The organism is Paenibacillus lacisoli, from assembly GCF_030580655.1.
Taxonomy (GTDB): Bacteria; Bacillota; Bacilli; order Paenibacillales; family Paenibacillaceae; genus Paenibacillus; species Paenibacillus lacisoli.
Map to the genome: position 1 here is coordinate 1 of NZ_JAUQTB010000011.1, position 57,671 is coordinate 57,671.

Annotated in this window: 53 protein-coding genes, 2 pseudogenes and 1 other annotated feature (1 of these 56 running past the window's edge); of the genes and pseudogenes, 17 read left to right on the top strand and 38 right to left on the bottom strand. The window is 48.2% G+C overall.

Features of this window, described 5'->3' with window-relative positions:
- The 6 genes and pseudogenes from Q5741_RS16160 to Q5741_RS16185 form a co-directional block, all read right to left on the bottom strand.
- The coding region (locus Q5741_RS16160; RefSeq protein WP_305025158.1) for a hypothetical protein at nt 1-440 on the bottom strand (440 nt) is incomplete at its 3' end.
- 50 nt (nt 441-490) lie between these two features.
- Nucleotides 491-2,197 (bottom strand): DNRLRE domain-containing protein, encoded by a 1,707-nt coding sequence (locus Q5741_RS16165; RefSeq protein WP_305025159.1) that lies wholly within the window; start codon nt 2,195-2,197, stop codon nt 491-493.
- Nucleotides 2,198-2,562: 365 nt separating this feature from the next.
- Nucleotides 2,563-3,411 carry a formylglycine-generating enzyme family protein gene (locus Q5741_RS16170; protein WP_305025160.1) on the bottom strand — a complete coding sequence of 283 codons (849 nt, stop codon included), beginning with the start codon at nt 3,409-3,411 and terminating at the stop codon, nt 2,563-2,565.
- A 130-nt stretch (nt 3,412-3,541) separates the two neighbouring features.
- Nucleotides 3,542-4,175 (bottom strand): annotated as a pseudogene (locus Q5741_RS16175) (glycoside hydrolase family 11 protein).
- Between the two features lie 278 nt (nt 4,176-4,453).
- A complete protein-coding gene (locus tag Q5741_RS16180; protein ID WP_305025161.1) occupies nt 4,454-5,053 on the bottom strand; it encodes a hypothetical protein in 600 nt (199 codons plus the stop codon).
- A gap of 33 nt (nt 5,054-5,086) precedes the next feature.
- Complete coding sequence (locus tag Q5741_RS16185; protein WP_305025162.1) at nt 5,087-5,956, bottom strand: LysR family transcriptional regulator; 870 nt, start codon at nt 5,954-5,956, stop codon at nt 5,087-5,089.
- A 109-nt stretch (nt 5,957-6,065) separates the two neighbouring features.
- Here Q5741_RS16185 and Q5741_RS16190 point away from each other — a divergent pair, with 109 nt between their 5' ends.
- Together Q5741_RS16190 and Q5741_RS16195 are read left to right on the top strand one after the other, a co-directional pair.
- Nucleotides 6,066-7,451 carry an MFS transporter gene (locus Q5741_RS16190; protein ID WP_305025163.1) on the top strand — a complete coding sequence of 462 codons (1,386 nt, stop codon included), beginning with the start codon at nt 6,066-6,068 and terminating at the stop codon, nt 7,449-7,451.
- 164 nt (nt 7,452-7,615) lie between these two features.
- Nucleotides 7,616-7,867: an HPr family phosphocarrier protein gene (locus Q5741_RS16195; protein ID WP_305025164.1), complete on the top strand. Its 252-nt coding sequence runs from the start codon at nt 7,616-7,618 to the stop codon at nt 7,865-7,867.
- A gap of 55 nt (nt 7,868-7,922) precedes the next feature.
- Here the strand turns inward: Q5741_RS16195 and Q5741_RS16200 are convergent, their stop codons facing one another.
- A complete protein-coding gene (locus Q5741_RS16200) occupies nt 7,923-8,798 on the bottom strand; it encodes a LysR family transcriptional regulator (RefSeq protein ID WP_305025293.1) in 876 nt (291 codons plus the stop codon).
- Nucleotides 8,799-8,909: 111 nt separating this feature from the next.
- Between Q5741_RS16200 and dapA the strand changes: the two genes are divergently transcribed.
- Both dapA and Q5741_RS16210 read left to right on the top strand, forming a co-directional pair.
- Nucleotides 8,910-9,818 (top strand): 4-hydroxy-tetrahydrodipicolinate synthase, encoded by a 909-nt coding sequence (gene dapA, locus Q5741_RS16205; protein ID WP_305025165.1) that lies wholly within the window; start codon nt 8,910-8,912, stop codon nt 9,816-9,818.
- A 214-nt stretch (nt 9,819-10,032) separates the two neighbouring features.
- Nucleotides 10,033-10,704 carry a stalk domain-containing protein gene (locus tag Q5741_RS16210; RefSeq protein ID WP_305025166.1) on the top strand — a complete coding sequence of 224 codons (672 nt, stop codon included), beginning with the start codon at nt 10,033-10,035 and terminating at the stop codon, nt 10,702-10,704.
- Between the two features lie 159 nt (nt 10,705-10,863).
- Here Q5741_RS16210 and Q5741_RS16215 read toward each other — a convergent pair whose 3' ends face one another.
- The 4 genes from Q5741_RS16215 to Q5741_RS16230 form a co-directional block, all read right to left on the bottom strand.
- Entirely contained in the window at nt 10,864-12,195 is a 1,332-nt protein-coding gene (locus tag Q5741_RS16215; protein WP_305025167.1) for a sensor domain-containing diguanylate cyclase, read from the bottom strand.
- 270 nt (nt 12,196-12,465) lie between these two features.
- On the bottom strand, nt 12,466-12,849 hold the full coding sequence (locus Q5741_RS16220; RefSeq protein WP_305025168.1) for a VOC family protein: 384 nt from the start codon (nt 12,847-12,849) through the stop codon (nt 12,466-12,468).
- Between the two features lie 59 nt (nt 12,850-12,908).
- The gene (locus Q5741_RS16225) at nt 12,909-13,217 is read right to left on the bottom strand and encodes a hypothetical protein (protein WP_305025169.1); all 309 of its coding nucleotides are present in this window, start codon (nt 13,215-13,217) and stop codon (nt 12,909-12,911) included.
- 83 nt (nt 13,218-13,300) lie between these two features.
- A complete protein-coding gene (locus Q5741_RS16230; RefSeq protein ID WP_305025170.1) occupies nt 13,301-14,395 on the bottom strand; it encodes a Gfo/Idh/MocA family protein in 1,095 nt (364 codons plus the stop codon).
- A 201-nt stretch (nt 14,396-14,596) separates the two neighbouring features.
- On the opposite strand from Q5741_RS16230, the gene Q5741_RS16235 reads away from it, so the two are divergent.
- Together Q5741_RS16235 and Q5741_RS16240 are read left to right on the top strand one after the other, a co-directional pair.
- Nucleotides 14,597-15,802, top strand: coding sequence for an MFS transporter (locus Q5741_RS16235; RefSeq protein WP_305025171.1), 1,206 nt, complete (start codon nt 14,597-14,599; stop codon nt 15,800-15,802).
- Between the two features lie 13 nt (nt 15,803-15,815).
- Nucleotides 15,816-16,427: a TetR/AcrR family transcriptional regulator gene (locus tag Q5741_RS16240; protein ID WP_305025172.1), complete on the top strand. Its 612-nt coding sequence runs from the start codon at nt 15,816-15,818 to the stop codon at nt 16,425-16,427.
- Between the two features lie 67 nt (nt 16,428-16,494).
- On the opposite strand, the gene Q5741_RS16245 is transcribed toward Q5741_RS16240, so the two are convergent.
- The 9 genes from Q5741_RS16245 to Q5741_RS16280 all read right to left on the bottom strand — a co-directional run bounded on the left by Q5741_RS16245 (nt 16,495) and on the right by Q5741_RS16280 (nt 23,177).
- Entirely contained in the window at nt 16,495-18,096 is a 1,602-nt protein-coding gene (locus Q5741_RS16245) for an alpha-amylase family glycosyl hydrolase (RefSeq protein ID WP_305025173.1), read from the bottom strand.
- A 123-nt stretch (nt 18,097-18,219) separates the two neighbouring features.
- The gene (locus Q5741_RS16250; RefSeq protein ID WP_305025174.1) at nt 18,220-19,260 is read right to left on the bottom strand and encodes a Gfo/Idh/MocA family protein; all 1,041 of its coding nucleotides are present in this window, start codon (nt 19,258-19,260) and stop codon (nt 18,220-18,222) included.
- Between the two features lie 129 nt (nt 19,261-19,389).
- Nucleotides 19,390-20,517: an NAD(P)/FAD-dependent oxidoreductase gene (locus Q5741_RS16255; protein WP_305025175.1), complete on the bottom strand. Its 1,128-nt coding sequence runs from the start codon at nt 20,515-20,517 to the stop codon at nt 19,390-19,392.
- Nucleotides 20,518-20,703: 186 nt separating this feature from the next.
- Entirely contained in the window at nt 20,704-20,871 is a 168-nt protein-coding gene (locus Q5741_RS21690; protein ID WP_407074372.1) for a stalk domain-containing protein, read from the bottom strand.
- A complete protein-coding gene (locus Q5741_RS16260; protein ID WP_305025176.1) occupies nt 20,868-21,032 on the bottom strand; it encodes a hypothetical protein in 165 nt (54 codons plus the stop codon). Before Q5741_RS16260 ends, Q5741_RS21690 begins: the two co-directional genes overlap by 4 nt.
- Nucleotides 21,033-21,289: 257 nt before the next feature.
- Entirely contained in the window at nt 21,290-21,907 is a 618-nt protein-coding gene (locus tag Q5741_RS16265; protein ID WP_305025177.1) for a polysaccharide deacetylase family protein, read from the bottom strand.
- A 151-nt stretch (nt 21,908-22,058) separates the two neighbouring features.
- Nucleotides 22,059-22,499 (bottom strand): rhodanese-like domain-containing protein, encoded by a 441-nt coding sequence (locus tag Q5741_RS16270; protein WP_305025178.1) that lies wholly within the window; start codon nt 22,497-22,499, stop codon nt 22,059-22,061.
- Nucleotides 22,500-22,558: 59 nt separating this feature from the next.
- Complete coding sequence (locus tag Q5741_RS16275; RefSeq protein ID WP_305025179.1) at nt 22,559-22,879, bottom strand: rhodanese-like domain-containing protein; 321 nt, start codon at nt 22,877-22,879, stop codon at nt 22,559-22,561.
- 28 nt (nt 22,880-22,907) lie between these two features.
- Nucleotides 22,908-23,177, bottom strand: coding sequence for a metal-sensitive transcriptional regulator (locus Q5741_RS16280; RefSeq protein ID WP_305025180.1), 270 nt, complete (start codon nt 23,175-23,177; stop codon nt 22,908-22,910).
- A gap of 244 nt (nt 23,178-23,421) precedes the next feature.
- On the opposite strand from Q5741_RS16280, the pseudogene Q5741_RS21695 reads away from it, so the two are divergent.
- Nucleotides 23,422-23,652: pseudogene (locus Q5741_RS21695) on the top strand (M15 family metallopeptidase); the annotation flags it as partial.
- 66 nt (nt 23,653-23,718) lie between these two features.
- On the opposite strand, the gene Q5741_RS16290 reads toward Q5741_RS21695, so the two are convergent.
- A complete protein-coding gene (locus Q5741_RS16290) occupies nt 23,719-24,552 on the bottom strand; it encodes an SPL family radical SAM protein (protein WP_305025294.1) in 834 nt (277 codons plus the stop codon).
- A 129-nt stretch (nt 24,553-24,681) separates the two neighbouring features.
- On the opposite strand from Q5741_RS16290, the gene Q5741_RS16295 reads away from it, so the two are divergent.
- Together Q5741_RS16295 and Q5741_RS16300 are read left to right on the top strand one after the other, a co-directional pair.
- Entirely contained in the window at nt 24,682-24,954 is a 273-nt protein-coding gene (locus tag Q5741_RS16295; RefSeq protein WP_305025181.1) for a DUF2188 domain-containing protein, read from the top strand.
- A gap of 198 nt (nt 24,955-25,152) precedes the next feature.
- Nucleotides 25,153-25,257, top strand: coding sequence for a YjcZ family sporulation protein (locus tag Q5741_RS16300; RefSeq protein ID WP_305025182.1), 105 nt, complete (start codon nt 25,153-25,155; stop codon nt 25,255-25,257).
- Between the two features lie 57 nt (nt 25,258-25,314).
- On the opposite strand, the gene Q5741_RS16305 is transcribed toward Q5741_RS16300, so the two are convergent.
- From Q5741_RS16305 to Q5741_RS16330, 6 genes are all read right to left on the bottom strand, one after another.
- Entirely contained in the window at nt 25,315-26,505 is a 1,191-nt protein-coding gene (locus Q5741_RS16305; RefSeq protein ID WP_305025183.1) for an aminotransferase-like domain-containing protein, read from the bottom strand.
- A gap of 166 nt (nt 26,506-26,671) precedes the next feature.
- Complete coding sequence (locus Q5741_RS16310) at nt 26,672-27,844, bottom strand: NAD(P)/FAD-dependent oxidoreductase (RefSeq protein ID WP_305025184.1); 1,173 nt, start codon at nt 27,842-27,844, stop codon at nt 26,672-26,674.
- A gap of 19 nt (nt 27,845-27,863) precedes the next feature.
- Entirely contained in the window at nt 27,864-28,595 is a 732-nt protein-coding gene (locus tag Q5741_RS16315; RefSeq protein ID WP_305025185.1) for an SAM-dependent methyltransferase, read from the bottom strand.
- A complete protein-coding gene (locus tag Q5741_RS16320; protein ID WP_305025186.1) occupies nt 28,582-29,742 on the bottom strand; it encodes a type III polyketide synthase in 1,161 nt (386 codons plus the stop codon). The genes Q5741_RS16315 and Q5741_RS16320 overlap by 14 nt, the downstream gene beginning before the upstream one ends.
- 293 nt (nt 29,743-30,035) lie before the next feature.
- Nucleotides 30,036-31,004, bottom strand: coding sequence for an aldo/keto reductase (locus tag Q5741_RS16325; protein WP_305025187.1), 969 nt, complete (start codon nt 31,002-31,004; stop codon nt 30,036-30,038).
- A 60-nt stretch (nt 31,005-31,064) separates the two neighbouring features.
- Nucleotides 31,065-32,003: an aldo/keto reductase family protein gene (locus Q5741_RS16330; protein WP_305025188.1), complete on the bottom strand. Its 939-nt coding sequence runs from the start codon at nt 32,001-32,003 to the stop codon at nt 31,065-31,067.
- Between the two features lie 148 nt (nt 32,004-32,151).
- On the opposite strand from Q5741_RS16330, the gene Q5741_RS16335 reads away from it, so the two are divergent.
- Nucleotides 32,152-32,496 (top strand): winged helix-turn-helix transcriptional regulator, encoded by a 345-nt coding sequence (locus Q5741_RS16335; protein ID WP_305025189.1) that lies wholly within the window; start codon nt 32,152-32,154, stop codon nt 32,494-32,496.
- Nucleotides 32,497-32,681: 185 nt separating this feature from the next.
- Here the strand turns inward: Q5741_RS16335 and Q5741_RS16340 are convergent, their stop codons facing one another.
- Nucleotides 32,682-32,810: a DUF6254 family protein gene (locus tag Q5741_RS16340; protein ID WP_305025190.1), complete on the bottom strand. Its 129-nt coding sequence runs from the start codon at nt 32,808-32,810 to the stop codon at nt 32,682-32,684.
- Nucleotides 32,811-33,097: 287 nt separating this feature from the next.
- Between Q5741_RS16340 and Q5741_RS16345 the strand changes: the two genes are divergently transcribed.
- Together Q5741_RS16345 and Q5741_RS16350 are read left to right on the top strand one after the other, a co-directional pair.
- On the top strand, nt 33,098-33,514 hold the full coding sequence (locus Q5741_RS16345; RefSeq protein ID WP_305025191.1) for a hypothetical protein: 417 nt from the start codon (nt 33,098-33,100) through the stop codon (nt 33,512-33,514).
- Nucleotides 33,511-34,806: an ammonium transporter gene (locus Q5741_RS16350; RefSeq protein ID WP_305025193.1), complete on the top strand. Its 1,296-nt coding sequence runs from the start codon at nt 33,511-33,513 to the stop codon at nt 34,804-34,806. The genes Q5741_RS16345 and Q5741_RS16350 overlap by 4 nt, the downstream gene beginning before the upstream one ends.
- A gap of 48 nt (nt 34,807-34,854) precedes the next feature.
- Here Q5741_RS16350 and Q5741_RS16355 read toward each other — a convergent pair whose 3' ends face one another.
- The 7 genes from Q5741_RS16355 to Q5741_RS16390 all read right to left on the bottom strand — a co-directional run bounded on the left by Q5741_RS16355 (nt 34,855) and on the right by Q5741_RS16390 (nt 47,204).
- Complete coding sequence (locus Q5741_RS16355) at nt 34,855-37,479, bottom strand: PAS domain S-box protein (RefSeq protein ID WP_305025194.1); 2,625 nt, start codon at nt 37,477-37,479, stop codon at nt 34,855-34,857.
- Nucleotides 37,480-37,685: 206 nt separating this feature from the next.
- Entirely contained in the window at nt 37,686-39,167 is a 1,482-nt protein-coding gene (gene putP / locus Q5741_RS16360) for a sodium/proline symporter PutP (protein WP_305025195.1), read from the bottom strand.
- Between the two features lie 226 nt (nt 39,168-39,393).
- Nucleotides 39,394-40,365, bottom strand: coding sequence for a pectate lyase (gene pelA, locus Q5741_RS16365; protein WP_305025196.1), 972 nt, complete (start codon nt 40,363-40,365; stop codon nt 39,394-39,396).
- 396 nt (nt 40,366-40,761) lie between these two features.
- Nucleotides 40,762-42,762, bottom strand: a complete 2,001-nt coding sequence (gene feoB, locus Q5741_RS16375) for a ferrous iron transport protein B (RefSeq protein ID WP_305025198.1) — start codon at nt 42,760-42,762, stop codon at nt 40,762-40,764.
- Nucleotides 42,759-42,986 carry a FeoA family protein gene (locus Q5741_RS16380; protein ID WP_305025199.1) on the bottom strand — a complete coding sequence of 76 codons (228 nt, stop codon included), beginning with the start codon at nt 42,984-42,986 and terminating at the stop codon, nt 42,759-42,761. Before Q5741_RS16380 ends, feoB begins: the two co-directional genes overlap by 4 nt.
- 220 nt (nt 42,987-43,206) lie before the next feature.
- On the bottom strand, nt 43,207-44,292 hold the full coding sequence (asd, locus tag Q5741_RS16385) for an aspartate-semialdehyde dehydrogenase (protein ID WP_305025200.1): 1,086 nt from the start codon (nt 44,290-44,292) through the stop codon (nt 43,207-43,209).
- 156 nt (nt 44,293-44,448) lie between these two features.
- Nucleotides 44,449-44,709: a binding site (T-box leader), on the bottom strand.
- 92 nt (nt 44,710-44,801) lie between these two features.
- A complete protein-coding gene (locus tag Q5741_RS16390) occupies nt 44,802-47,204 on the bottom strand; it encodes a polyprenyl synthetase family protein (protein WP_305025201.1) in 2,403 nt (800 codons plus the stop codon).
- A 260-nt stretch (nt 47,205-47,464) separates the two neighbouring features.
- Here Q5741_RS16390 and trhO point away from each other — a divergent pair, with 260 nt between their 5' ends.
- Nucleotides 47,465-48,367: an oxygen-dependent tRNA uridine(34) hydroxylase TrhO gene (gene trhO, locus Q5741_RS16395; protein ID WP_305025202.1), complete on the top strand. Its 903-nt coding sequence runs from the start codon at nt 47,465-47,467 to the stop codon at nt 48,365-48,367.
- 70 nt (nt 48,368-48,437) lie between these two features.
- On the opposite strand, the gene Q5741_RS16400 is transcribed toward trhO, so the two are convergent.
- The 3 genes from Q5741_RS16400 to Q5741_RS16410 form a co-directional block, all read right to left on the bottom strand.
- On the bottom strand, nt 48,438-50,447 hold the full coding sequence (locus Q5741_RS16400) for a beta-galactosidase (protein ID WP_305025203.1): 2,010 nt from the start codon (nt 50,445-50,447) through the stop codon (nt 48,438-48,440).
- A gap of 13 nt (nt 50,448-50,460) precedes the next feature.
- Nucleotides 50,461-51,882, bottom strand: a complete 1,422-nt coding sequence (locus tag Q5741_RS16405) for an MFS transporter (protein WP_305025204.1) — start codon at nt 51,880-51,882, stop codon at nt 50,461-50,463.
- A 107-nt stretch (nt 51,883-51,989) separates the two neighbouring features.
- On the bottom strand, nt 51,990-53,327 hold the full coding sequence (locus Q5741_RS16410) for a glycoside hydrolase family 30 protein (RefSeq protein ID WP_305025295.1): 1,338 nt from the start codon (nt 53,325-53,327) through the stop codon (nt 51,990-51,992).
- 125 nt (nt 53,328-53,452) lie between these two features.
- On the opposite strand from Q5741_RS16410, the gene Q5741_RS16415 reads away from it, so the two are divergent.
- The 4 genes from Q5741_RS16415 to Q5741_RS16430 all read left to right on the top strand — a co-directional run.
- The gene (locus tag Q5741_RS16415) at nt 53,453-54,364 is read left to right on the top strand and encodes a helix-turn-helix transcriptional regulator (RefSeq protein WP_305025205.1); all 912 of its coding nucleotides are present in this window, start codon (nt 53,453-53,455) and stop codon (nt 54,362-54,364) included.
- A 250-nt stretch (nt 54,365-54,614) separates the two neighbouring features.
- Nucleotides 54,615-55,445, top strand: a complete 831-nt coding sequence (locus tag Q5741_RS16420; protein WP_305025206.1) for a sugar phosphate isomerase/epimerase family protein — start codon at nt 54,615-54,617, stop codon at nt 55,443-55,445.
- A 74-nt stretch (nt 55,446-55,519) separates the two neighbouring features.
- Nucleotides 55,520-56,695 carry a Gfo/Idh/MocA family protein gene (locus Q5741_RS16425; RefSeq protein WP_305025207.1) on the top strand — a complete coding sequence of 392 codons (1,176 nt, stop codon included), beginning with the start codon at nt 55,520-55,522 and terminating at the stop codon, nt 56,693-56,695.
- 51 nt (nt 56,696-56,746) lie between these two features.
- A protein-coding gene (locus Q5741_RS16430; protein ID WP_305025296.1) for a Gfo/Idh/MocA family protein crosses the window boundary here: on the top strand, nt 56,747-57,671 show its 5' portion. It continues 176 nt past the right edge of the window; 925 of the gene's 1,101 nt are visible here — the first part of the coding sequence; it begins with the start codon at nt 56,747-56,749; the stop codon falls past the right edge of the window.

Below are 57,671 nucleotides of genomic sequence, written 5' to 3' on the forward strand. Positions count from 1 at the left end.
TCCACCGACGGAAAAGCCCATGTCCAGCCTACACCGAGATTGGATGTCTGCTCGTTATACGTATAGTACTCGGTTTCGTTTTTGATGATAGGATCACCGAGCGCCGTCTTATCCGCTTCAGCCTTCGGTTCATATACATAAGCAGTGCTGCCCTGATAGAGACGGGACAGTACCACATTAAGACCATTACGGCCAGACAGGGTGAAATCAGTCTCAATCCGTCGCAGCGTCCCCGTCGCATCCGAAATCTGCTCCCCTTCTCCGGTACTGGAATACGGTGTATTAGCAGCCATTTCATATTCCGCATACGGTGTATCCTGTTGGTTCAATGCGGCTTCGCGATCTTCGGCCTCGGCAGCATTGGCTGCCGGCGGCATAAACGAGATTACCAAACTGATAATCATAAATATATTGAACAGCTTGCTCATATACTTTTTCACGAACGTTTCTCCTCATTTCAGCTATGATATGGACTTTCGTTTGCTCCTTCTTAATTGCTGATGTATTCCCGTTTCACTACATTGCCCGCCTTGTCATAAGTGAACCGAATCAGCTCACCCGTCGGGAACGCAATGGTCTGCAGACGGCTCTGTTCATCGTAATCATAGCTGAACCGGATCGAAGCCTGGGCCAGACTTCTCAGCTGTTTTCCATCCGTTTGATAAGTCACATACAGCCGGGGGTTGGCAGCTGCCCGTTCGTTCTCCGAAGAATTTAAAGTGATTAATTCGTTGTTAGACGATTCATAGTTCAATTGCATCCCGTAATTCGGTTTTTTCCGGGCTACCCAATCAGCGATCATCGACTCATCCAGACGAATGGACGGCTTCCCGTTTCCCTTCAACTCCAGCTGTCCGAGACGTTGTGCCTGATCAGAGAAATCGGTTACCGGCTTGTTCTCCCACTGAAGCTGCTCTGTCCGCCAGGCCTCCTTGTTCGCCAGCACCTTAAGGGTTCCCTCCAGGCCGTGTGAACCAGCTGAACTTAACTGAAGACGCGCATCCAAAATCTCGGATTTGGGAGGGATCATAGACAGATCAAATTGTAGGAAGGATTGAAATGCTGTCTCCCCCTGGGTGCCTGCAAGCAGTTCCTCTTGAATCGTGCTTCTGGCTGCGGGTGCCGCACTGGAGACTGTACCCGCCTGTGATAAACCGTTGTTATTCAGTCCGGTCAAGGCATGAAGGCTTACCGGGTACTGCAGACTTTTGGAATCCAGACTCACCTCAAGGTAAGCTCCCTCATCCTGTTGTCTAACCGTCTGCCTAATCTCATGCTTCACACCAGCTGCATCTTCAGCCCACATCGGAAAGATGGATAGGGCTCCGGCTTTTCCATCCTCTTGCAATCCTCCTTCAACTCTATAGGTGAAGGTAGACGGTGACGAAGGTGACTTCAACAGGATCGTCTGATCAATCCCTTTCTCTGTCAGCCGCAGCTGCACATCCGTAGACCTCCAGGCATCGGCGTAGGACAATACCCCGTCCGCTATTCTTGAAGTATCCGCTGTGGCTGCATTCGATTCTAACGGCAGTAACAGAAGGGAATCTCCTTGTGACAAGGCGAAGCCCTGTTCAAAATGAGTATGTAGGATAGGCACATAAGGAACTGTGTGGGAGGAATACGTCACATCCGTCACCGTTGGTCCTGGCTTATCAACCTCAGGGGATTCGTCAGGCAACGTTTCCTGCTCTCCTGATATAGGTTCTTTAGTCTCGTCGTTCTTTGGATCTGGAATAAGTTCTTCATGCGAAACTTGATTACTGTCCCGGTCTCGGATCTCATTCTTCGTCACCGATTCCTCTGCCGCAATCGACACTCTGCTGGCTTCCGAGCCGCTGGCCTCAGAAGAACCAACCGCCGACTGCACCGCTTCCAGCTTCAGTTGAATATCCTGGTAACTTCCTGTCGGATCCAGATAGTGAAGCGGAATCAGCGAAACCACAGCCTCATAACTGCCATCATCCATTAGGTACTGCTTGCTGTACATGGTTCTTAACTTCGGCAATTCTTCTACAACCTGTAGTACTTTCTGATCGGCCAGTTTATCGCTCACTGGGGCAGCATCAGGCGATCTCTGGTCGCTCTTCAGCTTGACGACGCTGGCTGCTGATGCGGGAGCTGCGAATGGCAGCACGGAAGCTCCCATAGCGGATAATAGAAGCGTCGACACGATCCATTTCTTGTTAGCAGACATGCATTTAACTCCTCCATTTCAATTCAGTAACTTATGACCAGGACTAAAGGCTTAACTAAATACCATGTTCAGGGTACATTTGCTTATGTAAACAGGATTTTACAATTTGAAACAGGAATTAGGAGTAGAATACTGAATCTGGATATTAGTTCTTACAGACTAATCCATCGGGATTATGAAGTTTAGAGGAGTTACTCTGCTCGACATATATATGGATATTAACCACAAAAAACCGCTAATCTTATCGCTCAAGATCAACGGCTTATGCAGCTCAAATATTCGATTATGTAAGCTTACAAGTCTCTTATTTACAGGTTGAACATCAAAATAGCTGCTGATTGGCGCTAGTATCCACGTCGTACCCTCTACTCACTGCGGCATACACGAAACCCTTGATCTGGTCCAAATCCGTTAGCATCAAATTTACCCTGAAAAGAGACTTCGGTATTGCTGACATCGCCGATCCAGCCACCGCCTTTTACCACACGATAAGCACCGCTGCGCCCTTCTGAATCACGGTACCAGTCCCAGCACCATTCCCTAACATTGCCTGACATATCGTAAAGTCCCAGCTCGTTAGGTTTCTTGCTTCCAACCTCGTGGGTCTGATTTCGATTATTCTCAATCGCAGGCCAGATCCAATCCCCGGACAAATAGTCAAGGCCCGAGTTCCTCCAGTACCAGGCAACATCATCCGCCGTATGACTTCCACTGTAAATGTAACCTTTGCTCATCGAACCGCCGCCTGCAGCATATTCCCACTCCGCTTCTGTAGGTAAACGGTAACCAATAGCTCCTTCATGAATCGTTACCGTCCATTTCATATGATCGTTATCATTCGTATTATCAGGGTCCGGATTATTCTTATCGATGTCATAATACGGTGTTAAGCCCTCATTAATGCTGCGCTTGTTGCAATACTCAATCGCATCGTACCAGCTCACCATCTCGACGGGGTGGTTATCACCTTTGAAAGCTGAAGGATTACTGCCCATTACCGCTGCCCACTCATGTTGAGTGATCTCATATTTGCTGATATAGAAATCGGCGATGCTCTCATTTTTCCCACCTGGAGCAGACTTGAGAGTTCCGCCTTGGACAAATACGAGTGAAGCACTAACCTTGGACTCGGCATTTGCTGCCGAGGATGAAGACGAACAACCACTGACCATAACGGTTATTGCGGTTACAAGTAGAAGGAACAGCTGTCTCATCCATCAATCTCCTTTCCAAGGGGATAGTCAACAGGCTATCATGCTTGTGAGATTGTCTGGCGCAATCGCAGGAAGCAATGAGGCTGCGAACTGTGTTGCACCGGATTCTCATATAAACAACGAAGCGGCTTTACCAGACGGTTACATTCGAGCTGCCGCTGCTCTGATAACCTTCCGTTGCCAGTACCTGATAAGACCAGCTGCTGCCCAGATTCATTCCTTTGCTCTTCCATGCATTCACATGATTGCTGAAGGTTATCGCTGCATTGCTGCCGGTTGCTCTCTTGGACTGACGGACACTCCAGTACTGGGCGAACGTCTGTGTCCCGTCAATGGAAGGAGCATTGTACCGCATTGTGGTATAAATGTCATACGTTCCGCCGTCGCTTGTCACAGTCCCTTTATATGTCCCTGTTGGCCGGTAGGTCCCCCAGCTGTCGACGACATAATATTCAATCAGTGAGTTTCTCGTCCATCCATAAAGGTTCAGATACCCGTTACCTTGAGGAGCCCACACCCCTGCATTATAGTTAATCGTTCGGTTGGGAGTGCCGGTCGTCCAGCCTTTGCCTACGACAAAATTACCGGTATTGGACCAGTACACTGTAATTGCCTCCTGATCCGTTCACTGCATTCACGGTGCCCCCGCCGTCAGTCCAATTCTGCCAATAGTCTGTCGCTGCATTTGAGGTTGACGCCAACAATCCGAAACTCATCGCAGCTGCCAGCAGTGATGTCAGGATTTTCTTTTTAAATTTGACCATCATCAATTCCCTCCCAGATTGGTATACATAACGACTTTTCCTCTTAGGGCCTTTCATCAGCCTTTCTTTCATGTTGCCCACCTCTGGCAATCTCCTGCGCTCACCTCCCCTTTGAATCAATCATAAAATGTAGGCTTATACACAACAACCTAACAAATTATAGCTTTTCCCCTGGAATTTTTACATAAATAGACGAATTAGGATATTCCCTGTATAAAATGACAAAAAACCGCCCTGAAAAGGCGGTTCCTCACATCATCATTTACTCAGTCATTGGGTCAATCCTTAGCATATTCCAGAATAGCAGCGGCAGCACGTATTCGATGATCTGGATCATCACTGCGGAGCGCCTGCCTCAGGACATGCAGCGCTTCTTCAACTGTTGCCGCATCGACCCTGACAGACTGTCCCGTTGTCTGTTCTGGCGCAGATGCTTGCGAGAACCAGCGATCGAGCTGCGCTTCATGAAACGGATAGTCGAACCGGGCCAATAATTCAGGCTGATTAAGAAATGCACGGACTTTATCGTTCAGTTCCTCGAGGGGGATTCTTCCTAACCAGGTAACTCCCCGCCGATGGCAGATCATGTCCTCGCGGTTACCTGCGGAATCGTCGTAATAATAGTCACCCAGATCCCCGACAACCACGCCGCGATCATCCTTAATCAGAACGAAGTCTCCATCCTGCATGATCCTCACAAACATATGTAATGACTCTATGATGTCAGCCGCTTCATTATGACCCATGTCGTAGGACTGCATGAACCGCTGCGCGAAGTCATTAGGGGCGGTATACTCCAGATCCCCTATAGCCGGCCAGGCCAAGCCGATATAATTATCCTCCAAAAAGGAGTTCATTCGATCTATTCCATTCCACATGGTTTGAATAAGATATAGCTGCATGCTGTTCCTCTATTCCTTGAAATGTTCGATTACAATCTCACGGAATGCCGCAGCAGCCCGAGAAATATACCGGTTCATGTTTCTTAGCAAAGCGATATCCCTAACCAAATTGCAATCTTCTATAGCAATGTATCGAATTTTCTCAAGTGGGTTTCGAGCTGAGCTTGGCATAAATGCAATTCCAATTTCTGCTTCCACAAGAGCACTCAGTCTGGCGGGTTCATCTCCCTCATACACGTATTGAGCCGCAAATCCGAATGCTTCGCATACAGAGTCTGTTAAATCCCGAGTACCGTAACCTTTCTTGACACCAACAAACCAATCATTCTTAAGTTCGACTAAAGATATAGTTTTACGATCGGCATAACGATGCCCTTGAGGAACGGCGACGAGAATCGGATCTGAATATACAATTTCACATTCAATATCGTCCCCTTGGATCGGTGGGGAGGACAAACAGAAATCGACATCGCCTTTCAGAAGAAGGGATGACATTTCCTGTGTGCTTAACATTCTTACATGGAAATGGACATCAGGCATTCTTTTTCGAAATTCCCGAAGGATGTTAGGCAGTATACTTGCGGTGGTGACAGCCAATGTAAGCGTACAGGGCTCCAAATTTGCTAAATCCCGGATTTCCTGCTTTCCCTGTTCTAATTCTAGAAGTGATCTCTCAACTCGACGAAGGAACCTGCTGCCAAATTCATTCAACCGCAGGTTTCTTCCGGTTCGATCGAATAGCGCTACTCCCAAATCTTCTTCCAGCCGTTGAATGGTTCGGCTTAGTGAAGATTGGGTCACGTGCAAACAGTGTGCGGCCTCCGTCATATGTTCCAGACGAGCTACAGTGATAAAATACTGCAATTGAAGAAGCTCCATTTATTCACCTCATCCATTCTTTCCAGTCAATCGAATCATAACATAAAATGAATTGGAGTAAATGTAAAGCGTTTAGTACGATATTCATAAATACTAAAGGGGGCAAAAAATGAGAAAAATCAGTTGGTGGTTGACGGTATCGGTTGGACTTGGAATATTATTAAACCCATTAAATTCTTCTATGATATCTGTTGCTATCCCAAGGTTACAGGATGTATTTCACATTAACTTTACCAAAGTTTCGTGGGTTATTTTTTCTTTTTATATTGCTAGTGCGGTTGCACAACCGGTTATGGGTAAAGCAAGCGATTTGTTCGGGCGTAAAAAAATCTTCCTTACCGGGCTGCTGGTGTCCTTTGTCGTATCGTTAGCAGCACCTCTATCATCCAGTTTTGAGTGGTTAATTGTATTTCGAATACTACAATCCATAGGTACGAGCATGATGATTGCGGTTGGCATGGCTATTGTACGGGTGCAAATTTCGGACAAACAAGGGGCTGCATTATCGCTTTTATCCATCTTTCTGTCAGGAGCTGCAGCAGTGGGCCCTTTTATAGGAGGTATCCTCATATACTGGTGGAATTGGCAGGCGATTTTTTTGATTAATTGTCCTATTGTGGTGGTTAGCTTTCTGCTCTCATGGAGGTTAATACCTGCAGATGAGTCATCAGCTTCTTCGGGCAGCAGGTTGTCCGTTCCGCAATGGCTTAGAATGATAGATGTACCGGGCATTTTGTTGTTTGCTTTCGGTCTGGTGACGATACTTGTTGGATGGCTGTCATTCAAATCGAACGGTCACTTCTCGTGGATCCATGCTCTTGGTATACTTACAGTCCTCATGCTTCTTTTGGTTTTTATCCGACATGAGCTTCGTACACCATCTCCATTCATTCCTCTGCGAACCTTCGCGAACTATCCAGCAATGAAATGGATTCATATCGGATTCATGCTCGTGAATATTCTTTATTACTCCCTCTTTTTCGGGCTTCCATCTTACCTCCAAATGGTGCGTCATGTTAGTGAAGTTGATACCGGCATGCTTATGCTCTCGCTGGGAATAAGCTCACTGCTGACCTCACCACTGGCAGGATATTGGATTGATCGATCAGGACCACGACCTGTATTATTCCTATCCTCCGTCTTCATGACTATCGGTTCTGTGTACATTACTACCTTACATTCTTCTTCGTCCCTAGTAAGTGTGTGCGTTCCTCTAATCGCTTATGGGATGAGTAACGGATTGAATAGTGTTGGAATGCAGGCGGCACTTTTCCAAAGTTCGCCGAAACAATTGATTGGAGTCGCTTCAGGATTATTTAATTCATCAAGATACCTGGGAACCATCCTTTCCTCGCTATTAATCAGCATAGTTATGGGAAGGGAGTTCAACATTGAGGGGTTTCGGATTCTTGGAATCATCCTTACGATGATTTCAATTATGCTGGTCGTCATAAGCCGCTATGGCATACGGCTAGACGTCTCCCAAGAGAATTAGGCTCCTGTTAAGGTTTTAAGCCCGTTGAAGGCTGTTTAATTTAAATGTAGGAATGATAACAGGATTATTGAAAATGACAGTGAATATAACATGAATAGTGGGAGTATGATACTTGAGAAACTTCCTTTCCTCCCCACTGTACCCTTACTAAGGAGTGATCCATGATGATGAGACCCATTCAGGTTAAAAATGTCAATGATATTGAGAAAATCAATCAAATTGTCTCCAACTATACGTACGATATCTGGATCCACAGCAAAAGCGGGATGGCTGATGCAAAGTCTATTCTCGGCATGTATGTTCTTAAACTTGATGAGCCGCTGACTCTGGTGGTTCCAGATAACGTCAATCCAAAGAAGCTATTCAAAGAGCTTAGTGAATTCATCCAGTTTGATAACGATGTTGAACTCGACTAAAAAATAGGAACAAATCAAAGGCCTGTTTAACAGGTCTTTTTTAATTGCTCTCAACTTACTTCCCTCTCAAGCTTTCCATAAAAAACCGCAGTGCATTCGATACCCACTTCTTGGGATGAAGGACAAGCTGGATATCCAGCTTAAGTGCGGCATGTTCAAAAGGCAAAACTTTTAATTCTCCGCGCTCGATCTCTTCAATGGCCGCCATTTGGGGAAGAATCGATATTCCTTCACCTGTTTTGATGCTCCTTTTAATCGCCTCGGGATTCCCCAGCTCCAGACCAATTCGATAGGCAATTCCATTGGCACGCAGCAATCGCTCCAACAGCTGTCTGTAATTGCAGGTATGCTCAGGCATGATCCATTCTGCATCCGTCAGATCGCTCAGCCCGATTCGCTTCTTCTCCAGCAGCGGGTGGTTGGGATGAACCAGAAGAACAAGCGGTTCTTCCCGTATCTTCACCCATTGCAGAGCCGAATCATTAGCATCTTCTGCGAGAATAAGCCCTACGTCTGCTTCTCCTTCCTTCACCTGATGCAGAACCAACTCTTCACGGTCCGTATGAAGCCGAATGTTCAGATCAGGGAATTCGTGCCGGGTTACCTGGATATGAGAAGCCAAAAAATAAGAAGCGATGGAATCCATCGTACCGATCGTTATAGAGCCTCCACCCTGGGCGGCCAATTTTTCCTTGGACTGCTCGAATAACTCCAGCATTTGTCCTGCGAGCTTGAATAGTTCTTCACCTGCTGAAGTGAGGCGGATCTTGTTATTACTGTAGCGTTCAAACAATTTGACATTATACGCCTTCTCCAGCTTCTGAATCTGGGTCGTGACGCTGGATTGCGCATATCCGAGCACTTCAGCAGCTCTTGTGAAGCTGTGGCGGATCGCCACTTCGCGAAAAGTTTGAAGATAGGTGAGGTCCATAAGGTACTCCTTATCAAAAATAATGATGCTCATTATCGTTTATTATAGATAACTATGATACTTCTAGCTATGCTACATTATTTTCAAACCTACGGAAAGGAATTGTTAAAGATGATCAATGAACATCATATTCAAGGAATTTTCATACCGGTCATAACACCTTTTACCCGTGATAATCAATTAGATCTAGACTCTTACCGCAGCTACATCACGCATCTGGCCAGCTATGACATTCAAGGTCTCGTTATTAACGGTACGACCGGCGAATGCCCCACGACTTCGTGGGATGAAGTGAAGCAGATGATACAGATCACACAGGACATTGTGAATCGTATGAACCTCACCATACCGATTGTCGTAGGTACAGGAACGAATGATACGTATTCTACGGTTCGCCGGACCGAACTGGCTGCAGGATTAGGTGCAGATGCAGCGCTGGTCGTCACTCCCTACTACAACAGACCGACACAGGAAGGGATTCTGGAACATTTTCGCATGGTATCCCAAACGGGTCTGCCTGTGATTGCGTATGAGATTCCGGCGCGCACGGGCAGCAGAATTCATATTGATACGATGAGACGGATCATGGATCTGGATGGTGTGATCGGGTTAAAAGACAGCTCCGGCAGTCTGGACCTCCTTTCAGCCCTCGTACAGTCAGATTCAAAGCCTGTATTATGCGGTGAGGATGTTCTTTTCCACGATATGCTGTGTCAGGGGGCTGCAGGCGGCATGATGGCCTCGGCTAACATTCAAACTCAGCTGTTTGTTGATATTTATCAGCATTATGCAGCGGGTAATATTCAGGAATCCAGAGAGGATTTCAACCTGCTCAAACCGTTGATTCAGCATTTGTTCGAAGAGCCTGCTCCCGCCGCGCTCAAATGGCTGCTTAGCCGCCAAGAGATCATAGCAACAGATCAACTGCGTCTGCCGCTCATGCCTTTATCCGCCAAGGTTCGAGAGCGTCTGCTCGAGACATGGCCCCTCAACGAAAAACACATTCTACTTTCTCATTAAAAGTCCGATTCTTCTTTTGTAAACCAGCAAAGCCGCCGGCAGAGACCGGCAGCTTTTTTCATATTATTGATAGGTTTAATAGAAAAAACATAGGTAAAACGACATAGAAAACAGGCTAATACTTAAAGACTATACTCTTATACATGAATTTCAAGTATCCTATTTACATCATCCATCCTAAATCTTTCCAAATTTCGTTTCGAGGAGAGTTTCTATGAAGAAAAAATGGATTGCCGCCGGAGCTGCTGCTTTAACACTTTTAAGCACCAGTGCAGGAGTCTATGCCGGCAGTAGTTTGCAGCAGATCAAAGCTTTTCTGGATCCTACTATGAAATTTCAAGTGAATGGTCAGCCTTTTCAGCCGCAGAATGACAAGGGTGCTGTTCTGGTCCCAATTACTTATCAAGGAACAACCTATTTGCCTGTACGTGCGATATCCAAGGCTCTTGGTGTGAATGTTGATTTTAACAATAAGACGAATACAGTATTCCTTGGTGAGAAAGGTGACGGTGTCTCAATTGCTGGCAGTATTAACGGTGATTTCCGGACAAAAGATCCTCAGTTGACTACATATAATGGCAAGGATTTTAAAGATGTTTTCTTTAACAATGCTTCCGGGCGGCGGTCCAGCGGGTTTATGCTTTACCCTAAGGGTAAATATCAAACATTGTATCTGCAGGTGGCGGCAGTAGGTAAGGATATAGAGAACATTTTTGTGCAGGATTCCGATACAGATGTGAAGTTGAAGATAGGAACTGTGGACGTGGCAGAAGGGTTGAAGACATTTGAGGTTGACATCAGTGGAGTTCAATCCCTTTATATTCATGCGGACCTTCAGGATCACGGCAGCTTGTTTGTTCCGTTAACGACTTCTTATTATAAATAATCATTTCGCACAAAAGGGTTATGCACGGCTTCGTGCATAACCCTTTTGTGCGAGGTTTGCTTTGACAAGATGCCTACAGATCATCGGTATCCGGTTGCCCTAGCTTCCCTTTACGTTTAACCTTATACATCGCCGAGTCAGCAATCATCATTAACGTTGTCACATCCGCTGCGTCTCTGGAAATACACTCACTCCCGCAGAGAATGAGACTGGAATTTCAACATTCATATAATTGAATGAAGTGTTATTCAGCTGTGAGAGTCTCTGCTGAACCATTTGAGGTATATCGATATTCTCGGAACAGGCAAGAACAAGAACAAACTCGTCTCCCCCTATTCGGCCAATGAGATCCCCGGGCTGCGCATAACTTTTGAAAACGTGTGCAATATGCTTTAAATAATAGTCACCTACAAGATGACCATAATTATCGTTAACCGGCTTGAAATTATCAAGATCGATAAGAATGAAAGCAAACCAATCGCTGCCAGCCACCTTTTGTTCCAGCTGCTCTTGAATCGCTGCCCGATTATACAGATCCGTTAATGAGTCATGATGCGCGATATGCTTGTAGCTTTGCTCCGATACCATTAGCCGGCGTTCCGTTTCCTTCAGAGCAGTGACATCCGTCAGATGTATGACAAACAGGTCTTCGTTCGTCCCCTCAATGACATCAATCCCTGCCATAAAATCCATAAGCCCTGAAGTAGGTGAAGCCATTTGGATCTCCCAATGCGCTGCGCTTCCTTGATATTGATGCCGGGCCACCTCCGATAACAGCCCGTCAAATGTCGTCTCCTTCTTCATAAAGAGATGCCTTGAGAGATCATCCACTGATATTCCTTCAAACCACGATACGGCCCGGGGATTCATTTCTATGATGCTCCCTTTCTTGTCCACAAGCAGTATTCCGGTAGGCGCGGATTTAAAGAGAACATGAAAGAGCTTGCGATAATCCGGCATGATGTCGTGTTTACCGATCAAATGACGAAGCTCGATGGCCCACAATAAATAACCAATAAAATATAGGATCATCGCATTTCGAGTTGTTAACAAGCCCGTTTGCAGGAGCAAGGTAATTAGAACAAACCACGCGAACAGCGCAAATAAGCTGAACAGAAGGGAACGCAGGATTTTTTTAGGTTTTGCTTCCGTTGTGCGATACCAGAAAACCGCGAGAAGCAGAACCGAGAGCAAAATATATCCGGCTACAAAAGTAATAGTAAGCTGCAAAAAAAGCGGATCCAACGGGCTTCGGCCATCCGTAATGTGAATGTTATACAGTTCGTGATGATCCTTGGTCATTAAGAACACCAGCCATAATCCAAAAGGAGCCGCGTAGATGAAGGGTAACCATTTCTTATAAGCTAATGTGACCGGATTCCCCATAAGAATACATAGGTGTACTAAGAAACAAATAATGAACAGCAGCATCGGGGCACTACCGTACAATACGATCTGCATCTGGAACTGCGGAAGCAAAGACGTCTTCATATATTCACTGAGAAAATAAAACAGAAAAGCCAGCATCAAAAATGCCGCTACTCGGTTTAACACACTTTTTTTGTTACGGTAAATCAATGTAATGGACATATAGAAAAAGAAATATGTAGGGAGTAAGATGGTCAGGAAGTCCATAAAATGCTCGTTCATTTCGGTATACCCTTTCCTTTGTTTCCCTTTGCTTACTAAAGTTGTATCAAGCTATTCTGACTCTATTAAGCATCAAAAAAAGCCGCGTACTACGCGGCTCCCAGCGAATCATTATGAGGAATAAGGGGCTCCAAATTCAATAATGTTCCGGTCTGGGTCTAGCAAAAAGATCTGGGCAAAGCCAGCGACACTATCGGGTCTCGCTTCATAGGGGATTCCCTGCTGGTCCAGCCACTGAATGGTTTCGTTATAGCTTCTGACCCAAATGGCAAAATGCCCGTCTGTGGTATCAACATCCTTGGTCCGCAGCGTTTCACCCTGTGGATGCTCCAGCAGGTGGAGCTGCTGGTTACCAATTGCGTACCAAATCCCTCTGGAACGGAACGGCGGCCGCTCGATCTCCTGCAGCTGTAATTGATCTGTATAAAAAGATCTGGCAGCAGCCAGGTCTCTCACTGCCAGACTGACGTGGTGAATGTGTTCAAATTCAATCATGGAGATGCCTCCTGGATTCCTACTTCACACGAATAAGATCGTGTATGGAAGTATCAAATTTATCCCTCGGTTAAGTCCGCTCTCAGCTCACTGGCAACCTCGATCATTTTGGGGATGACGGCCTCATTAGATATGGCCACATAGAGATCACCATCAAAATGGCGGAAAGGAATCTTTGTATCCTCATGGCTCCACATAAAAAAGTCCCCATCGATGGTCATAGTGCTTGTAGGCCCGGTTACCGTATAGGATGGCGCATATTCAAAATCAGGCTTGGAAGCAAAGTAATGCTTACACTCTTCCAATGTGATCGCTTGCTCGGTTGTGCTCTCTTGCATCGTTCTGGTAATACGATAACGCTGACTCATTCGTCTTGCCTCCAGACAGTCAATATAGTTGATGTACTCGCATAAATACGCTGCTTATACATTATAGGGAAGCGGGCGTGAAGTCAATTTCCTGCTGAACGTTTGAAAGCCCAAGGCTGGGTTGTCGTTGTCACCTGCTCCCCGGACTCTATGGCTGCCTGCATCATCATGGAAAGGTAATGATCCTGCAGCGCTTCCTCCAGATCATAACAGGACGGGCCGCCTTGAACGTATTCTCCCATCTTGATCAAGCTGGTGGCAATGGCGATCTCATCATCAGCAAGACGTCCTGGAACACATGGGTTATTGTAGAGCCATTCATCATTAGCCATAATTCCCCGATGATAGTAACCTTCAAGATTGCCGTTGTGCCCGGTATCAACTCTCCGAAGTTCACCATATACCGGTGTCTGGAAATCCTGCAGATACCGGTAGCTTTCATCCGTCACCTCTCCGCGGCTGCCTCGGATCAGGACCCGGTTCTTGCGAATCCAGGAATGATATTGATCACCGGTAAAATCGTACAAAGCCAGCTTGTCGCCGAACTGAAGAGTAACGATATCCTGAGTGGAGACACCCATTTCCTCAGCATCAGAAAGTCCGTTCCGTCCCGGACCCTTCACTATGGCGGAAGTAAAGCGCTGTCCGCGGATCACGGCATTCTCGAACCGGATGCCCAGCAAATGACGAATCAAGCTGATGCCGTGATAGCCGTGAGCAGCGGATACCTGAACCTGGCTGACATCACCGAGTTTTCCTGAGTCCGCCAGGGCAATGCGTGCAGCGTGCATCGGCTGATAGATATATTGCTCTGCAACCTGTACACGTCCCTTCCGCTTGGTGACGGCGTCGTACAGCTGAATCATCCCTGGCACATCAGGTGCGGGAGGAGTCTCTGTAAGAACCGGTATATTCTTTTCTGAAAGGTCTAATATACATCCTGGAGCAGCTTCCCAAGGTACGGAAACGACCACAAATGCATACGGCCCGCCTGAAACGAAAGAATCCATGTCCCGGTATGTGGGAACTCCCCACTCCTTCTCAATCTCGTTCCCCTTTTCTTCACTGCGGACGAGCATGGCTCGGACACGGAATCGTTCTGGCAGCGCTCTAGCAATCCGCAAATAAAATTCTGACCTCCAGCCTGCACCAACAATACCGAACTCCAATCGGGTCATACATCATGCCTCCTTGATGATCAAAAACCAATTCTATTTGTTCATCTTAACATGTTAGACTTCAGAACTGAATTTTAATAGGGTTAAGAGGCTCTCTGTTGTTCTGTTGTTCTGAACTTTTTTCTTTACAGCTTCTATATAACTTGTTAGCATGGTTAACATATAGTAATCCTTTACACTTTGTTAACTAAGGAGAAGCTCATGAAACGATTGACTGGCTCAGCCCGCTTTCCGCTCTTCATTCTAATGCTTAATCTATTTATCGCCCTGTTAGGTCAAGGGATGGTCATCCCCATCCTCCCCGACTACCTAAAGCAGTTTAATGCAGCCGGTACCGCAGCCGGCTATCTTGTCGCGGCATTCGGAGCGGCACAATTCCTTTTCTCGCCGATTGGCGGACAGCTCTCCGATCGTTGGGGACGCAAAAAGCTGATGATGTCCGGTCTCTTCTTAACGGTACTCTCTGATCTTATGTTTGCCGTGTCAACAACGCTCCCCCTGCTGTACATTGCCCGTTTTATCGGCGGAATCGGCCTTGGTCTGATGGTGCCTGCCAATATGGCTTACGTTGCTGACATCACAACACCGGACACCAGAGCAAAAGGGATGGGCTACCTTGGTGCTGCCATGAATCTCGGAATGGTCCTGGGACCGGGACTAGGTGGACTTATTGCCGAGCTGGGCATTCGTGTACCTTATTATTTTGCTTCAGGACTGGGATTCGCTGCCGTGCTGCTGACCTTCCTGATGCCTGAGACATTGCAGCGAGGGCAGCATCCAGCTGCAGATCAGCGCCGTGGACGGAAACCGCTGCTGAAGAAGCTCACCCATTCCTTCCGCCTTCCTTATGTCCGCTACCTCCTGCTTGTCCTGGTTATGACATTTGGTCTGGTTAATTATGAAACGGTTTATGCCCTTTTCGTTCAACAGAAATACGGTTTTAAGGCTGCACAAATATCAATTATTATTACCGTAGGTGCACTGATTGGCATTATGATTCAGCTCTGGCTTCTGGACCGGATTATTAAGCGGATTGGAGAAACCCGGCTCATCCGTCTGTCTTTGGTGCTTACCGCCGCAGCTTTGCTTCTGATGCTGATCAAAGTAAACTTTATCTATTTGTTAAGTGTTTCTGCGCTGTTTTTTGCTTTTAATGCTTTTTTAAGGCCGACCGTCAGCTCTCTGATTGCCAATGCATCTGGAGACCGGCAGGGATATGCAGCTGGGCTGAATACCACATACACCAGCCTCGGCAGTATTCTTGGTCCGCTGCTGGCCGGTAATCTGTTTGACAAACAGATTCACCTGCCGTATATTTTGGGCGCAGTAATATTATTGTCTGCCCTCACTTTAACCTGGAACACCTCACATTCTGACCAAGAACGGATGACTGCACATGAACGATAGCTGGCACCAGAAAATGAAGAATAAACATCGGGATGAACTAATGTCTGCAGGTAAAGAGCTGTTCATGAGGCAAAGCTTTCTCACCGTCAACATCAAGGATGTATGTGAGACCGCTGGCATCAGCAGGGTTACCTTCTACAAACATTTTCAATCTCTGGACGAGCTGATTCTGGAAGTACAGATGGATCTGCTGAGAAGGATGACCGCCTATGTTGAACAAAGTGCGCCTATAGAGGGCCGTGGAAAAGAACGTCTGGAATCTATGCTGAATGGCTGGATCAATTTTGCCCTTGATCACCCTGGATACATCCGGTTTATTCTATTATTCGATCTGCATTACGAGGCTTATATTTCGAACAGGGATCTCCACGAACGTTATCAACGTTTTATCCGTGAGGAGAAAGAGAACGTATTTCTCATCGATGTTCTGCATGCAGGCGTCAGCGACGGTTCACTCCAATCCGGAATAAACGTGCTGGAAACGGCTTATTTTATCTTTACATCCATGATGGGGATTCTCCAGAAAATGAGTCTGAACCGTATGGATCACATCGAGGAAAAGCTGGAGCATGCACGGATGCCTCAGCTGCTGGTTACCATGCTGATGCAATACTTGAGTCATTAATTAGGGGGAAAACATTAAGAAGGGAGTGCCGTGGGCACTCCCTTCTTGTATATGCGGGGCAGCAATTTTACTTTTTCTTCGCGTCTTGGATGATGACGGAGCTGTACGCCGGAATTGTGATGTTCCCCTTCTTCACCTGCAAGGATTTCGAACTGGAATAGATTACTTTCTGCTTGCCTTTCTCCAGTCCTTTAAGCTGAAGCGTCACAGCCGATCCGGACAGATTGTGATAGACAACAAGGGTCTCTGTCCCTCCCGTGCGCTTATAGGCGCTGATGCTGGATGAAGAGGTCTGGATTGGTTCCAGATGACTGCTGCGCAGAGCTTCATGTTCTTCTCTTAACCGGATCAGCGTCCGGTACGTGTTCAGCAGGGAGTTCGAGTCGTTCAACTGCGCTTCCACAGAGACTTGACCCGTATTAAATTTCGGCTCTTCCCAGGTGGCTTGGCCTGGGCCGGCTCCCGGGTACCAGCGCATAGGCTCACGCAGATACTCGTCCGGCTTCTCTCCCATCATGCCAATTTCTTCCCCATAATATAGGAATGGTTGTCCGGGCATCGTTAACAGAATCGAAGCAGCAAGTTTAGCCTGCTGCACATTTCCTCCAAGTTCGCTCATAACTCTTGTCTGATCGTGATTGCTCAGGAAGGGTGCATCCAGGGCCGCAGGATTGTAGGATTTATACAGTTTCAGCGTTTTGTCAGCGAATGCCGCGATCCCCTGATCCTTGCCTTGTTTGACCGAGTTCAGAATCGTACCGCCCAGATCAAAGTTAAACAATGAATTCAGCGGTCCAAAATACGGAGCAATCGTCTCCGGCTTATCCCAAACCTCGCCTGCAAGATAGACATTCGGATTCACTTTCTTCATCTGGGAGCGAAATTCATTCCACCAGACCAGGTTTTTAGCTGCACCTTCCTTGGTTTGTCCCGGGTAAATATGCATAGCCGCATCAAGACGGAACCCGTCTACCCCCTGCTGAAGCCAGTACTTACCGACCTTGAGCATCTCCTGACGGACATTCGGGTTATCAAAATTAAGATCCGGCATCCCCGACCAGAATGTACTGTAGAAGTAACCCTCCCCATTCGGATTCTTATACCATACCTGCTGTCCCCAGGAGCCCTTCTCATTCAGATCTGTGTGCTCATCCGCCCAGACATAATAATCGTGATACTTGCTGTTCGGATTGGTGCTTGCTTCCTTGAACCACGGATGTTCACTGCTGGAATGATTGATAACAAGGTCCATGATCACTTTAACGCCTTTCTTGTGGGCCTCTTTCATCAGCGAGCGGAAATCATCCATGGTTCCGTATTGCGGATCCACCTGATAATAATCCGTTACATCATATTTATGATAGCTTGGAGAGGGGTTCAAAGGCATCAGCCACAAACCGCTTACCTCCAGATCCCTGCCAGAACGAGGTTTTCCGTCATTCAGATAATTCAGCTTTTGCGAAATTCCTTTGAGATCACCATGGCCGTCTCCATTCGAATCATAAAAAGAATTGATATAGATCTCGTAAAACACACCGCTTCCAGCCGACTTTGGAGGCGTATGTACCTTCATATCCTCCTTGGCCAATGCACTTGATGCGAACATGGTGAGCATGGGCACCGTTAACATGGCTGCGGACCATCTTTTCAAGCGTTGGTTATTCTTCAAACTATCAGCTCCCTCGATTTAATGGATGCGCTTTCATTATAAAGAAATTTCATCCGTAAAAAGGGGAGATTATTATCTATAAAGGTGGAAAATATCGATCTGTTTCGTCTGCTTTCCCGCTGCCTATCCCTTCATCATGTCGCTCAAGTTCACTCTGCGTCCGGTTCTGGCGCTTTCGATTGCACCCAATACCATTGCCATACTTCTGGAATTATCCTCGCAATGAGTCTCCGCAGCCCGGCTCTCCTTTAAGGAATTGAACATCTCATCCAGACAACCGTTATGAAAAGTATGATCCATAAAAACCTCAGGAGCCGCTATCCGTGTGGATTTCCGCAGAAAACCGCCATCTTCCCCATCTCTGCCTACGACCTCTGCGTAAGGCTCGTCGGTTCCATCCCACATAGCCGTACCGTATTCACCGGTGATTCTCCAGGATGCCTCCCAGCTGGTCGGGGCTCCTTCTGCACACCATAATCCCCTGTAATTGAACACAGACCCGTCTGACATCGTAAAAATACACACGGCTCCGGCTTGACCTGCGTACCAAGAACCGGGAGGATTAAATTCCTCACAGTACACAGTAACGGCATCAGCTCCCATAATAAAACGGGCCTGATCAAAGGTATGAATCGCCATATCCATCAGCAGCGGGCTGTCCATGCTGTCACGAAAGCCTCCGAAGTGCGGCCCGATAAAAAAGTCAGCACCTATAAAGCCTGGCTTCCCGATCGTTCCATCCTCAATCAGTCTGCGCAGGGAGCGTATGCGGGGATCAAAGCGGCGATTCTGCATAACGGCGTGAGACCTGCCTGTCGATTGGGAAAGTCTGACCACCTGCAGGCAATCCTTCATGCTCTCCGCCAGCGGCTTCTCAGCAAATACATGACAGCCTGATTGCAGACCGACAGCAGCTACCTCAAAATGACTTGAAGGGACCGTTACATCAAAAACCAGGTTGGCATCCTGCTCTTGGATGGCTTGAGCAAGTTCTGTGTATACACCAGCCTTGAGCTGATGTTTGACAGCCATTCTCTGAGCAGCATCCCGATGAAGATCAACGAGTGCCACAATCTCTGTGTCCTCTCTTGATTTGGCGTATTCGATCCAGGTATTAGCCATTTGACCACACCCCGCGACGGCAACTCTGTACAACTGGCTCATAGGCATCCTCCTTGTAAAAGCAGCGTTTTAGATGAAGCAGCCTCAGTATAAGCAAATGTAAACAAAACTTCTCCTACAATTTTGTGCACTTGTATCTCTATTTTGCCGGGGAAAGCAAAAAGACGAGCTTCAGCTCGTCCCGATTGCCTGCAGCACATTATAATCCCGGATATCCAGATCAGGTTCCATTCCAAGTGCAAGCTTGGCCAGCTGACTCCCGATCCACGGGCCCATCGTCAGACCTGAAGCACCGAGGCCATTAGCTGTTATAAGTCCATCCCAGCCGGGAATCGTCCCCATCACCGGCAGAAAACCTGGAGTGAAGGGACGAAATCCTACCCGCACTTCCTGGAAGGTACTGTCTTTTAGTTCAGGTGCAAGCTCAAGTCCTTTGTTCAGAACTTCCTGCATCCCACCAGCAGTGATCCTGGTATCATAATCATGGATATCATTCTCATGCGTTGCTCCAATGACAATCTTCTGTCCGGGAAATGCCAGAAGATATTGGTCGGAAGGCGGCATGATTACAGGCCAGTGCCCTGTATCCCCTTGCTGCTTCGTATGCACATGCATTATCTGGGCTTTTTGATACCGGACATCAAATCGGATGCCCAGGGGATCGAACAATTCTTTAGCCCACGCTCCCGCACATACGATTACTTCGTCTGCAGGATACAAAATGTCATTCACCCGAGCGCCGACAACCCGGTTCCCCTGATGCTCAAGGAGAGCATTCCCCTGAATGGATTCAGCCCCGTTACGCAGCGCAGACCGAATCAGTGCATCACGCAGAGCACGGCCATCCACACGGGCAGCACCGCTGATATGAACGGCTTGATAACCATCCGCCAGCAGCGGAAACAGACTGCGGGTCTGTTGAGCATCCAGCATGGTGATCTCTCCAATCTCGGGAGCATCCTCTTTACGGAGAAGCGCTCGCCCCTCCATTTGTTGAAGCTTATCCACGTCTTTATGTACATTTAACGCACCTACCTGCGCATAGCCCGTGTCCGTCTCCCCTTCGGCTTCCAGCTCCCGGATCAGTTCCGGATAGAAACGGGCACCTGCTTTGGCTAATCGATACCACGCCTGGTTGCGCCGCTGGGAAACCCACGGGCAGATAATGCCTGCGGCCGCATCCGTTGCTTGTCCCGGTTCCTGACGGTCTATGATGAGAACTTCAGCTCCCATCTTCGCCAGCTGATAAGCCGTAGACGCGCCGAGTATACCGGATCCAATGACGATAACCTTCTTCATGACTCCAACCCTTTCATTTGTACCTAATCCCTTATTATAGCTTAATATGTTCCACTCTGCTTGCCCCGACCTGCAGTACTCTTAACAGGAAGATATGGCTTACCCGATGTAAAAAAGCAGAGAATACCGTTCAATCCGGTATTTCATCTGCTTCATTTTTGCAGTGATTATTTATGACAAATATAATTATTTTGAAGTGATGCTGACAGTCTGTGCTTGTTTCTCCCAAGTCAATCTTAGTCCCAAACCCTCGGATAAGAAGCGGACAGGAACATAAATACGATTATTCTTGAGTATGGCCGCAGTTCCGCTGACAGGGATCTCAACGGTATGTCCGAATGCGACGGCCGTCACCGTCTTGGAGGTGTTATTCCAAGTCGTCTTAGGCCAGCCAGGCCAGAGATCCGAGTCTGAATTCCTTCCATGTGATCCACCAGCTGATTCACATCGTCCAAATATTTGGCTTTATATTCGGGAACCGCCAGCAGGTTTGCAATCAGGGGCAAATTATCCATGCTTACGCCTAGTACCGGTTCGTCAATGGAAGCTGTTTATTCTGCTGCAGCATTCACCGACGGCAGGCTGACTGTCCATTCAAGGCCTGTCATGGCTAGAACCAGGGACAACATGGATACCGCCAGTCTTATTTTCGTATTCTTCACTACTAACTCCTCCTCCTGTCTCTGCAATAAGCGAAATGCTTATACAGCAACATTAGCAGGCGAAGCTTTAGTGCACCTTAAAAGACATCTAACCAAGATTGCTGATAGACTCACCGCTGAAGCAGGTCACTGACGGTAACCAGCTCATAACCCCGGCTGATTAGCTCCGGCACCAGCACTCGAACAGCTTCTACAGTCTGTGAACGGTCTCCTCCGCTGTCGTGTAGAAGAAGAATACTTCCGTTCTCTACCCCGTTTAGCGAGTACTTTATAATATGTTCCACCCCGGGCTCTGCCCAGTCATCCGTTCCTGTATTGGAAGCTCCGATGATCTTATAACCCATCTCACACGCTACCTGATGAACCTGTGGATCCATGGCCAAATAAGGAGCCCGGAAGCTGGTTGGACATTTGCCTGTTATCGCTGAAATTTGATCTTCCGTTGAGCGGATCTCCGCCCGGCAGGCGGCAGCATCGAGTTCTGTCATATTCGGATGGGTAAAGGTATGGTTCCCCAGCTCGTGTTCTTCCAAGTGAAGAGACTCGGCAATAGCGGCGTACGCCTCCAATCTCTCACCTATAACAAAGAAGGTGGCTTTCGCTTGATGAGCGGCCAGAATGTGCTGGATTTGCGGGGTATAGACCGGGTCCGGTCCATCATCGAATGTTAAAGCAATAGCTTTCCGCGAAGTAGAAACGTTATTTGTGATCAAGGTGTGATTATCCATACATACCTTCCCTCCCGGCTCAAATGATCGTTAGCGTTTACTTATGCATAATCAGCTGCTGGTTAAAGAATTCCCTCTGAGCATAACAGAAAAAGAACCCTATTGTCAGGGTTCTGCATACCTTTCATATTGCTCATTCCCAATTTATTACTCAGCACGTACAGCAGCATTTTAGGGAAGCCGGCTGCTCGCCGGGCTGACCGGTACGGCTGCATTGAACATTTTGATTAAAAGTATAACTTTTTGCGGTTCCTCTGACAGCTGACAGATGCTGAAAGCCCCGCTTCCGCAGCATCCGTGCCGCCCGTTTTGCCCCAAAGCTGTGGTTGGCAAAAATCAGCACTCGTTCATTCGCTGACAGATATTTGTCCCATGTATAGGGCAGCCGTCCAATAGATATATTAATGGCTCCCGGGATCGGATGATCTTGTGCCTCGGAAGCGTCTCTGACATCCAGCCATGTCGTCTCCGGGCATAACAGACCCTCCGCTGCAGCTTCTTCACCACTGACAAAATTCAGATAATGAAGCGGCCAGAGCTGGCGAAGCAGCCAGAGAAATCCCCACCCGGTTAACAGATAGATCAGCAGCACTTCTGCATCTCCCTTATTGTAGTATTGTATATGTTATACACTCTATTGATTTCATGATATTATGTTTCACGGGTAAGTTGACCTGTCCATGCGCTTAATCCGCCTTCCATATTCACAACCCTGTACCCGCGCTCATGCAGGAGCTCGCAGGCAAGACCGCTTCGGCTGCCGCTTCTGCACATCACAATGATTTCACGCTGAGGATCAAGCTCCTGATGACGTTCTGAAAGGGCACCTAGAGGAATATGAAGGGCACCGGGTACATGTCCTTCCATCCATTCCACGGGTTCCCGGACATCGAGCATCAGAAGTTTTTCACCTTGTTTCAATCGTGAATCAAGCTCTTGAGGTGTCATTTCTTTGGGAATTTTAAAAGCCATTTCGTTCCTCCTGATCTTTTGAATATATTTATCGACTTTTCACCAGCAGCTTCACGGCTTCCTCGACCAGTCTCTCTGTATCCGGATCGCCCGCAGCCTGCTCGGTTTGGATACAATGCAGTAAATTTTCGGCAACAATCTGAGCAATCGCTTTATCGGCAGCATTTCGGATTGCTGACAATTGAGCTACTACATCCTTACACGGTTGTTGTTCTTCCATGAGCCGCAGAACTCCTCTCGCTTGCCCTTCAATCCGCTTAAGCCGCGATTTGATATTATCGGGATACTGATAATCCAACAGGCAATCCCCCTTCAGGATACGATATTTATCATTATACCCCTAGGGGTATTATATTCGTTTTAAATGTAAATATACAATTCATCTTTTTTTCAGCCGATCTGCTAATTTTACAAGTTGGATACATGTCTGAATTTATTCAGACACAACGATTACAGCATTGATACATTTTCCCTCCGGACGTACGCTTTGTTTTTAATGAAAAAATAGAGAAACGCATGATGCGTCAGAATGCCGCACGGGCGGAAGCTGTGCGGCAACCGGCTGCTTTGGCGGAACGCCTGAAGCAGGCTGGCTGGCAGCCCACGCCTATGAATACGGCTTTATTATCTGTTATCCTCAGGGAACACAGCGTATAACAGGGTACATGTACGAGCCGTGGCATTTGCTTTATGTCGGAAAGCAAGCAGCGACAGCGATGCACAAGCATGATCAGACCTTGGAGGAATTCATCAGCATCCAGTCATCCATCTGAACATAATGAAGAGACCTTCTTGAAGCATGAGCAGGAAAAAGCTTGAATATCACATTCAAGCCTGTCTCATTTTGACAGAGCTTCATCTCGGGATACCCGGACACGGTCGCTGGGGTACCACTTCTCGAAATATTTCTCAACCTTCAGATGCAAATTAGGTTCATACCATTTCTCGAAACCATGCTCTGCAAATCGTCCGGGCATGCCGAGACGGGCTGAGCGCCGTCCCATGGAGCCATCGCCAATAATCAGTGTATCAATCCAGATGTAATCCGCTGCTCCGATAAGACTCTGCGGGAAATCAGGGGTAAACGGGAGAACAGGTGAAATGGAAGCCTGTGTTGTAATACCGGCCTCATGAAGCTTCTTCAGCGCCTCTATGCGCTGCTTAATCCCTGGTGCATAGGGAGCAAACAGTCTCCTGACTTCATCCCGGTCTGTCTCGATGGTCATAGATATGAGAACTTCACACTTGTTTTGCAGCTGCTGCAGTATATCGATATCTCTTGTAACCCAGGGACTACGGGTCTGAATTTGCACCATGTCCGGAGGCTGCTCGAGCATAGCCTCCAGGATCGCCCGGGTTATTCCGGCTTTCTGTTCGAGCGGCTGATAAGGGTCTGTTGCAGAAGACATGAACAGCCTGACAGGTTTTTTTTTCTTCCGCAGCTTCTGCATCTCATTCCTGTAATTGTCAGCGGCATTCAACTTAATATCGACCCATTGTCCCCAGGGAACGTCTCTGAATTTTTGAATCGGCATTTCGCGCACATAACAGTAGCTGCAGGCGAATGCACAGCCGCTGTACGCATTCAAAGAGTGAGTATAGCCTACATCCAGATAACCGCTGGCCTCGGTCAGTATTTTCTTTGCAAAAATTTCCTTTATCTCGATCATGATGCGCTCCCCTCCTACTTGGATCATTAAGATTTCTTCTGGGCTTTATAAGCCGCATCCCGATTTTTTTCACCTTACAGGGGTAATAAATTATAGAGTATGAACTCATTATAACCTGCAGGAGGGATGGACATGGCAAACACAAGAGGCGAAAATCCGGAACGCGACCAATATTTTGAAAAACGTGCCGGCACCGACGAAGCCCGCTATCACGTTGTACCCCATGATGACAAAGGTTGGGCTGTCAAGGAAGAAGGCAAGGATGAACCTCTTCTGACAACCGGGGACCGGAAAGAGGCCATGGATGAGGCCAAAAGACGTGCTGAAGAAGCAGGCACGATGGCCATTATTCATAACGAGCATGGACGCATTGAAGATCAGATTAATTATCAGGATAACCAATAGAGGAACAGGTTGTTTACTAAACGAAGAGCCCGGCAGGAGGATGAATACCCCCGGCCGGGCTTTGCTGTACTTGAAGGCCCGCAGGCTTAGTTTTGTGGAGCATGTCAGGGATTTAGGCTGCCATATCCCCAGCCACCCAATCATTTGAGCTCCAACTCCCATAAGCTACAGTAATCTGCAGCAAAGGGGGTTTGACAAATGAGTGAAGTTGGATACGGCCGCGGCGGTGCTTTCACCTCCACTGCAGCCATCCTGGTGCTCTTTATTCTGTTGGTCATCATCACACGTTCATTCCTGATCTAACCTGGAAGATGTCTGCCCGAAGGACCCCTGGTGATTCTGGCGGGTCCTTTGGAAAGATCAGCTTCTGAAGCTTTTCAAAACCTGGCCCAAAATCTCAACACCTCTTTCAATCTGCTCATCCGAAGGTGTAGAAAAGTTCAGCCTGATAGCATGACATGCATCTGTTTCTTCAACGAGAAACGCGGTACCCGGCACGACAGCAACACCCTCGGCCGCGGCCGCTTTGGCATAATCCAGCATGGGTATGTGAGCAGGAAGATCACACCACAGGAATAAACCGCCGTCAGGATAGGTGAATGTTATCGTCTGGCCCAAATGTTCCTGCAGACCGGCAATCATCAAGGATGATTTTCTGCGGTAAATGTTACGGATTTTGCTGATATGCCCTGCATAATCATAATCAGTCATGAATCGGTAAGCCAGAATCTGCGGCAGCATGGCAGTATGCACGTCCTCTCCCTGCTTGGCCACAACCATTTTCTGCACAACCTCCTGCGGGGCAAGAACATAACCCACTCTTAGACCTGCAGACAATATTTTGGAGAAAGAGCCTACATAAATGACCATTCCCTCATCGTCCATGGACTTGATTGTCGGTACATCCTCCCCTTGAAAGCGAAGCTCACCATATGGATTGTCTTCCAATATCATGACGCCATACTGCTTAGCCAAGGCATAAATCGCCTTACGTTTCTCCAGACTGGTCGTGAGTCCCGTCGGATTCTGAAAGCTTGGAATAAGATAGATCAATTTGACATTCGGCTCGGTTCGAAGCGCATGCTCCAGCCTGCTGATGTCGATCCCATCGGCTTCTATAGGTACACCTACAAGCCTGGCACCGGCAGAGCGGAAAGAATTGAGTGACCCGATAAAGCTGGGACTCTCACAAATAATGGTATCTCCTTCGTTGCAGAATACCTTGCAAGCCAGCTCAATCCCCTGCTGGGCGCCGGAGACAATAAACAAATCATCCTCTTCAGATCCTGTCGCAAATCCGGTCTTCAGGTGACGGAGCAGCGTCTCGCGAAGAGGAGCATACCCTTCTGTTATTCCATACTGGAGTGCGGCTACAGGCTCGTTTTCAAGAATGGATTGGGTGAACGTCCGGATGGCTTCAACCGGAAACGTCTCGGGTGCCGGGTTGCCTGCAGAGAAAGGAATCACATTTTGGCCGGAGCTGGCCTTCAGAATCTCGCGAATAATCGATGGCTGCAGTGCAGTCATCCGATTGGAAAAAGAATATTTCATCAGATTATGTACCCTCCTTCTTTATTTCATACTTCGTTTATCGATCTATACTAGGTTCTATTATACGGCGGTTTCATCCAAATCCCAAAGCTTCTTCATGGATACACAGTCAAATATAAATCCAACTCAAAAAGGCCGGATGCCCGGCCTCTGCGATGAGTTTATTCTAGACTCTGGGGACTGTCTTCATTTCTGACAGCCTCGTCGCCTTGACCACATATTGAGCCAACCCGGGAACGAGACGTGCAAGTCCGGGATAGAAACGATTGGTTCTGGCAAAAGCCAGCTTCTGGAACCGCCTTGCCCGCCGCAGCAGCTGCGTAAACTCCTGATTCGCTTCTAGCTCGTAGCCTCTCTGCCAATCTTCATAGCGAATCTCACCGCTTAAGTAATGCTCTGTCCATCGTGCGCCAAGCAGGGAAGAACGCAGAGCGATCGACATTCCGTCACCGCACAGAGGAGGAATCATTAACAAGGCATCGCCAATATGAGGGTACTGGGACCAGGGCTCGGGTACATTCGATAAATGAAGCGGAGCAATGGACACCTGCGTATCCGGGACAGGAGCTCCTTCAGCCAGCCGCGAGGCCAACTTGGGGTTCGTCCTTGCTGCTGCCTGCAGAATATCCGGTACGGAAGTCCCGCTCCCCTGCACCGTCTCCAATGTCAGAAGCGCAGCAATGTTAGCCTTGCCGTGCTCGATCGGGGAAATACCAACATAACCACCTTCACAGAAATACAGCTCCACACGGGATGGTACCTCTATCCCGCTGAAATGGGATTTGACTCCAACATAGACCTGATCATCTCGCATGCCAGGCATAGTCGGGGTTCCGCGCGGCTTTTTGGTTCCAAAAGCACCGATGACTGTCCGTGTGTGATAGCGTATCTTCTCCCCGCTCTGAAGGGTATCCACTTCATAACTACGATCCTTCAGCTGCCGGATCCCTGTTACAACAGTACGGGTGGCCAATTCAGTACCAGCAGCAACTGCTTTGGCATGCAGGAGACGATCCAGCTCATAGCGGCTGATTCCCCGCGCCTGTCCTGGCAGCCCGGCTTCGATCTCTCCGCCCTGCGGCATGATAATTCTGGCACGATCCATCATACTGGGCTTGATTCCCTGATCTTCCAGCTGAATTCCAAGCAGCTCCAGCATCTCCCGGGACTCTGGAGACATGAACTCTCCACAGGTCTTGTGGCGGGGAAACTCCTGACGATCGAGAAGAAGGGTGCGGTAGCCATGGCCGGCCAGCTGCAGTGCACAGGTACTGCCGGCAATACCCGCACCAATAACCACGACGTCATATTGAGGTATTCGTACTGAGGGTCGTGACATGATCAACTCACCTTCCTGTCTATCGAGCATTAGGCTGTCCGCCGTTCGGGATAATGACGGAATAGCGAAACATCGGCTTCCATTCATACGTCATCGTGTCATGGTTCAGCTTCTCCTTCAGCTCTCTCCAGTCTTCCCCAGTAAACCCTTTCGCTACGGACAACGGACCGTCATGCCGGATATAACGATTGCGTGAGATCATGCGCGTCGTCAGCCATACCGCGGTATAGGATATAGGATGACGATGGATATCGTTAATCACTACTCCGTATCGGGATGCTCTCAGCATATGAGATACAATGTCCACCAGCTGCTGTCCGTCAAAATGATGCACGAATTGTGAACCTGTCACAATGTCTGCCGCAGCACTCTTCAGTTCTCTCACATCAGCACGTTGAACCTGAATACGGGGTTCATTCCGGAAGAGCTGTCTCGCTTCTTCGCAGGCTTCTTCTGTGAGGTCAATCAGCATAATGGACAGCTCAACCCCCTTCTGGTCGGCCCACTCCAGCAGCTTCTGGTTAACGTCCCCCGAACCTGCTCCAACATCCAGAACCGATAGCTGGCCAGGACTTCCCATCGCCCTCCACAGCTTCTCGACACCTGCTCGCGTGGGCCCGGGAGCTGCAAATATTTTATTCAATCTCCGCAAATGCTTAAGAGCTTCACTTAATTCTTCTCCGCCCATAGAGAAATCATCCATCAGCTCATCCTCTTGAGCCCGCATCGACAATGTTCTAAAGAAAGACATGACGTTCTTGCTCCTTGACGTTCGCGGAATGTTCCGGTACATAAGTAAAGCGCATCAGCTCTGCTGTCAGCCCTGGTCCGAAAGCCATAGCAACCCCCGATGTGTTCATCCGGTCGTTGACTTTCATGTCCTGTCGCATGGCATCGAGTACATATAAGATCGTGTTCGATGACAGGTTGCCTACGGTCCGCAAAATATCCCTGCTGTACCGGGTTTGTTCATCCGTAAGCTTCATCACGTCCTGAACCGAATCGACAATCCCCCGGCCGCCCGGATGAATGGCCCACAATTCAGGGAGCTGATCCCCCTGAAGCAGCAAACGCAGTTCTTCTTCCAGATGAGCGCCAAGCAGCTTCGGAATACGCGGGGAAAGGTAAAGGTCAAAACCGTGATTGCCTACCTCCCATGTCATATCCTCTGTAGAGTCCGGAAGCAGTACAGAATACCCTGTGCCCAATTTCAAATAATTACGATGCCGCTGTTCCGGTGTACCGATCACACATGCTGAAGCACCATCACCGAAGAAGGAAGCCGCGAACAGGGCCTCACGCTCCTTAACCGGCTGGAAGTGCAGTGTACACAGCTCTACACAGACGACAAGCACCTGGGCCCCAGGAGAACCCTGAACAACGTCCCTGGCCATCTGAATAGCCTTAAGACCCGCAGCGCATCCCTGGAAAATCAACGGCAGGCGGTTGACACGCAGCGACAAACCAAGCTTGCGGATCAGCATAACGTCCAGTCCTGGCAGATACTGACCAGTACAACTCACAGTAATGAGATGTGTAATTCTTTCCGGTGATACACCCGCATCCTGCAGAGCCTTTTCTGCAGCTTCAGATCCTAACGGAAGTGCTTCCTGCTGGTATGTATTCATGCGTTCTTCTGTCGAAGGAATGTCAGAATGGTTGTGGGAAGGGAGGTAGCGGCAGTCTTCCAGAGATCCCAAATAGCTGGGTTCAACCGTGTACCGTGTCTCTACACCACAGGATCGGAATATTCGTCTCGCAAAACGGGCCAAATCGGGAGCGTCATGCAGTGACGAAGCAATTAGTTCGGCAATGTCGGATTGTGCCACCGCGTTAACAGGTAATGCACTGCCCATCCCGAGAATGGCTGCATCAGAACGGCTTGTTGTTTGATTCATTAACGGACCTCCTTGGGTGAAATTCATCATAGTATTTAAGGCAATTAACAACCCTTACCCTTAACCGCTAGTTTGTAATCTTGAAGACACTTGTATTTAAGCTGGAGCGCCGTCAAATATTTGAATGTATGATTAACATAACCTGTTTCTCTAAGCCTATAACCAGCGGCCGCCACAGGTAATACTTCCCATTAATTTCGTTTAAAAAACAAAAAAACCGCGTGATCCGCGGTTTTGATGTACACAGCTGGCATATATAACTGGAAAGGCCATTATGGCCGCTATATTACTGTCTATTGATAGAAGTTGCGGATCCAACGGTGTTTTTTGAGAAGCTTCACCTGCTCCTCCGGAAGGCCTTTTCCATCGCCGATTTGCATATTGCGCTCGACATTACGAACGGAACGCATCCCTGGAATAACGGTCGAGACTGCCGGATGGCTGAGTACATAACGAAGAGCTGTTTCAGCCATTTGATCTGTCGATATGTGAAGCTCAGAAGCGATGCTCTGAACCCGGTCATACACTTCCTGCTTGCGGCTTCCTCCGAAATAATGATTGCGGAAGTCCCCTTCTGAGAATTGAGTATCTGGTGTTATATTACCGGTCAACCCGCCTTCATCCAGAGCCACTCTGACGATGACACCGACATTATGTGCCTGGCAGGCTGGCAGCAGGGCATCCTCGGGACTTTGGTCAAAGAGGTTGTAGATCACTTGTACCGTATCAACAAGACCACTCTCAATCAGCTTGATGGCATTGTTAGGCTGGTGGTCGTTAATGGAGACACCGAAGAAGCGGATTTTTCCTTGCTCCTTTAATTTCTGCACACCTTCCAGCCAATCTCCCTGCTGAACCCACTCATCAGACCATACATGGAACTGCTGAACGTCTATTGTCTCCATTCCGAGATTCCGCAGGCTTTGTTCGGTTGAGGCAATAACATGCTCGGCAGTAAATGTATCTCTGGAAGGCACACCATCACGCGCCGGCCATTGTCCGTTTTTTGGCGGAATCTTGGAAGCGACATATACCTGCTCGGATCTGTCGCGAATGACCTGCCCGACCAGCTTCTCACTATGTCCGTCACCATATCCGAGGGCAGTATCAATGAAATTAAGCCCCAAGTCAATGGAACGGTTAAGCGCCTTTACTGATTCATCGTCCTCAGCTCCGAGCCATGCTGTCTTGCCGATTCCCCAAGCGCCATATCCGATCTCGGATACCATTAGACCCGTCTTGCCAAGGCTTCTATAGTTCATAAGTTTGATTACCTCCTGTAGATGTGATGATTTTACGTTCAGCCTGGTGCTTGAAGCCGATTAGTCCAAAATGTTCTCGATCTGTTCCAGTACATCAGAGCTAAGTTCAATGCCGGAAGCTTTGGCATTCTCTGTAACCTGCTCCGGACGGCTGGCACCCACCAGGGCGCTGGCTACGTTCTCGTTACGCAGAATCCAGGCCAACGCAAGGTTCCCGACCGAAATGCCCAGTTCCGCAGCAATACCTTCCAGCTGTTTCACCTTGTTGATTTTCTCTTCGGTGACTCCTTTACGCATCCATTCCAGCTTTGCTGCACGGCTGTCCTGTGGAATGTCGCTTGCCGACGTATATTTCCCGGTCAGTAACCCTTGCGCCAGTGGTGAGAACACGACCTGACCGATGCCGGACCTTTCGCTAAGAGGCATAACTTCTTTTTCGATATAGCGTTCAAACATGTTGTAAATAGGCTGGTTCACAACGATTCGGTCGAGCAGATAGCGGTCGGCTACCGCAAGCGCTTCCGCAATTTGCGATGCCTGCCACTCACTTACACCGACATACAGGACTTTCCCTTGACGCACGAGGTCATCAATGGCACGAAGTGTTTCCTGAATCGGTGTTTCCGGGTCATGACGATGGCAGTAAAAGATATCAATATAGTCATGTCCAAGACGCTTCAAGCTCGCATGCGCCTGCTCCATAATGTGCTTGCGGGACAGTCCTTTATCATTTGGCCCTTCACCCATCGGCCAGAATGCTTTGGTAGCCAGAACATAGGATTCACGCGGATATTCGCGCAGCGCCCTGCCTACCAGCTCCTCAGCTGCACCTTTTTCATATACATTAGCTGTATCAAAAAAATTAATACCCAGGTCGTATGCTGTCTTAATAGAATTTACTGCGTTTTCACGTTCAACATATCCACCATATGTAAGCCAGCTGCCCAAGCTGATTTCACTTACTTTCAGTCCGCTTCCACCTAATCTGCGATATTTCATTGTGTGAGCCTCCTTGAATTGTAATGATACCCTTTTCATTCTAAAGAAGTTCATATAAGATTTGAAGAAGTGAAATGTTATTCACTTAATTATAGGGAAGATAGATACTATACTTTAGTATAGTGGAATATATGCTAGGAGGATGTCTATGAAAACCGTGAAAAAAGCCAGCAGCTATATCCCTAAAAATCCGGAGCATATCGAGTGTAACATCGAGAAGACGCTCGACGTTCTTGGTGGAAAATGGGCATTTCTGGTTATCCGCGAACTGTTCTGCGGCAAACTGCGTTTCGGTGAACTGCAGCGTAGAATTCCCAACGTGAGTCCACGCGCGCTTACAAGCACCTTGCGTCATCTGGAGGAGCAAGGTGTGCTGGAACGGGAAGCTTTTCCAACGGTGCCGGTGACGGTTGAGTACTCCCTTACACCCAAGGGTCATGATCTACATGTCATCTGTCATGAAATGAAGCTCTGGGCTGCCCGCTGGACCTGAAAATCCGCATGTACATCATCCATTCAGGCATTCATGAGCAAAACTTCATGTTCCTAAGGATATCAAACTTCTACAGGCGAGCAGCCCGTTCTTTTGACATCATTTTTCCTAAGAAAACCTCATACGAAGTCCGTGACATAGAAAAGGCTGCCGGCAGAACCTTGCCGACAGCCTTTCCTCATGCTTTATATCGAAGTAAACTCCGCATCATACTCACTGGATAACTCCTTCAGTGATTTGATTTTACCATGGGGATGCTGATCTTGCTTACGTGACTTCCAGGCAGCTTCTTTCCTTCTCTTCTGCTGAGCCATGACAAGAGACCTCCTCTGGATAGCGGAATATACGACCATGTTAGTTTGTGGAGTCAGAAAGTTTTTCATACATGCTTGTATTCATGCTGTCTTGATTTATTCGCTTTAATGCATTAAAGTGTACATGTGTGAAAGATACGTTTGGGTTTCGCTGGTGCTTTATACTATCTTATCGGATATCCCCTCTGCTTTCCACCCTTATACCTCTACTAAATTCATTCTATTGACTTCTTCTAGTAATGTTCTTATAATCAACTAAAGTTACTCAATGTGTAAGGAGACCTGACATGGTTATCATCGATGAAGTCTATCGGAACGTCATTTTTGATCTGCCGGAGCACGAATTAACCCGTTTAGTTGAATGTATTAAATCTGCTAAAGAAGAAGATATTGAAACTTTGAAAAACAAAATTAACCGTTACGAGCAGAAACGGCGTGCAGAAGAAGCGCTGTACCAGTCCATGTCTCCATTCCGGCGCCTGTTTGCAGGCCGCCCTGCCAGTCATCATCAGGCTGTAGAATATATGGTACATGTAAAAGAACGATTCAAGAAAATCGACAAGATTAAAAGTCGGATTCGTGAACTGGATCACATTCTTGACCTTCTTCGCACGAAGGATCACCCCAACCGCGAACTGCTCCTGTCACCAGAGCTGATCCGTGAAATCCGGCTGCTCCGGGAAAGAGAGGCGTTGTCACCATGAATTCATCCATTCAGACGCTGGTCACCGGGATGGATACCGTCTGGGTCGTACTCAGCGCTGCCATGATTCTGCTGATGGAGGGCGGTTTTGCCCTACTAGAGGCAGGTTTTGTTCGTTATAAGAATAGTGTGAATATCATCATGAAGGTATTCGCCGATATCACGATTGGGACGCTTGTATTCTACATTCTTGGATTCGGTCTGATGTACGGCAAAGACACAGCAGGCCTGATTGGCACCAGCGGATTTTTCCTTGGTGGCAATTTAAGCCATCTGAATTTACCAGTCTCGCTGGATACATATTGGCTTTTCCAGGCCGCCTTCACAATCGCAGTCATCTCAATTGTTTCAGGTGCTGTGGCTGAGCGTATTAACTTCCGTGCATATCTTCTGTACATTCTGCTCATGACCGGGCTTATTTACCCGATTGGCGGTCACTGGGCATGGGGAGGCGGCTGGCTTACCCAGCTAGGACTGCAGGATTTTGCCGGATCAGCCGTCATCCACGCCCTCGGAGGATTCTCCGCGCTGGCCGCTGCCCTGGTCGTCGGACCGCGCAAAGGTAAATTTAATGAATCGGGCGAAAGTACGGTTGCCCTGCCAAGCAATTTGCCGCTGGCCTCTGTGGGTGCATTCCTGCTATGGTTCGGATGGTTCGGGTTTAATGCAGGCAGTACACTGAGTGCAACCGATGTGCGGATCGGCCATATTGCGCTAACGACTATGCTCTCTGCCGCTTCAGGCGGTGCAGTGACCTTAATTTATACGCTGTTCCGTTATCAGCGCTCTGATGCCCCTTCTGTCATTAACGGATCACTTGCAGGATTGGTTGGGATCACCGCAGGATGTGCTTTTGTCAGTGACGCTGCAGCTATTCTCATCGGCGCGGTGTCAGGCATGTTGATGATGACAGCTACCCGGTGGCTTGAAGAACGAAGAATTGACGACCCGGTAGGTGCCTTCCCGGTACATGCGGTTTCGGGTGCCTGGGGAACGATCGCAGTCGGCTTATTCGCAACGGATAAAGGCCTGTTCTATGGGGGAGGCTTCCGCCTTCTGGGTGTACAAGTCCTAGGGCTCATCGCTCTGGCTGCATGGGGTTTTGCAATAACCTGGATTGGCTTGAAAGCGATCGGAAAGCTCGTCAGCGTCCGCTCCACCGAAGAAGAAGAAGAAATAGGACTGGATATCAGTTACCACGGGATCATGGCAGCGGACCGCTCTCATGAATTCATTGACCAGCTTGAGCATCTGCTAGCAGAAGACATTGTCGAACTGCGAAAAAAGGAATAGAATCTGATATTAGAAGAGCCTCCAATAAATGGAGGCTCTTTGCTATCTTTAGTTTCGCCAATGATAATAATCTTTGATGACCTGCTGAAGGGCATCATGCTGAATCGGTTTACTAAGATAAGCGTTCATTCCCGCATTCAGACATTTTTCCTTGTCTCCTCGCAGCGCATTGGCCGTCACAGCGACGATAAACGGAACTCGTTCTGAATCTGAGAGCTGCTGAATTTCTTTTGTAGCCTCAAACCCGTCCAGTACCGGCATATGAACATCCATGAAGACGATATCATAGGATCGCTGCTGGACAGCCTGTATGGCTTCACGACCATTGATCACCGTTTCAACCAGATGCCCTTGTCTCTCCAGCAGTTTGCGCAGAACAATCTGGTTCACCTCATTATCTTCAGCGACAAGAATGCGCAGCCTTTGGGACTCGGTGCTTTTCACATGTTCGCGGCATCTTCTGATCTCTTCGGTGCTGGCTGTTTGCAGCCAGGCTGTGAAGACAAATACCGTTCCTGGCTCACGCTTATCTTCCACCCAGATATCGCCACGCATCAACTGAACCAGTTTTTTGCTGATCGCAAGCCCCAGTCCCGTCCCTTGCGATTTACGAGTCATAAAATTATCAAGCTGATAAAATGGCTCAAAGAGATTTTCGCGCTTCTCACTAGGAATGCCGACACCCGAGTCATTCACGCGAAATGTAAATTGCGCCTCGGTATGACTCCGGTCCGTGACCAGAACCTCCACCTGTATACTGCCTTCGGCGGTGAACTTGACAGCATTGCCTATTACGTTGGTCAGTACCTGCTTCAACCGGTAGGCATCTCCATACACCAGGCTTGGAATATCATGACCCATAGTTACTTTGACCTCCAGGTCTTTCAGAAGAACGTTTGGCTTAATGATATCAATGGTAGCGTTTACCACCTCTCTCAAATCAAAGGGCTCCACCGCCAGTTCTGTCTTGCCGGACTCGATCTTGGAGAAATCCAGAATATCATTAATAATTGCCAGCAGTGAATCACCGCTTCGCTTAATAATCTCTATATATTCAATCTGCTCCTCACTTAATCCCTCTGTACCGAGCAATAAATCTGTCATCCCGATCACGCCATTCATCGGAGTACGGATTTCGTGGCTCATCATGGCCAGAAACTCGCTTTTGGCCTTATTCATGCGCTCTGCGGTTTCTTTGGCAATCAGCAGCTTCTTCTGCTCTGTAATATCCTTGGCAATCAAGTAGAAGCCTACATTCCTTTTATTAATAATAATAGGAGCCAGGGTAGCCAATACCTCCGTCTCATGGCCGCTTCGATGACGAATGGTACTGATTTCTTTCTCAGCTACATTATACCGGCCGTTAACAATATGTCCGTAATTCTGCTCGCCTATAAATCTCGATATGCTTGTTCCCACCATCTCTGCCACCGGACAGCCCGTGATATCAACGGCAACCGGATTGGCATTCATGATATGACCGTTCATGTCAAAAGAGATAATCGCATCATGATTATATTTTTTTAGAGAAGTGTAACGTTCTACCGACTCCTGAAGTTTGAATTCCACCAGCTTGCGCTCCGTAATATCCTGAAGTGTACCATTAAATCGCAAAGGACGTTCCCGTTCATCAAAAGCGACAATTCCCCTTAGATGCAGGTATCGCTCGGTTCCGTCTGCCAAGGTATGCCGATACTCAAAGTCCAGCGGCTCCCCCTTTTTCGCCCATCCGACGTGCTCCATCAATCTGTCTTTCTCCTGCGGATTCATCAAACGGAAAATGTCTTTGGCATTAAATTGTCTGGGCCCCACCTGCAGTCCCACAATTTCCTTCACCTGTTCAGAAATCGAAACCATGCCGGATTCCATATCCCACTCCCAGCTCCCGATCGATGCTATACGCTCGGCTTCTGCACTGATATCCTCATGCTTCTTGCGTTCCGATATCTCACGGCCTATAGCCAGAATTTGTATCTCTTCTTCGGGATTACCGATAATCCGATACGTTGTCTCAAACCAAAGGTACTGGCCGGATTTGTTGCGAAGCCTTAATCGAAGGATATTCCCTCCTGTGAAGTCCATCTGCGTTATTCGCTCCAAGTCTTCAGGATGAAAATATTCAAAGTTGGTTCGGCCCCTAACCTCTGCTGGCGTATAACCCAACAGGCTTGTAACCGCAGGTGAACAGAATTGGCAGGTGCCGTCAGCAGAAGCAATGTAGATAATTTCTTGAGCATGATCTGAGATCAATTTGAACATCTCTTCACTGCGCAGCAGTTTCTGCTCATAGGCTTTCCTGTCGGAAATATCCATAACATGGCATAAAAAATATAACGGCTCGCTCGTTGCGCCATCTCTGACCAGCGATACATTCAGGGATACCCACAGCAGACTGCCGTCTTTTTTCATATATCGTTTCTCATATTGATAAGCTTTCACGTTACACTCTTCCATTTTGTTTAAATACATCTGATCCAGACTGTAATCTTCCAGACAGGTAATCTGCTGATAGGTTAACTGCAAAAGCTCTTGATCAGAATACCCCAGCATATCACAGAATGCCGGATTTACCTTAGTCCATTGTCCCGTTGGAGCTGCAAGAGCAATTCCAATCGGAGCCTGAGTGTATATTTGTTCAAACAGCTCGTGATGATCGACTCTTTGAATTCGCATCTGATGTTCTCCTTTGCTGTAGCTGATGAAACATAGTTAAAAGAGTACAAGTTTTGACCTGAACAGGCCAGTCCTTGTTTGAAGAGACTGCCTTTTGGTTAATACCCATTTATCTAAAATTTGAATCATTATAAATAATACAATTTCAGCTCATACAATGTAACTGGAAAAAGGCTGCAGATGCAGTTGCATCAGCAGCCTTGCAATCAAGCTCGCTCTTTTAATTCCTGTCTAGCCTGATCGAACTCATCCAGTACTTGCTGTTGAGGTGCTGAAGTAAGCAGACTGACCACCACAATGGCTAACAGACTCGCGCAAAACGCTGGAATCATCTCATAAAGCATGTCAGATAATCCAAGAGCTACCCAGACAATGACCCCAACGGCACCTGACACGATTCCCGCAATGGCACCCCAGCTGGTCATCCGTTTCCAGAACAGACTAAGCAGAACAGCCGGACCAAATGAAGAACCAAAACCGGCCCAAGCATATCCGACCAAATTCAGAATAGTATCATTAGGCGTGTACGACATGATCAATGCAATCACGGCGATTAGCAGCACGGAGAGGCGGCCGATCAGCACCAGCTCGCGGTTCGAAGCACCCCGGCGAAGAAAGGTCCGGTAGAAGTCTTCCGTCAAAGCGCTGGCCGTGACGAGCAGCTGGGACGAAATGGTACTCATGACCGCAGCGAGCAGAGCTGCCAGCAGAATACCTGTTATATAGGGATTAAACAGAATATTAGCAAACAGGATAAATATTGTTTCTGGATCTGACAGCTCCAGTAGATTGACATTCACATAAGCATATCCCGCAAGTCCGATCAAGGATGCGCCCAGCAGGCCAATGACCATCCAGCTGATCCCGATCCGACGGGCGGTTTTGAGCTCACGAGCGGAGGTAATGGACATAAAGCGGACCAGAATATGCGGTTGTCCAAAGTATCCAAGACCCCATGCCAGAAGTGACAGGATTCCTGCTGTCTGCACACCCTGAAAGAGGTTGAAATGCGCCGGGTCTAATTGATTCACAATGTCAAACGATGCTTTGAACCCGCCTAAATGATAGATTGCGACTGAAGGAATCGCAACTAAGGCGGCGAACATGATGAGCCCCTGGACCGAGTCGGTCAAACTGACTGCCAGATATCCCCCGAACAAGGTATATGCAATGACGATGGAGGTCACCAGGAAGAGCCCGAACCGGTAATCCATGCCAAACGCAGATTCAAAAAAACGTCCGCCTGATACCATGCCAGAAGAGGTATAGAACGTAAAAAAGATCAGAATAACTGCCGCCGAAATCAGCTTCAGTAGTCTCGACCGGTCCATGAAGCGGTTTTCAAAGAAATCAGGAATCGTGATGGCATCCTGTGCAATCTTAGTGTAAATACGCAAACGCGGTGCGACATACACATAGTTGAGATAAGCGCCCAGACTAAGTCCTACGACAATCCACATTCCGGAAATGCCCTTCACAAATACCGAGCCTGGAAGCCCCATCAGCATCCAGCCGCTCATATCGGCTGCTCCAGCTGACAGAGCCGTGACAAACGGACCTACACCGCGGCCTCCCAGCATGTATCCTTCCAGGTCGCCTGTCGATTTGCGGAACGCATACCAGCCAATGACCAGCATGCCGATAAAATAAATTCCCAAAGTTAAATAGGTTCCAAACGGTTGATTCAAATTGTTCCCCCCTGATGCTTGTCTGCTGTTCTAAATATTTATTCATTTTACTTTCAACCGTGTGAACTGTAAACAATATGATTACTTTCATTATTATTTGCAATATATGGATCGTTGAAACCGGTCTGTGAACAGGCACTTGCTTTCGCCATGCCATAAAGCCTCCAACATCCCTAGGGGGGATCGGAGGCTATACAGACTTAGATGAAGCGGAAACGATCAAAAATTAATTAACCAGTGAGGAAGGCCATGTTCCATACCAGGCATACCCGGTTCTCCGCTCCTGTTCAATTTCACTCAGCTTATATCGAACGATACCGTCACGTCCTACAAAGATGGACTTGTTCGTACCCAGTTCATAAAAGCGTGTCCAGATTGGTGTGGTTGCACTTGGATCGCTAACAACGATAACATCATCACTGGTTTTCACCACTTTGATGCCTGTAATTTTCACAGCTTTGAACCAATCTTCGGCAGCTTTGATGGAGGCTGTAATCTGCGAGGTAGCGGATCTCGTTTTAAGGAACTTCACGATGTTGACACTCTCACTGGAGCAAAGGGAAGGCACTTCGTATGCTCTCGCACCGGCAGGCTTTAATGTTACAGAATCATGCTGCTGTCCCCATACGGTAAGCTTGCCATTCGCAGTTACCTGTGTCTTCAGAATACACTCTACACCCTTCGCAACGGCCTGTTTGCTGCGGTCTGCCAGAGCACTATCAATAAAAGCAAAGTCACCCTTTCTCGCTGCCACCTCATCCAGCAGAATCATGACGCTGATCATCGCGTTATCATTATAAGTAATGTGCTGGTGATAACCCGAGCTCTGGTAGACCTGAGGCCAGCCCCCGTTAGCGTATTGCATGTTCAGGAGAAAGTTAATTCCTTTAATCGCTGCAGCCGAATATTTACTGTCTTTTGTTTTTGAATACTCACTTGCCAGCCTGCGAATTTCGGTATATGTCGCTTTATTATCGATGGTTGACTTGGACCATTCTCCACTCGTCTCTGAATAATCTTTTCTCCACCCGCCATCAGACCGCTGATTCTTCAGAATATCCGACATGCTCGCTGTTGTTCCGGAAGCGTCAGCTGCAAAAGCGGTTGTAAAGGGCTGCAGCAGGAAACTGGACAAGGCCAGCACTAGTGTCAGAGACAATAGGATAGAAGCTGGTTTCATGTTCATCTTTGATTTCATTTAACATTCTCCCTCTCATACTAAATGGTTTGGTGTACAAATAAGAGAATCCACCACCTCCTCTCAGAACCCAAATATGTATGCGCTTTCATAGTTCGTTATTATTCTACTCAAACCTGCATTATATGTCAATCATTCCCTTTTTTATTGCGTTGAATAGAATGCACAAAAAAACCTTCGATACCTTAAGGTATCGAAGGCTGCAGCATTGCATTAGGAAACAGTTTTCATCATATCCGAGCAGGCCGTCTGGCAGGATTGATTCAGTGAGCAGGCCGCGCATTTGCCTTGTCTTGTTTTGCGCACGTAACGGGAAAGTGTCCAGCCTGCGTAACCAAAAATTCCAGCACTCGCTATAATCGTAAAGATCATCTCATCTCACCCTTTAACTTTTTACTAGAATCCAAGCAGAAGTCCCACACGGTAAATTACGAAAGAAATCAGATAAGCCACCACAAGCGCATAACCAACGGAAAACCAGGTCCATTTGGCCGAGGAGGTTTCTTTGCGTATGACCCCTACCGTTGCCAGACAGGGCACATACAGAAGAATGAACACCATAAAGCTGTATGATTGCAGCGGCGTAAAAAAATGGGTCAGCTCCCCCTGTAAACCTGCGACACTCGGAGCTGCATAAATTATATTCATCGTAGATACAACTACTTCTTTCGCGAGGAAACCGGTTAGAAGGGCTGCAGCAGCCTGCCAGTCTCCAAAACCAAGCGGAGACAGCACAGGGGCTATGATACTGCCGATATTTTTCAGGAAGCTCTCATTAATAGGTACATTCCAGCCATGCAAGCCTGTGTAGCTGAGCAGCCAAATGACGACAGAGCCTCCAAAGATAAACGTTCCCGCTTTGCGCACAAACCCTTTCCCTTTTTCCCATGTACTGCGAGCAAGTGTCTTCCACTGCGGAATCCGATAAGGCGGCAGTTCAACCACAAAGAAGGACTCTTCTTCCTTGGACAGGGTAGTAGAGAAGAGCTTGGCAAGCACCAGAGCGACGACCACCCCAAGCACATAGAGCGAGAGTACGATCAGTGCCTGATTGGACTGGAAGAACGTCCCGACAAACAAGCTGTATACAGATAAGCGGGCAGAACAGGACATTAGCGGTGTAAGCAGAATCGTAAGCAGGCGCTCCTTGGGCTGTTCGATCGTTCTCGCTGCCATAATCCCGGGGACATTACAGCCAAATCCGATAATCATAGGAATAAAAGCTTTGCCGTTCAGCCCGACGCCTTCCATCAATCGATCCATAACCGTCGCAATCCGGGCCATGTAACCTGAATCCTCAATGAATGAAATGATAAGAAACAGCATGAATATTTGTGGAACAAATACTAGGACACCGCCTACCCCTGCTACAATTCCGTTCAGGATGACATCCTTAATAAAGGAGGCCGCATTCACCGCATCCAGCAGGCGGGTAAGTCCGCTGCTGAGAGGTCCGTTCAAGAATGAGTCCAGCAGATCAGATACAGGGGTACCCACCCAATCAAACGTCAGCTTGAAGGTCAAATACATAAAGAGCAAAAAGATCGGTATCCCCAAATATTTATTCGTTACAACCTGATCCAGTCTCACAGATACATTGGAGCCGGCCGGAGCCGTATTCTGAAGACTGCCAGCAATCAGCTGTTTGATCACTTCAGACCGCTGAAGGCGGATGTACTGGCGCAGACTCTTAATCCCTGTCTTTTCCTGAAGCTGCTGTTCTGCTGTGCTAATCCAATTGTCAATCCGGGACGCATCCGTAACTCTGCCGACATAATCATATACAGGCTGGTTCCCTTCCATCAGCTGAATGGCGAGCCAGCGTCTGGATAGAGTTCCATCCGGAAGAAGCTGCATCAAGCCGGCGATCCACTCTTCCAAGACCGAATCATATCGTGGGCCTTGTTTCTGCTGATTCAATTGTACCGACGTAAGCTGCTCTAGCAGCTTCTTACAGCCCTGCTCCGAGCGAGCCACAACAGGAATAACCGCAGCCCCTAGCTGTTCTGCCAGCTGGCTCTCATCAATCCGAATCCCCCGTCTTGCGGCAACATCCGTCATGTTAAGAGCAATGAATACGGGCTGACCGTATTCCAGAAGCTGCAGTGTGAGATGGAGATTCCGTTCCAGCTGGGATGCATCTACGACATTCAGAAGCAAATCCGGACGGTCCTGCAGAAGATAATGCGTAGTTACACTCTCATCCCTGGATAAGGGGCTCAGAGAGTAGACACCGGGCAGATCAATCAGCTCTCCATAATGATTAGAGAGTGTACCCACCTTTTTCTCTACCGTCACGCCTGCCCAGTTACCTACATATTCATAGGAGCTGGTTAGCGCATTAAATAAAGAAGTCTTGCCTGTATTGGGATTTCCGATTAGTGCGATGTTCGTCATACGGCCTCGACCTGTATGCCTTGTGCTTCCTTATGCCTTATCGCAATCCACTGACCATTGGTTTCGATCGTGCAGGGTCCGCCGAATGGAAGCTTCTTGCGGAGGCAAATCATTGTACCTTCCATAATTCCCATATCGTAAAGTCTATGCCGAACAAGGTCATTCACCCGTTCCAAATCCATGACTTTAACTGCTTGTTCTATACTCGTATCCGTCAGTCTCATCCGTCGTCATCCTTCAATATTCATTGTGATAATGATTATCAGTATCTGTGTCTATTGTAGGCGATGAGACATCAAAGTGCAAAAGTTTTTTTTACTCGGCAAGCCGAATAAAATTGGATGAATACATGATCAATACCTGAATCAAAACAGCGGATAAATCAAATAGGACTGCCATGAGATATGGCAGTCCTATTCAGGGTTCGGGTCTCATCCCGCTCACTTATTTAGGTTGAATGTAGCCCTCGGCCTTCAACAGTTCAGCGATTAATACAGCACCGCCGGCAGCACCACGCAGGGTATTGTGGGATAACCCGACAAATTTATAATCATACAGGGAATCCTCACGCAGTCTGCCTGTTGACACACCCATGCCACCCTCAATGTCGCGATCCAGTTTCGTCTGAGGTCTGTTCTCCTCTTCGAAGTACGTAATGAACTGCTTCGGCGCGCTCGGCAGGTTCAATTCCTGTGGACGGCCCTTGAACTCGGCCCAGCACTTCAGAATTTCTTCCTTGGAAGGCTTGTTCTCAAAATTCACGAATACAGCAGCCATATGACCATCTGTTACCGGAACACGAATGCATTGTGTCGTGATCAGCGGCGCACTTGATTTAACAATCTCACCGTTCTCTACCGCACCCCAGATCCGCAGTGGTTCCATCTCGCTCTTCTCTTCTTCCCCGCCGATGTAAGGAATCACATTATCCAGCATTTCAGGCCAGTCTTTAAAGTTCTTGCCTGCGCCTGAGATCGCTTGATAGGTAGTAGCAACCACTTCTCTTGGTCCGAACGCTTTGAGTGCGTGCAAAGCAGGTACATAGCTTTGGATCGAGCAGTTCGGCTTCACGGCAATGAAGCCGGTTGTTGTGCCGAGACGCTGACGCTGTGCTTCAATCACTTCCAGATGGGCTGGATTGATTTCAGGAATGACCATCGGAACGTCCGGAGTCCAGCGGTGAGCCGAGTTATTGGAAATGACCGGTGTGCCCGTTTTGGCATAAGCTTCTTCCAGTGCTTTGATCTCATCCTTCTTCATATCTACTGCACAGAATACAAAATCCACCTCAGAAGCAAAGGTTTCAACCTCGGCTGCATTCTGAACCACAATATTTTTCACGTTCTCAGGCATCGGTGTCGACAATTTCCATCTGCTCTTTACCGACTCTTCATAGGTTTTGCCCGCAGAGCTTGCGCTCGCCGCAATTGCGGTTACTTCGAACCATGGATGCTGATCAAGCAGCTCCACGAAACGCTGTCCAACCATTCCCGTACCACCAACAATACCAACCCGCAGTTTGTTTGACATAACTGAATCCAATCCTTTCGCAATGGCTTCTTCAATAGATGTATGCAGCAGATGTTCGATCTTCTTCTAAATTACTATTCAGACGGATCGAATCTGTGAGCCCCTTTGATGGCAAGTTTCAGACAAAATAAAAAATCCCACCTCCAAGACGTAAGTCTTAGGGACGAGATCTGGACTCGTGGTACCACCCATATTCGCGGACATGTCGCCATATCTGCCTCTTCGAGTACAGCATGCCAAAGCTGCTTGATACTCCGGCTCTGTAACAGGAGCTCCTGTCACACCACCCCTTCGCTTTGAAGTTCCGGTGTGCTGCTCAGAGTCTTTGTTCAATAAATCATCTCTTGCCCCTTTTCAGCCGCCGGAGCTCTCTGTTGAAGAAATGGATTTATCTACTCGTCTCTTCATCGCATTTCGTGTAGCGCAATCTGCAGATGCAGTTGCTATATTGCGATCATGATATCAAAGTTAGTAGGAAGAAGTAAACTGTTTTTTTCGGCGAAGTCCAATTATCGCTCCCGATGGATCAAATAATGAAGCAGGTTCTGCAGAAACGCGCTGTTTCCGGAGATGTTTTTTAGTGCATCTTCAGCGTCACAGTAATGCTCCCACATCGCCCGCTTTGCCCCTTCATTACCCAAAATGGTAACAAAAGTAGAACGGTTATTGCTGATGTCCTGACCAACCGGCTTACCCAGCTGCTGGGATTCTCCCTCTTCATCAAGCAGGTCATCCTTGATCTGAAAGGCAATCCCTGCATGATAGGCATATCTCCTCAAGGCTTCCATCTCCTGATCGCTGACCTGAGCCAGAATGGCCGGCATGACAAGAGAGGCTTCAAAAGCAATCCCTGTCTTGTAATAACACAATTGATTCAGCTCTTCCAGTCTAAGCGCTCTGCCTTTGGATTCCAGATCCATCGCCTGGCCTAGACACATATCGCCTGCACGCCTGGAACAATAACCAATCAGCTTCAATACGGTATCCGGCGCAAAAGACTTCAGGGAAGACTGCTCTTCGATAGACTTCTGTATAAGAAAAAGTCCGGTCAGCTCAGCAGTCGCACTGTTATGAACCTGATGCAGGGTAGGACGTCCCCGTCGGCTTGCTGCATTATCCTGAGAAGGCAGGTCATCGAAGATCAGTGACGCGGTATGCATGTATTCTAATGAACGAAGCAGCGGCATGATGGCAGCAGGGTCCAGACCATATCGCTTGACACCCATATACCACGCCATTACAGGACGCAGTCTTTTACCGTCCCCGTTCAGGCTGTAATTCGCAGCTTCTACCAGCGGTGAATCCAGTGAAACGGGGCTGCTGCTGTCCTGAATCTTGAGTTGTTCGTTAATCTGTATACGTATGTCGTCTACCGTCTGCTTGAACTGCTCTCTCTCCTGCTTGTTATTGCGCAGACCCTGAACGAACTGGTCACGCAGCAGCTTGTCAAAGAAATCCACGTCACCGGCTTTGCGGACATAATACTGGATTGTTTCGTTCAATTCAGGAATCCCGTAGGTCAGCTCTGCCATTAACTCCTCATACCGGGACACGCCCAGACGCTGTCGGCAGCGTTTGAGTCCGTTAACAGCACGGTCAAGTATGACCTCCCGGGTTGCCGGATCGCTGTGATACACATGATGAATCAGGTGAGAGATGACCGTCCAATAGAGTTCGAACGGGTTGATCAAGTCCGGCCTTTGCCGCCGGTGTGTCAGATAATAAGTGTAAGGAGTAACTGCACCCTCCTGCAGATCGTCGAACATATCGGTAAAATCGTCAGCCAGCTGATTATAGATACCATAATAAAACATATTAGCCTCATAATTTGCATCTTCCGGCGATGCCAGAACCGACCGGACGATGATTCGGGAGGCTGCCGACTTAAGAATAATAGGAACATACAGCTCTTCATTCGAGTAACCGGCGAACATCAGTACCTTGTTCCGGTCCTCCTCCTGAGAACGAAAAAAGATATAGGACTGCTCGAAGAAGGCTTTCTGTGTTTCCTGACGCTGCAGGTTTCGAATGTACTCAAAGGCTTCACGCAGCTCGGAATGGATGTACACCAGCATCCGGCGGTTTACTCTGGCCCACTTGCCGAGCGGAGGAACGACACCGGTAAGCAGCGCAGAACGGATCATGGAGGTGTACTGTATTTTCTCATCTGCAGTCAGCACCTGGGAGTCAAGCAGGTCGTCGATGAATGGATAGGTTAAACCGTAGGAGTAGCCCACTCGTATTGCTTCATCGAGCCTGCGGGTCCGCTCAGCTGTGGGAGTATCTTCTCCAAGCTCTTCATAGACATGCATCACGACGCCTACCACAAGCTTAATCAGTTTGCGCTGAGCCTGCTCCGCATCCATACCTTCGGGTATGTTACCGGCTACTTGCTTCAGCTTATCCATCAGCCAGATGACCGCAGATTCGATGCCTTCCTTTTGCCCCCAGCGGTACAGGCCTGCCAGGCTGATCATTTCTTCGGAACCTCGGACGTGACCTGATTCGGTATGGACCAGCTGCTGTTTGACATCGTTGACGACTTGACGCACCCTCTGCTGTGTCTGCTGGGAATTCAGTGATTTGCCGAGATCCCTCATATAGATGTAAGAGATACTCCTTTCGAGATAGGCATCCAGCTTGCCGGTGAATTCCAGCCATTGAATGTAGCGCTGATAATCTTTGGGATCAGGCTGCTGTCTGCGGCGGAACAAAAACGAGGGCCAGGATCGTGAAGAGACGTGATGCCTGCCCCATTGTTCAAATGAGCTCATTAATTCGGAGATAAACGTTCTCTCACGTGCCAGCTGTTCCAGCCTGGCAAAATACGCACCGGCTTGCTGCTCAGCCTGCTGGTAGCTGCTGCAGGCATGCTCTTCTGATTTCCAACTTTGATTCCAATTTATACTCATAGGCGGATAACCTCTACTTTTGTACTGTAGATTTGTGGGGAGCTGTTCCTAGCTTATACGCAGAACCTATGGCACCGGTTACGCAAAATATGCGAAGGCCCGAAAAACATGCTGTTTCGAACCTTGAAAATAAAATCTGAATTGGCAAATACTTTCGAAACAAAAATGTTGACTAACCTGATGAAGTGTCTTAGCATTATCAGGTGAACCATTCTGGCAATTTTTTTGTTCTCGAGATAATGAGGTAAGGAGCATTCAACATGGAAAATAACAGTTCATTTCGAATTTTGCTTTATTATAAATATGTTCATATCGATAATTACGAAGCGTTCGCTTCCGAGCACCTTGCCTTCTGTAAAGAGCTTGGCGTAAAGGGCCGGATTCTGATCGCTGAAGAAGGGATTAACGGTACCTTATCCGGTACGATGGAGCAGACTAAAGCATACATGGAATACATGCATAAACATCCCCTTTTCTCTGATATGGTCTTTAAGATCGACGAGTCAGAGACGCATGCTTTCAAGAAGCTTTTTGTCCGTCCCAAGAAAGAGCTGGTTACACTCCGTTATGAAACACCTCTTGATCCAAATGTGATCAGCGGCGAGCGTCTGGCGCCCAAGGAATTTTTTGAAAAGCTGCAGAGTGAAGATGTGATCGTTCTGGACGGGCGCAACGATTATGAATACGACCTCGGTCATTTCCGTAACGCCATCCGCCCGAATGTGGAATCGTTTCGTGAGTTCCCGGAATGGATCCGGGAGAATCTGCAGGACGTAAAGGACAAGCAGATCCTGACTTACTGCACCGGTGGTATCCGCTGTGAGAAGCTGACCGGTGTGCTTCTGAATGAGGGCTTCACGAATGTCGCCCAGCTTGACGGCGGAATTGCCACTTATGGCAAGGACCCGGAAGTACAAGGCCGTCTGTTCGATGGTAAAATGTACGTCTTTGACGAGCGGATCTCGGTGCGGATCAATCAGACCGATGAGGACGTAGTGATCGGCAAATGCCACCACTGCGGAAGCCCGACGGACCATTACATCAATTGTGCTGATGATCTGTGCCACAAGCAGCATCTGGTATGTGAGGACTGTCTGGAAGAACATGAAGGCTACTGCTCGGACGAATGCAAGGATAATGATGCTGAACGACATGCTGTATAACCTGTTTCACCTTTATATAAAAGCAGGAGCCCCAATTACCAAGGGCTCCTGCTTTTTTTGCTGTGATGAATTACATTTCTTCCTCAATAATTACAAAGCCCCAGCGATCCAGCCGTATACTCTGGCCTTGCTCAACGGCTTCACCCGTCAGCAGCTCGGTGCCTGACGCATGGACATGCTTCCACTCAACCGCTTCATCCGAGTAGTTAAAAATGTACCGGATCATCCGGCCAGCTTCATTGAGACCCGACTTAGTGATCAAAGGAAAAGCCAGCTCCTGATCCGGGCCCCATAACCCCGCCTGCCTCACAGCCTCCTCCAGAATGGCGTGCATGACCGCTGAACTTACCATACAGCCGATGTAGGTTGCGATGCCTTTGCCGTAGGAATTCCGCGTAATCGCGGCATATTGTCCCCAATGCGGATGATCATAGGAAGCCAGTACTTCAGCAGAGTCTGGTGTAATAAGCTCCATCCAGGTGTGCACCTGATTATCAGCTTCTGACACCCTGTACGGGTTATTTTTCAGACTAACCTGCTTGGGTTCAACGAACAATTGATAGGAGATTCCACAGGCTTCGCTGATAATCCCGGGCTGAGGTATCGTCCTCACCTTCACATGCTCATCCGTGAATCCGCTCTTAAACGTATATATCACGTGTCCTCCCTGCTCTACATATTGGTTCAGACGCTTCAACAAACGGTCCGAAGCGGTGTATAGGGCAGGAACTACAATAAGATCATATGAATCGATTTCCTCCACAGAAGGATCGATGAGATCGCAGCCTATGTTCATTTTGTACAGCTCATCATAGACGAGACGAACGACATCGTTATAATTTTTACTGCTCTGGAAACTGAACTTAAACCAATCTATTGAAGTCAACGACTCATTGCTAAAGAGAATGGCCGCCTTGTTGTTCTTCTTGAGATTCACCAGTTTATCCGACAGTCTGGCAAAGTCGCGGCCGATAGTTATTGCTTCATTGTAGACCGGGTTTGGCTGCAAATCATGACTGAGCAATCCTTTCCAATACGTCTCGAACGAATTATGGATCGAATGCCAATGCCAGTAGGCCACCATGTTGGCACCAGAGGCCAGATGACTGAAAGCCTGCAGCCGCAGTTGGCCTGGATATGGAACCCAGTTCACGAAAGCTTGAGCTTCTGTCTCCAGCACCAGATAATTGCTGTTCTTAGTGGACCTGGCCATATCACCGCCAAATGAAATTTCAATACCGGTCAGATCATCCTGCGAGGGGTGATAAATATCGACTCCGGTAATGTCAAACGGCTTGGAAGCTGCAAAATGATCCACATCCGGCTGCACGCCATAAGAATGTCCGCGCCATTCGAAATCAAAGTTTTGAGTGACAAACTGATGCGGCTGCTTATATTCATTGACAAGGGAAACCTGCCAGCCCAGGAAATCTGTAACCAGCTGCCGCTGAAACTTGGAGAATTCGGCCCCTAGACTGCCATTAATCGTCCCGATGACCGACGGAAAGTCTTCCCAGCTGTTAATACGGTTGCTCCAATAATCAAGACCAAAAGCATCATTTACAGCGTCCAGTGTCTTGAATTTTTCTCTTATATATTTAACGAACTGAAGCTGCACATTCGGCCCTGCTGTGTTGTAATGTTTCGTCTCATTATCTGTCTGATAGCCGATCACAGCAGGATGCTTTGCCACACGGGAGATCATTTTTCTGATGATACGCTCCGCGTAGAAGAGATACGCAGGATGAGTAATGTCCATAATCTGTCTTGCTCCATACTTGCCGGGTCCCTGGGCTGTTGTCGCCAGGATATCCGGATGCTGTTTTACCATCCACGTCGGCACAGCGTACGTCGGGGTACCGACAATCACCTGAATACCTGCCTTATGCATGGCATCCAGCACCCGGTCCACTGAGCTAAAATCAAAGACACCGTTCTGCGGCTCATGTGTACTCCAAGTGGATTCTGCAATACGGACGACATTGATCCCTGCCTCTTTCATCAGCTCGATGTCTTCCTGCAGCCTGTCATATGGCATATATTCATCATAATAAGCAACGCCGTAGAGTAATTTCTCCATCTTGAAAGCCTCCTCAATAAGTCAGTTTGGGATTATCATTCGTTCCGGTTACTTCCTTGGGTACCGGTCTCAATTCGTGATGACCAGACATGTTACGGTCCTGCAGTTCCTTAAGAATAACGGGATACTCACGGTCCAGCTTATAGAAAATCAGAATCACGATCATCAGAATATTAAAAATTAGCGGGATATAGATAAACAGTGCCTGAAGAGAGATAAGAGCCGTTGAGGTTTGTTGTGCCTGTTCGGCAACATATCCTCCCCACGCCAAGATCCAGCCGATCAGAGCCGCGCCAAGACCGGAGCCTACCTTGGTACCAAAGCTGCCTGCACTATAGACGAGGCCTTCATTGCGAATCCCTGTTTTCCATTCCCCGTATTCAACCGTGTCCGCCAGCATCGCCCACATGGAGCCAGCCATTGGCGCCATTCCAAGGCTCTTGACTACCAGTCCAACCATGACCAGCAAAATGGAAGTGGGATGGATCATCATTAGAATTAATCCTGCACTGCTGATCATGGAGCCAGCGATCATGGCGTTACGCTTGCCTGTACGCTTGACTAATGGAGCAACCAGGAACATGCCCAGCAGCATGGGTACCAACGAACATATCGTGATCATTCCCATCAAGCCTTCGTCCCCCAGTACATAACGGGCAAAATAAACATTAGCGCCTCCCAAGCCATTGGTAATGTAAGCGATCACCATAAAGACCAGCATCATAACCCAATACTTGTTTTTGAACAATGCAGCTACCCCTTTTTTGACAGGTACATGCTGCATGGCTTCGGTCGTCGTTGCAGAAGGAGTTACCCGTTCTTTGGTTGTCAGGAACGTTACAATAAACAATACAATCGACAGCACGCCGAATATCGCGAAGGTGATCGACCAGGCTGCTCTTCCGCCGCCCATCGTATTTACAATCGGGAGTACATATACGCCCATCATCACAGAGCAGACCGTGGAGAGAAACATGCGGAAAATATTAAGCACGGTACGCTGATACTGGTCCTGTGAAATAAGTGTCCCCAGCACACCATATGGGATGTTAATAGCTGAGAAAATGATGTTAACTAGCAAATACGTGACGACCACGTAGATCAACTTGCCCGTGCTGCCGATATCCGGTACGGAGAACAGCAGGAATGCAACGATTCCGAACGGTACGCACATCCATAACAGCCAGGGCCGCGCTTTACCATGCTTGGACCTTGTCTTGTCTACGAGTATCCCTACGCCAACATCGACGAAAGCATCAAACACGCGGGTTAAGAACATAATGGTCCCGATAATACCACTGGCCAGACCGGCTACATCGGTGTAATAAAACAACAAAAACGACGTGATCGCCGCATAGATCAAATTACTGGCAAAGTCACCAATCCCATATCCCAAACGCTCCACAAAGCGGATTTTACTGCCTGCAGTATTCATGATGCTTCCTCCGTATCATCTTGTGTAAAATATGGTACCGTTTTCAAACGTAAGCGCATGCTGCACTTCACTTAAGTGAAGCGTCAGCATACTTACTTTTTTGATGTTTATGACCGGATTACAATCGTATTAAACGATTCTTCCTTCAATTCAAATTGCAGTGTCTGATTCTGATAGGATAGATTCAAATGCCGCATATCCTTGAAGGGGTTGTTCACAACGATAACGATACTGCCATCAGGATTGCAGAAGGCTGAAGACTTGCCATTCCAGGGTCCCTGCAAACCGATGCGGCGTGCGCCCGGAACTACATAGCGTGCAAAATGCTTCATCACATAGAATTCCGGATTATAAACCGTGTTTTTATGCTCCGGCTCAACGGTAATCATGGAATTTTGCTCCCAGCCCCAGGTGCTCCGACCTTTTGGCTCCAGAATCATGTTCCAGTAAATATAGGCATTTACGCCATTCGTAAAATAGTGCTGGTAGAGGTTGTAAACATATCGGGCGTAATCCCAGCTGTTCAATCCATCCCCGCATTCATTCTCGGTCTGCATATAACGGAGCTCTGGATAACTGGCAGCTGTGCGCTGGATGGCATTTTTACCGGCCCATTGGTAACCTACTCCTTTAATGTATTTATAAGCCTCAGGATCACTCAGAACGACAGCCGCATAGTTATCAAAATCAGTTGATTTCTTCTTGATCAGCTCTTCCCAGGGATCGGGTGCATTGATGGTTCCCAGCCAAATCTCAGTATCAAGCCCGTGCTGTTCAAAGGCAGGGCCAAGATAATCCGATATAAATTCACGAAGCTGTTCCCCTGTCCACACACAGGAAGGAAACTTTTGGTCGGCGATAACCTCATTCTGAACATGAACCTGATGGATAGTAATGCCTGCTTCCTGATAGGCCTGCACAAATTTAACAAAATAAAGTGCATACGCTTCCAGAATTCCCTTCTCCCATCGAAGCGTGCCGGAATTATAGGCCTTAGGGAACTTCATCCAGGTCGGCGGGCTCCATGGAGAAGCAAACAACTTGAGATTCGGGTTATATGCCAGCGCCTCCTTGATATAAGGAATCAAATACTTGAAATCCCGTTCAATCGAAAAATGCTCCATCTCCAGATCGCCATCCACTTCATTATGGCTGTACCACGATTCAGCATAATCACTTGCCCCAATCGGGAGTCTGCAGATGCTAAATCGGTGCTCACCTTCCGGATGAAAAAGAGCGTAGAAAATTTCTTGACGCTGCTCTTCACTAAGATGCTGAAGCGCAATATATCCAAGCTCGTTAAAGCAGCCTCCAAAGCCTTCTACAATCTGAAATTCCTGGCCTGTAAAAGACAAATTGGCTCGTTCTGATGTAACCTTGTGAGCCAGTTCATGCCAGCTGCGGCCCGGCGTCGTTGAATAGTGCTGAATAGCTGGATTCATTATGAAGATGTCCTCCCCGCTTGATTAAAGTGGCCTACGTGCGTTAGAGTCATTATAGCAATCGCTTTCACAAAAAGAGATACGCTAAACCAAGTTAAATTTGCCCAAATCCAAGGTGGTATATATAAGTGATCATTCCAGAACAATTCCGTTCTTATCTATTCCCTAATTCCCGCTGGCTCCCTGCCATCGACTGGAACATCAAACTGTTCGGCGCCCATACTCAGGAAGTTCCAAAAGGGTGGGCCGTTCCGGAAGAGGCACATATCGCTTTCGAAATTATGCTGATACTAAAAGGCTCACAGCGAACCGTGCTTGAAAATATCGTTTATGATCTTCATCAAGGTGATATTCTTCTCATTCCTCCGGGTACCCGCCATATCGTTGAGTGTGTGGTTGACCAAGGACTCAGCTATTTCAGCTCCCACTTCAATCTGGACGACCCGATGTTCAGACAGGAGATGAGCCGGTCCGGTCAAATTTTCTTCCCTGCTGGAAGCGAAGACAATCAACGGCTAAGAGAAGCTATGATGCGATGGGTCAATCTAATCCAGGGAGATGAACAATATACAACCGCAGATCTGTTCCGTATCCAGTCTGGTCTGTTCGAGATTCTGAATATTTTGGCTCAGCATGTGACTGCCAAGGCAGAAACCGCCGTCTCTCCTACAGTCGTCCATTATGCCACCTTGATTGCCCAGTCCATCAAGTCCCAATTTAACTCTGACGTGATTCAGAAGGAACTCCTCCGAGAGAAAGAGATTCGAATTGAGGATATTGCTGTCAAACTCAAAATCAGCCCAGGATACGCCCTGGAAGTATTCCAGAAGGTATACGGAATTTCCCCGCGCAAATATCTCTCCGAGCTGAAACTGCATGAAGCCAAACAGCTAATCCAGCAGCCTGATCTGGATTTGACGCGGATTGCTTCTATGCTGGGATATTCCAGTCTTGCTCACTTCAGCAGACAGTTCAAACGCTGGACCGGAATGAGCCCACGTGAATATCGTCAGACATTGGGCAGCATTCGATTCTTTTAACAAAGAGAACACGAATGAAATGGCTTGTCATGCATCCGAACAGCCGCTTCCTTGTATTCCAGGAGGGGCTGTTTGTGCTTGGGTTAACCCGGGGACAATGTTGCGAATGCAATGATGATTTGACTGAAAGTGAAGTGTTTCTTCCGATGCTTATCTCTGCTTCATCTAATCCTCTTCCCTGCCTCTTCTAAACCTGGACTCGTGCTACAATCCCGTTGAGACTCTGAATGAAAAGGAGCTGGTGAACTTTATGAGGTTGTCTGTATTTACGGTGTGCACGCCGGACTTATTACCGGCAGAACTGATCTCTGCTGCCGCTTCTGCCGGAATTCATGGTATTGAGTGGCGTTATGCTGCAATTCCTGCAGACGCACAGCAGGAGCCTGCCTCCTATTGGCGGCATAACAGGTGCTCCATTGACCCTGAGCATGCGGCCGAGACGATTCCACCGATAGTGGAATCGATGCAGCGGCAAGGACTTACAGCAGCTGCGCTCGTTCCTTATCTCCAATGCGGGGATCTTGCGGCAGCCGAGCAGGCCTTCACTTCAGCCCGTCAGCTGGAAAGTGCGATGATAAGAGTCGGGATCCCGCGTTATGACCGCACGAGGTATTTTCGGGACTTGGAGCGGGAAGCCGTGACCTATTTAAGTGCCGTCCAGGAAATGGCCCAGCAATACCAGGTCAAAGCACTCGTCGAAACTCACCACGAGACGATTACCCCAAGCGCTTCACTAGCCCTGCGCCTGATTCAGCATCTGAATCCCGATCTGATCGGCGTGCTGTATGATCCCGGGAATATGGTGCATGAAGGATATGAAAATTACCGGATGGGCCTTGAGCTGCTGGGACCTTACCTCGCGCACGTTCATGTTAAGAATGCAGGATGGTATCGGTCTGATCATCAATGGAGATGCCGCTGGGAGCCCCTGTTCTCCGGAATGGTCCCCTGGGAGCAGCTGATCGGCGACCTTCAGCATGTGCAGTATTCAGGTTACCTGGGCGTAGAGGACTTTAGCGGGCAGTCCTCAAGTGCTGATATGCTCCAGTATTTTGCGCAGTGGTTCACAGAACGTATCTAAACTATGTATGAACAAAGTCTGTACAAATGTTTATTCTGGAAACTTAAATATGGAGTAACGGAGGCTGAATGCGAATGAACAATATTCGGGTAGGGGTTATAGGGATCGGAAACATGGGCAGCGCTCATGCTCGGACGCTCTCCTCCGGTGCGATTCCGGGAGCTGTATTGACTGCCGTCTGTGATGCAAGAGAACAAATGCGCAGCTGGACTCAGGAGCATCTCTCTGCTGAAGTTCCTTTCTGGAACGATTCAGATGAACTCATCCGATCTGGCACGATTGATGCGGTCCTGCTCGCCACTCCTCATTACGATCATGCGAGACTGGCAGTGTTGGCATTCGATCAGGGGCTGCATGTGCTTGTAGAGAAACCGGCTGGGGTTACCACCTCCCAGGTACGCCGGATGAATGAAGCAGCGGCCAAAGCGGAAGGCTCTGTATTCGCCATCATGTACAATCAGCGGACCAATCCGCTCTATATCAAGCTGAAGGATTTGATCCAGTCCGGCGAGCTTGGTGAGATCCGGCGTCTGAACTGGATCATCACGAACTGGTACCGCTCTCAGAGCTATTACGATTCCAGCAGCTGGCGGGCAACATGGAGCGGGGAAGGCGGCGGTGTGCTTGTTAATCAGTGTCCTCACCAGCTGGATCTTCTGCAATGGACAACCGGTATGATGCCGAAACGGATCAGGGCCTTTTGCCAGTTCGGCAAGTACCGCGACATTGAAGTAGAAGATGATGTGACTGCCTATGCGGAGTATGAGAATGGGGCTACGGCTGTATTCATCACGACGACCGGGGAAGCTCCGGGCACGAACCGTTTTGAAGTGACAGGAGACCGCGGCAAGATCGTTATCGAAAATAATCAATTGAGCTTCTGGCGGCTTCGTGAACCGGAACCTGCTTTTAATGCACGCTTTCAAGGCGGCTTCGGTCAACCCGAGTGCTGGCGCTGTGATGTCCCTGTCGAAGGGGAAGAAACAGGTCATCCCGGTATCATCGCCAATTGGATTGCCGCCATTCGCGAGGATGTTCCGTTAATTGCTCCAGGAAACGAGGGTATCCGCGGGCTCACCCTGTCCAATGCAATGCTGCTCTCCACATGGACTGACGGCTGGGTTGACCTGCCGTTCGATGAATCCCAATTTGATGCGGAGCTTCAGCAGCGTGTCCAGCATTCTAATTCAGTTAAGAAGTCCTCAAATGCGGATCAAGCTCCTGCCGATATCCAGAAATCTTTCAAATAAATATTAAGGAGTGAGTGTAAATTGAAGAGTTCAACAGGTCATAAGGATGGAATGTTCTATACGCCAACGACCTCCTACGAAACCGGACCAGTCTGCGGCCATGGGGAGTTCCCGATCGCAGCTGTCTGTCTCGACCACGGACATATCTATGGAATGTGTAACGGACTGGTCTCCGCAGGTGCCAATGTCAAATGGGTATACGATACGGATCCGCAGAGAATAAAGGCATTTCAGGAGAAGTTCCCTAAGGCGCAGGCCGCTCCTTCCCTGGAAGCTGTGCTGGAGGATGAATCTATCAGGCTGGTAGCAGCGGCTGCGATCCCCAATGAGCGAGGTCCGCTGGGCATTCGGGTTATGCTGGCAGGCAAGGATTATTTTACAGATAAAGCGCCTTTCACTTCGCTCGCCCAGCTAAAAGAAGCCGAGCATACAGCTGCACAAACCGGTTGTAAATACATGGTGTATTACAGTGAACGTCTGCATGTGGAGAGTGCCGTTTATGCGGGGCAGCTGATTGAACAGGGTGCGATCGGGCGAGTGGTTCAGGTCATGGGCACCGGCCCGCACCGGCTGAATGCCAAGAACAGGCCGGAGTGGTTCTTTCGCAGAGCGCAATACGGGGGCATTTTGTGTGATATCGGAAGCCATCAGATCGAGCAATTCCTTACCTTTTCTTCTTCCGAGGATGCGGTCCTCAATTTCAGCCGGGTCGGCAATTTCAGTCATCCCGAATATCCGGAGCTTGAAGATTTCGGTGAGGTGTCCCTGACAGGCAGCAGCGGGGCTTCCGGTTATATGCGGGTCGACTGGTTCACTCCGGATGGGCTGGGTACCTGGGGAGATGGCCGCACCTTGATTCTTGGAACAGACGGTTATATCGAACTGCGCAAATACATCGATGTGGGCCGGGAAACCCGTGGTAATCAGGTATACTTGGTTAATCATGAAGGAGAATATCATTTTAACACTTCGGGTA

What these genes read in the sequence shown, in the direction of transcription:
- Q5741_RS16165 (WP_305025159.1), bottom strand. Translation starts at nt 2,197, where the DNA reads ATGTCTGCTAACAAGAAATGGATCGTGTCGACGCTTCTATTATCCGCT.
- Q5741_RS16170 (WP_305025160.1), bottom strand. Translation starts at nt 3,411, where the DNA reads ATGAGACAGCTGTTCCTTCTACTTGTAACCGCAATAACCGTTATGGTC.
- Q5741_RS16180 (WP_305025161.1), bottom strand. Translation starts at nt 5,053, where the DNA reads ATGTGGAATGGAATAGATCGAATGAACTCCTTTTTGGAGGATAATTAT.
- Q5741_RS16185 (WP_305025162.1), bottom strand. Translation starts at nt 5,956, where the DNA reads ATGGAGCTTCTTCAATTGCAGTATTTTATCACTGTAGCTCGTCTGGAA.
- Q5741_RS16190 (WP_305025163.1), top strand. Translation starts at nt 6,066, where the DNA reads ATGAGAAAAATCAGTTGGTGGTTGACGGTATCGGTTGGACTTGGAATA.
- Q5741_RS16195 (WP_305025164.1), top strand. Translation starts at nt 7,616, where the DNA reads ATGATGAGACCCATTCAGGTTAAAAATGTCAATGATATTGAGAAAATC.
- Q5741_RS16200 (WP_305025293.1), bottom strand. Translation starts at nt 8,798, where the DNA reads ATGGACCTCACCTATCTTCAAACTTTTCGCGAAGTGGCGATCCGCCAC.
- dapA (WP_305025165.1), top strand. Translation starts at nt 8,910, where the DNA reads ATGATCAATGAACATCATATTCAAGGAATTTTCATACCGGTCATAACA.
- Q5741_RS16210 (WP_305025166.1), top strand. Translation starts at nt 10,033, where the DNA reads ATGAAGAAAAAATGGATTGCCGCCGGAGCTGCTGCTTTAACACTTTTA.
- Q5741_RS16215 (WP_305025167.1), bottom strand. Translation starts at nt 12,195, where the DNA reads ATGAAGACGTCTTTGCTTCCGCAGTTCCAGATGCAGATCGTATTGTAC.
- Q5741_RS16220 (WP_305025168.1), bottom strand. Translation starts at nt 12,849, where the DNA reads ATGATTGAATTTGAACACATTCACCACGTCAGTCTGGCAGTGAGAGAC.
- Q5741_RS16225 (WP_305025169.1), bottom strand. Translation starts at nt 13,217, where the DNA reads ATGAGTCAGCGTTATCGTATTACCAGAACGATGCAAGAGAGCACAACC.
- Q5741_RS16230 (WP_305025170.1), bottom strand. Translation starts at nt 14,395, where the DNA reads ATGACCCGATTGGAGTTCGGTATTGTTGGTGCAGGCTGGAGGTCAGAA.
- Q5741_RS16235 (WP_305025171.1), top strand. Translation starts at nt 14,597, where the DNA reads ATGAAACGATTGACTGGCTCAGCCCGCTTTCCGCTCTTCATTCTAATG.
- Q5741_RS16240 (WP_305025172.1), top strand. Translation starts at nt 15,816, where the DNA reads ATGAAGAATAAACATCGGGATGAACTAATGTCTGCAGGTAAAGAGCTG.
- Q5741_RS16250 (WP_305025174.1), bottom strand. Translation starts at nt 19,260, where the DNA reads ATGAGCCAGTTGTACAGAGTTGCCGTCGCGGGGTGTGGTCAAATGGCT.
- Q5741_RS16255 (WP_305025175.1), bottom strand. Translation starts at nt 20,517, where the DNA reads ATGAAGAAGGTTATCGTCATTGGATCCGGTATACTCGGCGCGTCTACG.
- Q5741_RS16260 (WP_305025176.1), bottom strand. Translation starts at nt 21,032, where the DNA reads ATGGATAATTTGCCCCTGATTGCAAACCTGCTGGCGGTTCCCGAATAT.
- Q5741_RS16265 (WP_305025177.1), bottom strand. Translation starts at nt 21,907, where the DNA reads ATGGATAATCACACCTTGATCACAAATAACGTTTCTACTTCGCGGAAA.
- Q5741_RS16275 (WP_305025179.1), bottom strand. Translation starts at nt 22,879, where the DNA reads ATGGCTTTTAAAATTCCCAAAGAAATGACACCTCAAGAGCTTGATTCA.
- Q5741_RS16295 (WP_305025181.1), top strand. Translation starts at nt 24,682, where the DNA reads ATGGCAAACACAAGAGGCGAAAATCCGGAACGCGACCAATATTTTGAA.
- Q5741_RS16300 (WP_305025182.1), top strand. Translation starts at nt 25,153, where the DNA reads ATGAGTGAAGTTGGATACGGCCGCGGCGGTGCTTTCACCTCCACTGCA.
- Q5741_RS16305 (WP_305025183.1), bottom strand. Translation starts at nt 26,505, where the DNA reads ATGAAATATTCTTTTTCCAATCGGATGACTGCACTGCAGCCATCGATT.
- Q5741_RS16310 (WP_305025184.1), bottom strand. Translation starts at nt 27,844, where the DNA reads ATGTCACGACCCTCAGTACGAATACCTCAATATGACGTCGTGGTTATT.
- Q5741_RS16315 (WP_305025185.1), bottom strand. Translation starts at nt 28,595, where the DNA reads ATGTCTTTCTTTAGAACATTGTCGATGCGGGCTCAAGAGGATGAGCTG.
- Q5741_RS16320 (WP_305025186.1), bottom strand. Translation starts at nt 29,742, where the DNA reads ATGAATCAAACAACAAGCCGTTCTGATGCAGCCATTCTCGGGATGGGC.
- Q5741_RS16325 (WP_305025187.1), bottom strand. Translation starts at nt 31,004, where the DNA reads ATGAACTATAGAAGCCTTGGCAAGACGGGTCTAATGGTATCCGAGATC.
- Q5741_RS16330 (WP_305025188.1), bottom strand. Translation starts at nt 32,003, where the DNA reads ATGAAATATCGCAGATTAGGTGGAAGCGGACTGAAAGTAAGTGAAATC.
- Q5741_RS16335 (WP_305025189.1), top strand. Translation starts at nt 32,152, where the DNA reads ATGAAAACCGTGAAAAAAGCCAGCAGCTATATCCCTAAAAATCCGGAG.
- Q5741_RS16340 (WP_305025190.1), bottom strand. Translation starts at nt 32,810, where the DNA reads ATGGCTCAGCAGAAGAGAAGGAAAGAAGCTGCCTGGAAGTCACGTAAG.
- Q5741_RS16345 (WP_305025191.1), top strand. Translation starts at nt 33,098, where the DNA reads ATGGTTATCATCGATGAAGTCTATCGGAACGTCATTTTTGATCTGCCG.
- Q5741_RS16350 (WP_305025193.1), top strand. Translation starts at nt 33,511, where the DNA reads ATGAATTCATCCATTCAGACGCTGGTCACCGGGATGGATACCGTCTGG.
- Q5741_RS16355 (WP_305025194.1), bottom strand. Translation starts at nt 37,479, where the DNA reads ATGCGAATTCAAAGAGTCGATCATCACGAGCTGTTTGAACAAATATAC.
- pelA (WP_305025196.1), bottom strand. Translation starts at nt 40,365, where the DNA reads ATGAAATCAAAGATGAACATGAAACCAGCTTCTATCCTATTGTCTCTG.
- feoB (WP_305025198.1), bottom strand. Translation starts at nt 42,762, where the DNA reads ATGACGAACATCGCACTAATCGGAAATCCCAATACAGGCAAGACTTCT.
- Q5741_RS16380 (WP_305025199.1), bottom strand. Translation starts at nt 42,986, where the DNA reads ATGAGACTGACGGATACGAGTATAGAACAAGCAGTTAAAGTCATGGAT.
- asd (WP_305025200.1), bottom strand. Translation starts at nt 44,292, where the DNA reads ATGTCAAACAAACTGCGGGTTGGTATTGTTGGTGGTACGGGAATGGTT.
- Q5741_RS16390 (WP_305025201.1), bottom strand. Translation starts at nt 47,204, where the DNA reads ATGAGTATAAATTGGAATCAAAGTTGGAAATCAGAAGAGCATGCCTGC.
- trhO (WP_305025202.1), top strand. Translation starts at nt 47,465, where the DNA reads ATGGAAAATAACAGTTCATTTCGAATTTTGCTTTATTATAAATATGTT.
- Q5741_RS16400 (WP_305025203.1), bottom strand. Translation starts at nt 50,447, where the DNA reads ATGGAGAAATTACTCTACGGCGTTGCTTATTATGATGAATATATGCCA.
- Q5741_RS16405 (WP_305025204.1), bottom strand. Translation starts at nt 51,882, where the DNA reads ATGAATACTGCAGGCAGTAAAATCCGCTTTGTGGAGCGTTTGGGATAT.
- Q5741_RS16420 (WP_305025206.1), top strand. Translation starts at nt 54,615, where the DNA reads ATGAGGTTGTCTGTATTTACGGTGTGCACGCCGGACTTATTACCGGCA.
- Q5741_RS16425 (WP_305025207.1), top strand. Translation starts at nt 55,520, where the DNA reads ATGAACAATATTCGGGTAGGGGTTATAGGGATCGGAAACATGGGCAGC.